At 35.9% G+C, this 57,671-nt stretch carries 49 protein-coding genes and 6 pseudogenes (1 of these 55 cut by a window edge); 21 read left to right on the top strand and 34 right to left on the bottom strand.

The window, feature by feature from the left end:
* Positions 1-606: the 5' portion of an IS6-like element IS1216 family transposase gene (locus BKP56_RS03395; protein ID WP_002325565.1), read on the bottom strand. It extends 75 nt beyond the left edge of the window; 606 of the gene's 681 nt are visible here — the first part of the coding sequence; it begins with the start codon at positions 604-606; its stop codon lies beyond the left edge, outside the window.
* Between the two features lie 69 nt (positions 607-675).
* Here BKP56_RS03395 and BKP56_RS03390 point away from each other — a divergent pair.
* From BKP56_RS03390 to lpdA, 3 genes and pseudogenes are all read left to right on the top strand, one after another.
* A pseudogene (locus BKP56_RS03390) lies at positions 676-888 on the top strand (ArsR/SmtB family transcription factor); the annotation flags it as partial.
* Positions 881-3,277: a heavy metal translocating P-type ATPase gene (locus BKP56_RS03385; RefSeq protein ID WP_083540455.1), complete on the top strand. Its 2,397-nt coding sequence runs from the start codon at positions 881-883 to the stop codon at positions 3,275-3,277. The pseudogene BKP56_RS03390 and the gene BKP56_RS03385, both read left to right, overlap by 8 nt.
* 170 nt (positions 3,278-3,447) lie before the next feature.
* On the top strand, positions 3,448-4,869 hold the full coding sequence (gene lpdA / locus BKP56_RS03380) for a dihydrolipoyl dehydrogenase (RefSeq protein ID WP_072693708.1): 1,422 nt from the start codon (positions 3,448-3,450) through the stop codon (positions 4,867-4,869).
* A gap of 291 nt (positions 4,870-5,160) precedes the next feature.
* On the opposite strand, the gene lspA (BKP56_RS03375) is transcribed toward lpdA, so the two are convergent.
* The 4 genes and pseudogenes from lspA (BKP56_RS03375) to BKP56_RS03360 form a co-directional block, all read right to left on the bottom strand.
* Positions 5,161-5,631 (bottom strand): signal peptidase II, encoded by a 471-nt coding sequence (lspA, locus tag BKP56_RS03375; protein WP_007725803.1) that lies wholly within the window; start codon positions 5,629-5,631, stop codon positions 5,161-5,163.
* Positions 5,632-5,781: 150 nt separating this feature from the next.
* A pseudogene (locus tag BKP56_RS03370) lies at positions 5,782-6,390 on the bottom strand (IS6-like element IS1216 family transposase); the annotation flags it as partial.
* Positions 6,391-6,395: 5 nt separating this feature from the next.
* A complete protein-coding gene (locus BKP56_RS03365) occupies positions 6,396-7,013 on the bottom strand; it encodes a CadD family cadmium resistance transporter (RefSeq protein ID WP_002319351.1) in 618 nt (205 codons plus the stop codon).
* Positions 7,014-7,029: 16 nt separating this feature from the next.
* The gene (locus tag BKP56_RS03360) at positions 7,030-7,392 is read right to left on the bottom strand and encodes an ArsR/SmtB family transcription factor (protein WP_072693706.1); all 363 of its coding nucleotides are present in this window, start codon (positions 7,390-7,392) and stop codon (positions 7,030-7,032) included.
* Positions 7,393-7,726: 334 nt separating this feature from the next.
* Here BKP56_RS03360 and BKP56_RS03355 point away from each other — a divergent pair, with 334 nt between their 5' ends.
* Positions 7,727-9,445: an IS1634 family transposase gene (locus tag BKP56_RS03355; protein WP_072693564.1), complete on the top strand. Its 1,719-nt coding sequence runs from the start codon at positions 7,727-7,729 to the stop codon at positions 9,443-9,445.
* A gap of 425 nt (positions 9,446-9,870) precedes the next feature.
* On the opposite strand, the gene BKP56_RS03350 is transcribed toward BKP56_RS03355, so the two are convergent.
* From BKP56_RS03350 to BKP56_RS03345, 3 genes are all read right to left on the bottom strand, one after another.
* On the bottom strand, positions 9,871-12,510 hold the full coding sequence (locus BKP56_RS03350; protein WP_072693705.1) for a cation-translocating P-type ATPase: 2,640 nt from the start codon (positions 12,508-12,510) through the stop codon (positions 9,871-9,873).
* Between the two features lie 339 nt (positions 12,511-12,849).
* Positions 12,850-12,984, bottom strand: a complete 135-nt coding sequence (locus BKP56_RS14120; RefSeq protein ID WP_257786582.1) for a hypothetical protein — start codon at positions 12,982-12,984, stop codon at positions 12,850-12,852.
* Positions 12,968-14,083, bottom strand: a complete 1,116-nt coding sequence (locus tag BKP56_RS03345) for an NAD-dependent succinate-semialdehyde dehydrogenase (RefSeq protein WP_072693704.1) — start codon at positions 14,081-14,083, stop codon at positions 12,968-12,970. The genes BKP56_RS14120 and BKP56_RS03345 overlap by 17 nt, the downstream gene beginning before the upstream one ends.
* Positions 14,084-14,397: 314 nt before the next feature.
* Between BKP56_RS03345 and lspA (BKP56_RS03340) the strand changes: the two genes are divergently transcribed.
* Positions 14,398-14,868: a signal peptidase II gene (lspA, locus tag BKP56_RS03340; protein WP_072693703.1), complete on the top strand. Its 471-nt coding sequence runs from the start codon at positions 14,398-14,400 to the stop codon at positions 14,866-14,868.
* Between the two features lie 101 nt (positions 14,869-14,969).
* Here the strand turns inward: lspA (BKP56_RS03340) and BKP56_RS03335 are convergent, their stop codons facing one another.
* The 6 genes from BKP56_RS03335 to relB form a co-directional block, all read right to left on the bottom strand.
* Entirely contained in the window at positions 14,970-15,686 is a 717-nt protein-coding gene (locus BKP56_RS03335; protein WP_072693702.1) for a cytochrome c biogenesis CcdA family protein, read from the bottom strand.
* A gap of 691 nt (positions 15,687-16,377) precedes the next feature.
* Positions 16,378-17,265, bottom strand: coding sequence for a DegV family protein (locus BKP56_RS03330; RefSeq protein ID WP_072693701.1), 888 nt, complete (start codon positions 17,263-17,265; stop codon positions 16,378-16,380).
* Between the two features lie 212 nt (positions 17,266-17,477).
* On the bottom strand, positions 17,478-17,978 hold the full coding sequence (locus BKP56_RS03325) for a hypothetical protein (protein ID WP_072693700.1): 501 nt from the start codon (positions 17,976-17,978) through the stop codon (positions 17,478-17,480).
* 41 nt (positions 17,979-18,019) lie between these two features.
* Positions 18,020-18,700, bottom strand: a complete 681-nt coding sequence (locus BKP56_RS03320; protein WP_002325565.1) for an IS6-like element IS1216 family transposase — start codon at positions 18,698-18,700, stop codon at positions 18,020-18,022.
* Between the two features lie 655 nt (positions 18,701-19,355).
* Entirely contained in the window at positions 19,356-19,628 is a 273-nt protein-coding gene (locus BKP56_RS03315; RefSeq protein WP_072693699.1) for a type II toxin-antitoxin system RelE family toxin, read from the bottom strand.
* A gap of 1 nt (position 19,629) precedes the next feature.
* Positions 19,630-19,851: a type II toxin-antitoxin system RelB family antitoxin gene (relB, locus tag BKP56_RS03310; RefSeq protein ID WP_072693698.1), complete on the bottom strand. Its 222-nt coding sequence runs from the start codon at positions 19,849-19,851 to the stop codon at positions 19,630-19,632.
* A 140-nt stretch (positions 19,852-19,991) separates the two neighbouring features.
* Here relB and BKP56_RS03305 point away from each other — a divergent pair, with 140 nt between their 5' ends.
* On the top strand, positions 19,992-21,179 hold the full coding sequence (locus tag BKP56_RS03305; RefSeq protein WP_198033980.1) for an SAM-dependent methyltransferase: 1,188 nt from the start codon (positions 19,992-19,994) through the stop codon (positions 21,177-21,179).
* Positions 21,180-21,629: 450 nt separating this feature from the next.
* Positions 21,630-22,802 carry an IS256 family transposase gene (locus BKP56_RS03300; RefSeq protein WP_072693697.1) on the top strand — a complete coding sequence of 391 codons (1,173 nt, stop codon included), beginning with the start codon at positions 21,630-21,632 and terminating at the stop codon, positions 22,800-22,802.
* Positions 22,803-22,829: 27 nt separating this feature from the next.
* Here BKP56_RS03300 and BKP56_RS03295 read toward each other — a convergent pair whose 3' ends face one another.
* From BKP56_RS03295 to BKP56_RS13740, 5 genes are all read right to left on the bottom strand, one after another.
* Positions 22,830-24,209: a hypothetical protein gene (locus tag BKP56_RS03295; RefSeq protein WP_072693696.1), complete on the bottom strand. Its 1,380-nt coding sequence runs from the start codon at positions 24,207-24,209 to the stop codon at positions 22,830-22,832.
* Between the two features lie 4 nt (positions 24,210-24,213).
* Entirely contained in the window at positions 24,214-24,945 is a 732-nt protein-coding gene (gene istB / locus BKP56_RS03290) for an IS21-like element helper ATPase IstB (protein WP_072693695.1), read from the bottom strand.
* Positions 24,945-26,366: an IS21 family transposase gene (gene istA / locus BKP56_RS03285; RefSeq protein WP_198033979.1), complete on the bottom strand. Its 1,422-nt coding sequence runs from the start codon at positions 26,364-26,366 to the stop codon at positions 24,945-24,947. The genes istB and istA overlap by 1 nt, the downstream gene beginning before the upstream one ends.
* Positions 26,367-26,498: 132 nt before the next feature.
* Positions 26,499-27,770, bottom strand: a complete 1,272-nt coding sequence (locus tag BKP56_RS03280; protein WP_072693693.1) for a YobI family P-loop NTPase — start codon at positions 27,768-27,770, stop codon at positions 26,499-26,501.
* A 50-nt stretch (positions 27,771-27,820) separates the two neighbouring features.
* Positions 27,821-27,982, bottom strand: a complete 162-nt coding sequence (locus tag BKP56_RS13740; RefSeq protein WP_156849208.1) for a hypothetical protein — start codon at positions 27,980-27,982, stop codon at positions 27,821-27,823.
* 195 nt (positions 27,983-28,177) lie between these two features.
* On the opposite strand from BKP56_RS13740, the gene BKP56_RS03275 reads away from it, so the two are divergent.
* Positions 28,178-29,368 (top strand): IS256 family transposase, encoded by a 1,191-nt coding sequence (locus BKP56_RS03275; protein WP_072693692.1) that lies wholly within the window; start codon positions 28,178-28,180, stop codon positions 29,366-29,368.
* Between the two features lie 211 nt (positions 29,369-29,579).
* The gene (locus tag BKP56_RS03270) at positions 29,580-30,710 is read left to right on the top strand and encodes an FRG domain-containing protein (protein WP_072693691.1); all 1,131 of its coding nucleotides are present in this window, start codon (positions 29,580-29,582) and stop codon (positions 30,708-30,710) included.
* Positions 30,711-30,859: 149 nt separating this feature from the next.
* On the opposite strand, the gene BKP56_RS03265 is transcribed toward BKP56_RS03270, so the two are convergent.
* From BKP56_RS03265 to BKP56_RS03235, 7 genes are all read right to left on the bottom strand, one after another.
* On the bottom strand, positions 30,860-31,843 hold the full coding sequence (locus BKP56_RS03265; protein ID WP_072693690.1) for an aldo/keto reductase: 984 nt from the start codon (positions 31,841-31,843) through the stop codon (positions 30,860-30,862).
* A gap of 15 nt (positions 31,844-31,858) precedes the next feature.
* On the bottom strand, positions 31,859-32,527 hold the full coding sequence (locus tag BKP56_RS03260; protein WP_083540453.1) for a flavodoxin family protein: 669 nt from the start codon (positions 32,525-32,527) through the stop codon (positions 31,859-31,861).
* A gap of 95 nt (positions 32,528-32,622) precedes the next feature.
* A complete protein-coding gene (locus BKP56_RS03255; RefSeq protein WP_072693689.1) occupies positions 32,623-33,474 on the bottom strand; it encodes an aldo/keto reductase in 852 nt (283 codons plus the stop codon).
* A gap of 116 nt (positions 33,475-33,590) precedes the next feature.
* On the bottom strand, positions 33,591-33,950 hold the full coding sequence (locus BKP56_RS03250; protein WP_072693688.1) for a nuclear transport factor 2 family protein: 360 nt from the start codon (positions 33,948-33,950) through the stop codon (positions 33,591-33,593).
* A gap of 71 nt (positions 33,951-34,021) precedes the next feature.
* Complete coding sequence (locus BKP56_RS03245; protein ID WP_091898708.1) at positions 34,022-34,423, bottom strand: MerR family transcriptional regulator; 402 nt, start codon at positions 34,421-34,423, stop codon at positions 34,022-34,024.
* Between the two features lie 75 nt (positions 34,424-34,498).
* The gene (locus BKP56_RS03240; RefSeq protein WP_072693686.1) at positions 34,499-35,083 is read right to left on the bottom strand and encodes a histidine phosphatase family protein; all 585 of its coding nucleotides are present in this window, start codon (positions 35,081-35,083) and stop codon (positions 34,499-34,501) included.
* Between the two features lie 578 nt (positions 35,084-35,661).
* Positions 35,662-36,858, bottom strand: a complete 1,197-nt coding sequence (locus tag BKP56_RS03235; protein ID WP_072693656.1) for an IS110 family transposase — start codon at positions 36,856-36,858, stop codon at positions 35,662-35,664.
* Between the two features lie 692 nt (positions 36,859-37,550).
* Between BKP56_RS03235 and BKP56_RS14115 the strand changes: the two genes are divergently transcribed.
* Positions 37,551-37,685 carry a hypothetical protein gene (locus tag BKP56_RS14115; protein ID WP_257786581.1) on the top strand — a complete coding sequence of 45 codons (135 nt, stop codon included), beginning with the start codon at positions 37,551-37,553 and terminating at the stop codon, positions 37,683-37,685.
* 308 nt (positions 37,686-37,993) lie between these two features.
* Here the strand turns inward: BKP56_RS14115 and glpK are convergent, their stop codons facing one another.
* Together glpK and BKP56_RS03220 are read right to left on the bottom strand one after the other, a co-directional pair.
* The gene (glpK, locus tag BKP56_RS03225; protein WP_072693685.1) at positions 37,994-39,505 is read right to left on the bottom strand and encodes a glycerol kinase GlpK; all 1,512 of its coding nucleotides are present in this window, start codon (positions 39,503-39,505) and stop codon (positions 37,994-37,996) included.
* Positions 39,506-39,568: 63 nt separating this feature from the next.
* Positions 39,569-40,111 (bottom strand): TetR/AcrR family transcriptional regulator C-terminal domain-containing protein, encoded by a 543-nt coding sequence (locus tag BKP56_RS03220; protein ID WP_072693684.1) that lies wholly within the window; start codon positions 40,109-40,111, stop codon positions 39,569-39,571.
* A gap of 485 nt (positions 40,112-40,596) precedes the next feature.
* Between BKP56_RS03220 and gldA the strand changes: the two are divergent.
* The 7 genes and pseudogenes from gldA to dhaM all read left to right on the top strand — a co-directional run.
* Positions 40,597-40,894 (top strand): annotated as a pseudogene (gene gldA / locus BKP56_RS14200) (glycerol dehydrogenase); the annotation flags it as partial.
* An 86-nt stretch (positions 40,895-40,980) separates the two neighbouring features.
* Complete coding sequence (gene dhaK / locus BKP56_RS13850) at positions 40,981-41,973, top strand: dihydroxyacetone kinase subunit DhaK (protein WP_072693682.1); 993 nt, start codon at positions 40,981-40,983, stop codon at positions 41,971-41,973.
* 46 nt (positions 41,974-42,019) lie between these two features.
* Positions 42,020-42,664 carry a dihydroxyacetone kinase subunit DhaL gene (dhaL, locus tag BKP56_RS13845; protein WP_072693681.1) on the top strand — a complete coding sequence of 215 codons (645 nt, stop codon included), beginning with the start codon at positions 42,020-42,022 and terminating at the stop codon, positions 42,662-42,664.
* A gap of 554 nt (positions 42,665-43,218) precedes the next feature.
* On the top strand, positions 43,219-44,358 hold the full coding sequence (locus tag BKP56_RS03200) for a glycerol dehydrogenase (protein WP_072693680.1): 1,140 nt from the start codon (positions 43,219-43,221) through the stop codon (positions 44,356-44,358).
* Positions 44,359-44,396: 38 nt separating this feature from the next.
* The gene (gene dhaK / locus BKP56_RS13600) at positions 44,397-45,386 is read left to right on the top strand and encodes a dihydroxyacetone kinase subunit DhaK (RefSeq protein WP_083540452.1); all 990 of its coding nucleotides are present in this window, start codon (positions 44,397-44,399) and stop codon (positions 45,384-45,386) included.
* Between the two features lie 45 nt (positions 45,387-45,431).
* On the top strand, positions 45,432-46,016 hold the full coding sequence (dhaL, locus tag BKP56_RS13595) for a dihydroxyacetone kinase subunit DhaL (RefSeq protein WP_083540451.1): 585 nt from the start codon (positions 45,432-45,434) through the stop codon (positions 46,014-46,016).
* Positions 46,013-46,387, top strand: a complete 375-nt coding sequence (gene dhaM / locus BKP56_RS03190; RefSeq protein WP_072693679.1) for a dihydroxyacetone kinase phosphoryl donor subunit DhaM — start codon at positions 46,013-46,015, stop codon at positions 46,385-46,387. Before dhaL (BKP56_RS13595) ends, dhaM begins: the two co-directional genes overlap by 4 nt.
* 405 nt (positions 46,388-46,792) lie before the next feature.
* On the opposite strand, the gene BKP56_RS03185 is transcribed toward dhaM, so the two are convergent.
* A complete protein-coding gene (locus BKP56_RS03185; protein WP_072693097.1) occupies positions 46,793-48,193 on the bottom strand; it encodes an ISLre2 family transposase in 1,401 nt (466 codons plus the stop codon).
* Between the two features lie 108 nt (positions 48,194-48,301).
* Positions 48,302-49,522 (bottom strand): annotated as a pseudogene (locus BKP56_RS03180) (IS1380 family transposase); the annotation flags it as partial.
* A gap of 166 nt (positions 49,523-49,688) precedes the next feature.
* Here BKP56_RS03180 and BKP56_RS03175 point away from each other — a divergent pair.
* Both BKP56_RS03175 and BKP56_RS03170 read left to right on the top strand, forming a co-directional pair.
* Positions 49,689-50,858, top strand: coding sequence for an iron-containing alcohol dehydrogenase (locus BKP56_RS03175; RefSeq protein WP_072693678.1), 1,170 nt, complete (start codon positions 49,689-49,691; stop codon positions 50,856-50,858).
* A gap of 62 nt (positions 50,859-50,920) precedes the next feature.
* Positions 50,921-51,052 (top strand): annotated as a pseudogene (locus tag BKP56_RS03170) (BMC domain-containing protein); the annotation flags it as partial.
* Here the strand turns inward: BKP56_RS03170 and BKP56_RS13730 are convergent.
* From BKP56_RS13730 to BKP56_RS03145, 4 genes and pseudogenes are all read right to left on the bottom strand, one after another.
* Entirely contained in the window at positions 51,048-51,188 is a 141-nt protein-coding gene (locus BKP56_RS13730; protein WP_156849207.1) for a hypothetical protein, read from the bottom strand. The pseudogene BKP56_RS03170 and the gene BKP56_RS13730 sit on opposite strands and share 5 nt — an antisense overlap.
* Before the next feature lie 983 nt (positions 51,189-52,171).
* Positions 52,172-52,952: pseudogene (locus tag BKP56_RS13590) on the bottom strand (transposase); the annotation flags it as partial.
* 175 nt (positions 52,953-53,127) lie between these two features.
* Positions 53,128-54,036 (bottom strand): cation diffusion facilitator family transporter, encoded by a 909-nt coding sequence (locus BKP56_RS03150; RefSeq protein ID WP_072693677.1) that lies wholly within the window; start codon positions 54,034-54,036, stop codon positions 53,128-53,130.
* 47 nt (positions 54,037-54,083) lie between these two features.
* Entirely contained in the window at positions 54,084-54,389 is a 306-nt protein-coding gene (locus tag BKP56_RS03145) for an ArsR/SmtB family transcription factor (RefSeq protein WP_072693676.1), read from the bottom strand.
* A 365-nt stretch (positions 54,390-54,754) separates the two neighbouring features.
* Here BKP56_RS03145 and BKP56_RS03140 point away from each other — a divergent pair, with 365 nt between their 5' ends.
* Positions 54,755-56,680, top strand: a complete 1,926-nt coding sequence (locus tag BKP56_RS03140; protein WP_072695941.1) for a heavy metal translocating P-type ATPase — start codon at positions 54,755-54,757, stop codon at positions 56,678-56,680.
* A gap of 255 nt (positions 56,681-56,935) precedes the next feature.
* Positions 56,936-57,499: a recombinase family protein gene (locus BKP56_RS03135; RefSeq protein ID WP_048728526.1), complete on the top strand. Its 564-nt coding sequence runs from the start codon at positions 56,936-56,938 to the stop codon at positions 57,497-57,499.
* Positions 57,500-57,671 lie beyond the last annotated feature (172 nt).

Below are 57,671 nucleotides of genomic sequence, written 5' to 3'. Positions count from 1 at the left end.
TTTCTTATATAATCCTCGAATGGCTTCCATGCCTTTAATCGTGGTAGAGGCAGTGCGTAAACTTCGATAGAATTTATTGCGTCTCTTTACTGGACGATGGTCTTGTTCAATCAAATTATTCAGGTATTTAATGGTACGATGTTCTGTCCCTTGATAAAAGCCGTATTCTTTTAGTTTCTTAAAGGCACTTGTAATAGAGGGGGCTTTATCTGTGACTACAACCTTCGGTTCATCAAACTGCTTCACTAACCGCTTAAGAAAAGCATAGGCTGCTTGTGTGTCCCGTTTTTTACGTAACCAAATATCCAAGGTTAAACCATCTGCATCGATGGCTCGATACAAATAATGCCATTTTCCTTTAATTTTGATGTACGTTTCATCCATTTTCCATGAATAAAAGGATTTTTTATTTTTCTTTTTCCAAATTTGATAGAGTAGTTTGCCATATTCTTGCACCCAACGATAAATCGTCGTATGAGAAACGTTAATGTCACGATCATATAAGATTTCTTGAACTTCACGATAGCTAAGGTTATAACGAAGATAGTAGCCCACGGCTACAATAATCACATCCTGCTGAAATTGCTTTCCTTTAAAATGATTCATCGTCATTCCTCCTGCTATCTTTTTCTATTATTCTACCTTATTTGATAGTAGATTTAAAACTTTGCAACAGAACCGGACGAGTTATGTGTTTGTGATGTTGCAAATATCGTAGGCTCTACTACTGCAACAGCATCCCATCACTTAAGGTTGCTAAGAACTTTAGGTTTAGCCAAGTATCGTAAAGAGGGGAAATTAGTTTTCTACTCATTGGATGATGACCATGTAAAAAATCTCATAAAAATTGCTTTTGCACACCAAAAGGAGGTCGTTAAAGTTGAGTGAAACAATAACATCAGCAGAGAAAAATGTGTACCGAGTTGAGGGGTTCTCTTGCGCAAACTGTGCCGGGAAGTTCGAGAGAAACGTCAAAGACATACCAGGAGTACAGGACGCCAAAGTGAACTTCGGCGCCTCCAAGATCTCCGTTTACGGCGAGCCAACGATCGAAGAGCTAGAAAAAGCGGGTGCTTTTGAGAACTTGAAAGTAATTCCGGAAAAAACGAGACGTCAAGTACCACAAGAGATGAATCAAGAAAAAAATGTATACCGAGTTCAAGGTTTTTCATGTGCAAATTGTGCAGGGAAATTTGAAAGAAATGTTAAAGAGCTTCCAGGTGTTCAAGATGCCAAGGTAAACTTTGGGGCATCAAAAATATCGGTTTATGGTGAAACTTCCATTGAAGAATTAGAAAAGGCTGGCGCTTTTGAAAACTTAAAGGTGGCTCCTGATGAACGGAGACAACAGGCTTCTCAAGAGGGTAAAGAGGTTAAAAAAGAAGAAAAAGTGCCATTCTATAAAAAACAGAGCACTTTACTCTATTCAGCCTTATTTCTTGTCTTTGGTTACCTTTCCTCATCTGTTAATGGGGATGAGAACATTGTTACTACATTATTATTTGTAGCATCTATGTTAATCGGAGGATTATCACTCTTTAAAGTCGGTTTACAAAACTTGATTCATTTTGACTTTGACATGAAAACCCTTATGACAGTAGCTGTTATAGGTGGTGCCATTATAGGAGAATGGGCTGAAGTTTCCCTTGTTGTCATACTCTTTGCGATTAGTGAAGCTCTGGAACGGTTTTCTATGGACAAAGCTAGACAATCGATTCGTTCATTAATGGACATCGCGCCAAAGGAAGCCCTTGTAAGGCGGAATGGGCAAGAAATCATGATCCATGTTGATGATATCATGGTTGGAGATATTATGATTGTTAAACCTGGTCAAAAGATTGCCATGGATGGTGTCGTTGTCAGTGGTTACTCTGCCGTCAATCAGGCAGCTATAACAGGTGAGTCAGTCCCTGTTGCCAAAATCGTTGATGATGAAGTATTTGCTGGTACTTTAAATGAAGAAGGGTTACTTGAAGTAAAAATAACCAAACTAGTAGAAGATACAACGATTTCTAAAATTATTCATCTTGTAGAGGAAGCCCAAGGGGAACGCGCTCCATCTCAAGCGTTTGTTGAAAAATTCGCTAAATATTATACACCAATCATAATGGTCATTGCTGCATTAGTTGCTATAGTCCCGCCTTTATTCTTTGATGGCAGTTGGGAAACATGGGTTTATCAAGGGTTAGCTGTTCTTGTTGTTGGTTGCCCTTGTGCGTTGGTCATATCGACTCCTATTTCTATTGTTTCAGCGATTGGGAATGCTGCGAAAAAAGGTGTCCTTGTAAAAGGAGGGGTTTATTTAGAAGAATTGGGAGCCTTAAAGGCCATCGCATTTGATAAAACCGGTACACTGACAAAAGGTGTTCCAGTTGTAACAGACTTTACAGTATTAAATAAAAAAATGGAAGAGAAAGAATTGCTTTCCATCATTACAGCTCTTGAGTACCGTTCGCAGCACCCTCTTGCTTCAGCGATTATGAAAAAAGCAGAACAAGAAAATATCTCTTATTCAGATGTAAATGTGGAGGATTTTTCTTCTATTACGGGTCGAGGTATAAAAGGGTTTATAAACGGAACAACCTATTATATAGGCAGTCCAAAACTTTTCAAGGAATTATTTGTTCCCGACTTTAGCCAAGAGTTCGAGGATAAGGTTAGACACCTCCAAAATCAAGGGAAAACTGCGATGATAATTGGTACAGAACAAAATATTCTTGCAGTTATTGCCGTAGCAGATGAAGTTCGTGAATCAAGCAAAGATGTGATTCAAAAGCTACATCAGTTAGGGATCAAACAAACAATAATGCTAACTGGCGATAATCAAGGTACTGCAAAGGCAATAGGAGAGCATGTTGGAGTATCTGATATTCAGGCAGAATTAATGCCTCAAGATAAATTGGATTATATCAAACAGTTACGATCAGAGCATGGGAATGTAGCCATGGTTGGTGACGGTGTTAACGATGCTCCGGCATTGGCAGCTTCTACAGTTGGAATAGCAATGGGTGGTGCTGGTACAGATACAGCTATTGAGACGGCAGACGTTGCGTTAATGGGAGATGATTTGAGAAAACTTCCATTTGCTGTAAAACTAAGCCGTAAAGCTCTAAATATAATTAAGGCTAACATTACCTTTGCTATTGCTATTAAAGTCATTGCATTACTACTAGTTATACCTGGTTGGCTAACGCTTTGGATTGCCATTCTTTCAGATATGGGGGCAACTCTTTTGGTAGCATTAAATAGTTTACGACTTATGCGGGTTAAAGAATAAAAGTGAAGGCTTTCCGTTTGTTTGGAAAGCCTCTTTCTCATAATTTTCAAATAGTTGATTTGATTTAGATAGAAACCTTTCAAATAGGGTATATGTAAAAATATCAGGTTATGTAGATGAATAGTTAAAATCTTTACATAATACTTTAAAATCGGTAGGAGGAAACAAAGATGACTGAGAAAGCACAAAAAGACGTAGATGTGTTAATTATAGGCGCGGGATCAGGCGGTTACGTTGCTGCCATACGCGCTGCTCAATTAGGAAGAAAAGTGGTCTTGGTGGATAAAGCAGAATTGGGAGGGGTTTGCCTTAATCGAGGATGTATTCCGTCAAAAGCTCTGATAAGTGCATCTGAACGAGTAAAACATATTAGACATGCAAATGCAATGGGCATTAAGGTTTCTGGCGATGTTCAAGTAGAAATGCCAGAAGTAGTGAAATGGAAGGACGGGATCGTGAGCAAGCTCACAAACGGGGTACAGACCTTGTTGAAAGGTAATGGAGTCGAAGTAATAAGCGGAGAAGCTTATCTCACTGAACCTCATACTGTAAGGATAAGAACCGAAAACGGTGAGCAGTTCTATTCGTACAACGACTTAATCCTTGCCATAGGATCCTTGCCAACTGAGTTAAAAAATATGCCATTTGATAGAAAAAGGATTATCTCTTCAACGGAGGCATTGACGCTTCAGGAAATACCGAAGCATTTGATTGTAGTGGGTGGCGGTTATATCGGTTTAGAATTGGGGACTGCTTATGCCAAATTTGGGGCTAAGGTGACCATCCTTGAGGGAACCGATACAATTCTCCCGGGTACGGATTCTATGCTTACAAATGTAGTAAAACGCCATTTGAAGGAGCTTGGAGTCACCGTTATAACGAATGCTTTCGTCCAAGGCGGAGAGAATACAGGTAATGAAGTAAATGTTCAGGTTCAGGTAAATGGGAAGGACGAAATTGTTAACGGGGACTATTGTCTAGTTTCCATTGGAAGAAAACCCAATACAGGGAACAGTGGCTTGGAAAACATCGGGGTCGAATTAGACCAGCGCGGTTTTATTAAAATCAATGAAAAATGTCAAACGAATGTTGAACATGTCTATGCTATTGGAGACTGTGCAGGCGGTCATCTTCTTGCCCATAAAGCTAGTTACGAAGGGAAAATCGCTGCAGAAGTGATTAGTGGGATGAAGAGTGCGATTGATTTCCAAGCAATGCCTTTTGTCATCTTTAGTGACCCAGAAGTCGCTTATACAGGGCTAACGGAGAGCGAGGCAAAGGCAAAGGGATATGAAACGATTGCCAGCCGTTTTCCGTTCCAAGCAAACGGAAGAGCTCTATCTGTTTCGGACGCTGATGGTTTTGTCCAGATTGTCGCGGAGAAGAACACCAACCTGGTGCTAGGTGTGCAAATGGTAGGACCAGAGGTATCCTCTCTCATTGCTGAAGCAGTCTTTGCAATTGAGGCCGGAGCAACTGCAGAAGATCTCAGCCTCACCATCCATGCACATCCAACCTTGCCGGAACCCCTCATGGAAGCTGCGGAAGGGGTTTTGGGGCATGCTATCCACATGCTCAATAAGAAACAGTAAGTAGAAACAAAAAAGCTGGGACAATCAATGTTCCCTGATTGAAGAAAAAAGAAAGCTAGTAAAACCTTAATCTGGACTCTATAAAGTGAGCTCTTAAAAAGAGATCCTTTATAGAGTCTTTTTTTGTACCCACAATGGAAGCTAAAGAAGCTGATTCCGGTGGAATACCGGAATCAGCTTCTGAGATAAACTGCCTGAGCTCTCTTTAGTTATCCTTGGCTTGGAGCCTAGCTTAGCCATTTTTGCCTGCCTATCCAGCAACCCGGCAGTTCATTTCCTTTTCGCCCCTTCCTAATCCCTTTTGGACGTAGTTCCCTCTTCTTTTTCGAAAAAGAGGAGGTAGACGATCATGGTACCCACTCCGATGGTGAGGAAAACATCTGCCACGTTGAATATCGGGAAATCAATGAAATCGAATCGGAGCATATCCACCACATAGCCGAGACGCATGCGGTCAATGAAGTTGCCCAAAGCCCCCGCCAGGATGAAGGAGAAGCTGATACCGGCCAAAATGCTCCTTTGCGGCAGGTTATGGAAGGTGTAGACCAGATACCCCACCACCAGGACGGTGATGATGAAGAAGAGGCCCATCCTCCCTTGCAATATCCCCCAGGCGGCCCCACGGTTCTGGATGTAGTACAGGGAAAAAATATTTGGGATAACTTCCAGCTCATCGTACAAGGCGAAATTCTGGACGATTCCCCACTTCACTAGTTGATCTATGGCAATCAAAACAGCTGCCAGTAAGTAATATAAAATCATACAGCAACCTCTCTTTATCAGTAATACAAGCACTATTCATTGTAGACGACAGGAACGAGGAAGTATAGTTCTTCGTCGGAACATTATTCGCCTACTGGTTCTGTTGCAAAGTTTTAAATAAAGAATAAAATCCCTTACGGTATCTATGATTTAAGCTGGGATTCCCAATAATACCTTGATTTCAGTACAGACCGAAAACCCGAAGAGAGTGCCTTCTTTTCGGGTTTTCTTATATAATCCTCGAATGGCTTCCATGCCTTTAATCGTGGTAGAGGCAGTGGGTAAACTTCGATAGAATTTATTGCGTCTCTTTACTGGACGATGGTCTTGTTCAATCAAATTATTCAGGTATTTAATGGTACGATGTTCTGTCCCTTGATAAAAGCCGTATTCTTTTAGTTTCTTAAAGGCACTTGTAATAGAGGGGGCTTTATCTGTGACTACAACCTTCGGTTCATCAAACTGCTTCACTAATCGCTTAAGAAAAGCATAGGCTGCTTGTGTGTCCCGTTTTTTACGTAACCAAATATCCAAGGTTAAACCATCTGCATCGATGGCTCGATACAAATAATGCCATTTTCCTTTAATTTTGATGTACGTTTCATCCATTTTCCATGAATAAAAGGATTTTTTATTTTTCTTTTTCCAAATTTGATAGAGTAGTTTACCATATTCTTGCACCCAACGATAAATCGTCGTATGAGAAACGTTAATGTCACTATCATATAAGATTTCTTGAACTTCACGATAGCTAAGGTTATTTATTAATTAAATAAACTCAATACAGTTTGAATCGTACCATTTTCGATCAATATATAAATTCCTAAGCCAATAAACACTATAGGAACAAGGATTCGTTCATATTTTTCTAAGGTTTCGGAAACAAAAGAAATCTTGGCTAATTTGTAACTGATATAGCAAAGAACCGCAACAGAAATAGCAAATACGATTAGAGCGGTGACAATCTCTGAAAAAGATAACGAGGCAAAGTAAGGAATATAAATCCCTAAGTTATCGCCACCAGAAGCAATTGTTATTAAGGCAACGGTCCAAAAGAAGCGGTTTGTTCCTCTTGATTCAAGCTTTTCAACGACTTCCTCTTCTTCTTCCTCCTCTTCGCCAACCAATGCCACTCTGATTCCTAAGAAAATCGGAATTAGACCGAGAAGCCCAATGATCCAATCTTGCGGAATGAAATTCAGCACATATGCTGCAAATAAACTTACGGCTACTAAGATACCTGTTCCTAGATATTGACCCCAAAAAATCTGACGGAGCCCTTTTTTTGTATGACTTTGAGAAAAAATAATCAGCAAGATAAACAAATAATCAATGCTGGTAGAAATATAAACAGCGATAGCTGAAAAAATACTTTGTAACAAAATAACTTCCTCCAAACTAAGATTTCATAGATAGATTTTCTGATAACTTTAAAAAAACATGAATAGCGGAAAGGATGTCTTCATTCGCTAAAGAGTAATAAACTACTTTTCCATCTTGACGTGATTTTGCCATTCCATGTTTTTTTAAAAAACGTAAATGGTGTGACGTTGTAGCAATACTAGCATCTAGTAATTCTGCTAAATCACAGACACACATCTCTTTAAACTTTTCCAAAGCATAAAAAATTTTAATTCGGGAGGAATTACTGAAACATTTCCCTAATACAATTAAGCTCGACAGATCTTTTTTTATTAATTTATTTTTTACAGCGTCTACTTTTTCTTTATGTACGATAGTCACTTGGCAAACTTTTTCCATTCATCTCACCTCACCTTCAAACGGTCGTTTGAAGGTAGTATATCAATTTGATCACTCGTTTGTCAATCTACCTTAATTTCAATACACTATTATAAGCAATTTCATGTATATGTAAATATAAAAGGAATGGAGAGTTGAAAAATATGTTCCAAAAATTAACTTATTCTACTAAAAAATTAATTGGATCTATGGGAGTTTGACACTTCATTTCTCTAAAAACACTCTTAAGCCTTGATATGGCTTATTTTTTTGTCAAATTTCTACTTTAAATATTGAGTACTATTTAGTACTATGTTATAATAAGAGTAACTAATACTGAATCGAGGCGTTGATTATGCGTATAAAAAAGAGTGTTTCTAAAAATTCCATTTCCTATTCTGTCATTGAAAATGTTCGAGATATTAACGGCAAATCAACCACGCGCGTTATAGAAGCCTTGGGAAATGAACAAGAAATTCGTAAAAAACACCCAGGTGTTGATCCTGAGGAATGGGCACGTCAATACGCCAAGAAACTAACAGAAGAACAAAAGAGTCAACGAGAACCTAGCATCATAAAATTTAATGCAGAGAAACTTATCGACGCTGATGAACAGCGTTCATTCAACGTTGGTTATCTCTTTTTACAGTCGCTTTATTATCAACTTGGCCTCTCTAAAATTACGCAAGATATTCAATCTAAATATAAATTCGAGTATGACTTAAACGAAATATTATCTAAATTAATCTATATGCGCATTTTACACCCGAACTCCAAGCGGAGTTCGTTCGAACAAGCAAAACAATTACTCGAAGGTATTCAATGTGAGCCACATCAAATGTACCGGGCTTTAGATATACTTAAGAAAGAATCAGATAATATTCAATCTGCTGTCTACAAAAACAGTTTGAAATTAGTTCAACGACACAAGAAAATCTTGTATTACGACTGCACAAATTTCTATTTTGAAATGGAACAGGAAGAAGGCTTGAAAAGGTATGGAGTGTCAAAAGAACATCGCCCAAATCCTATTGTTCAAATGGGCTTATTTATGGATGCTTCCGGCCTTCCCCTTGCTTTTTCAATATTTGGTGGGAATGAAAATGAACAAACATCTCTTAAACCGTTAGAAAAGAAAATCCTGAAGGATTTTGAGTTGTCTGAGATCGTTGTCTGTACAGACGCAGGCTTATCTTCTAAAAATAATCGCATTTACAATACATTAGGTAGTCGCGGATTTATCACCACACAATCCATCAAAAAATTAAAAAAGCACCTCAAAGAATGGGCACTAGACCCTTCTGGATGGCGAACAAAAGCAAGTGATAAACCCATTAATTTAACAAGTATTAAAAATATTGAAAACAACAAAGAAACCTATTACAAAGAAAGATGGATTAAGGAAAATGATTTAGAACAACGCCTACTTGTAACATTCTCACCGAAGTATAAGCATTATCAAGAAACTATTCGGAAGCGCCAAATAGAACGCGCATTGAAGAAAGTTGAAAATCCTTCATCATTAAAAAAGAAACGTGCCAATGATCCATTACGATTCGTTACAGTTAAACACGCAACAACAGACGGAGAAATAGCCGAAAATATGCATGTAACGCTTGATGAGTCCGTTATAGAGAAGGAAGCACAATATGATGGATTCTACGGTATTTGTACGAATCTGACATCGGATCCTTTAGAGTTGATTCGTGTGAATCAACAGCGCTGGGAAATAGAAGAGAGCTTCAGAATTATGAAAACAGAGTTGAAATCGCGACCAATCTACGTAAGAAACGATGATAGGGTTGAAGCCCATTTCTTAACCTGTTTTCTCTCTTTATTGATTTATCGTATTTTAGAACAAAAGCTGGATAACAATTTTTCTTGTCAAAAAATCATTAAAACTTTAAGGGAAATGAATGTGATGAAAACATCGGGAGATGGCTACATACCGCTCTATGAACGAACACATTTAACAGATCAATTACATGAGATATTTGGATTTCGAACGGATTATGAAATCAATACCATTAAAAAAATGAAAAATAATTTAAAGCTATCCAGAAAAGCAAAATAGTACTCACTTTTTCAAAAGCAAAAAAACTCTCTAAATCCCTGAAAAATAAGGGGTTAGAGAGTTTTTGTTTTAATTAAGTGTCAAACTCGAGAGTATAACACTATCTCTATAGCCTATGCATCAAAAACGTAAACGTTTACTAAAAAAATATAAATTATTTAATAGTGTTTGGCATCATTCATCTTTATCTTACACCAAACCCTAACAACCGCGTACTTTTCTTACCTACTAATTTAAACATCATTGCCCTTTTAGCGAGCCTAACATCTAAGAATACATATAATGTAGTAAAAGAGCTAAGGCAGCGGGCCTTAGCTCTTTTACATCTATCCTTTTCTTTTCACGACTGACTTTTAGTCAGCACTTTAAAGACTTGATGGTTAACTATCTTAAAGTCAATCAACGACGCGCGGATTAAAAAACGTTTAGTTTTTACTTAAGAAACGGTGATACACGACTTTCACAATTTCCATCATCACAACCGCAAGGACCGCAAGACCAGCCGCAATACTCCAATCAGTCAGACCAAAGCTACTTGGAATTGCAAAGATTGAACGTAAGCCTGGAATAACGGTAATGAGATAAAGACCGAAACATAATGTGACTGCACCTAACACGTACTTGTTGGTGAATAAACCGACACCAAAGATTGTCTGTTTATTTGAACGCGCGGCAAATGTTTGTAAGGTCCGGGAAAGAATCAAGGTCGTAAAGGCCATCGCCACACCGACCTCAGTCGATGTTTGCAAGCCGATCAAGTGTGAAATAATAACTGCCACCCCGATAAATGATCCACGGGTAATGACAGACCGTAAGGTCTCACCGGCGAAGATCCCTTCATCAATGGAACGCGGTTCACGGTCCATCACGTCAGGTTCTGATTTCTCCATCCCTAAAGCAATCGCAGGTAATGAGTCATTAACTAAGTTAATAAACAACAGCTGCAGTGCCGTAAATGGATTAGGGAATCCCGCAATCACCGCAAAGAGAATCGCAATAATCGCCCCTAAGTTACCACTAAACAGATAAGCAATCGCCTTTTTAATGTTGTCAAAGACTGTCCGTCCAACTTTAACAGCATTGACGATCGATACAAAGTTATCATCGGTTAAAATCATCGCTGCCGCATCTTTACTTACATCGGTCCCACTACCCATTGCGACACCAATATCAGCTTGTTTTAAAGCTGGGGCATCGTTCACACCGTCACCGGTCATCGCACTAATGTTACCTTTTTTCTGCCATGCTTTGACGATGCGGATTTTATTCTCTGGTGATACACGGGCATAGACCCGAATATGTTCAAGCTTTTCTTCTAATTCAGCATCACTTAAGTGATCAAGTTCCGTACCGGTAAGCGCTAAGTCATCGTCATCAAAAATACCGATGTCTTTGGCGATTGCTTCGGCCGTTGTTTTATGGTCACCGGTGATCATCACGGTTTTAATACCCGCATGTTTTGTCTGTTCAATCGCCCCGTAGACAGCTTCACGTGGTGGATCAATCATCGCGAGAAGCCCGACTAAGACAAAGTCTTCTTCGTCTTCAAAGTTAATATCTGATGTACCTTCAGGCATTTCTTTAAAACCAAACGCAAGCACGCGCAGTGCTTGACGAGAATACGCTTCGTTTTGTTCATTTAAACGTGCCTTTCGTTCATCCGTTAATGGTTTGACTTCACCATTTTCTAATATTTTCGTTGCCCGTTTAAACATCACATCCGGGCCACCTTTAATGGACAAGAGTTTAGCACCTTCATAAGCGTTTAAGGTCGACATCAGCTTACGATCTGAATCAAATGGCACTTCGCTGATCCGTTCATAGCGCTCACGTAATGCTAAATAATCTTCGCCTGCTTTATTCGCATAATTAATTAAAGCAACTTCTGTTGGGTCACCAACTTCTTGACCTTTTGAATCAATATAAGAGTCATTACATAAGACGGCGGTATCAATCAGCAGACGTTCATCATCACTTAACGCATCAAGTGATGTCTCATCACCTTCAGAAAAAGTAAAGTGATGCATGACTGTCATTTTATTTTGCGTCAGTGTCCCTGTCTTATCGGTACAGATGACTTTCGTTGAACCTAGTGTTTCAACGGCAGGCAACTTACGAATAATCGCATGTTGTTTAGCCATTTTGTTTGTTCCAACCGATAACACAATGGTCACAATGGACTGCAAGGCTTCAGGAATAGCCGCAACCGCAACCGCGACCGCAAACATAAGGGCATTGAGGAGTTCGGGTGTTAAATCAACCGGTCCTTCGCCTAACCAAATTCTAAGGGCTTGGACTAAGAAAATCACACCTGACAGAATCAGAATCCAAAAACCGAGTTTACGACTAAACGCATCAAGTTTACGCTGGAGTGGCGTTTGTTTTTGTTCCGCTGTATTTAAGAGATTAGCAATCTTACCAATTTCCGTTGTTTTACCGGTTTCTGTGACGACGAAGGTTGCCCGGCCGTTGGTTACGAGTGAACTTGAGAAAACTAAGTTGATCCGGTCACCAAGAGCGACTTCCTCTTCAATCACCGCCACGTCTTTCGTGACGACTTGTGATTCACCTGTCAACATCCCTTCATTGACTTGAAGTGAACCAGATTCAAGTAAGCGACCATCGGCCGGAATATAATCTCCTGCTTCTAAATAAACGATATCACCTTTTACAAGTTCCCGAGCGGGAATCGTTTGTTTTTCACCATTACGTAAGACTTTCGCATTCGGTGCTGACATTTCTCTTAAAGCATCAAGTGAGCTTTCAGCTTTTTTCGTTTGGACCACACTAATGATCGCATTCATAATCAGTACGACCATAATAACGATTGTCTCAACGTATTCCCCGAGTAACATTTGTACACCGGCGGCAACGAGTAAGACAATCACCATCGCATCTTTAAAGGCATCTAAGAATAATTTCCAGGTAGATGCTTTTTGTTCTTGTTCAAGCTCATTATAGCCATCACGTTCGATACGTGCAGCTACTTCTCCGCTAGAAAGACCATCGATACTCGCTTGTAAGTCTTTTAACGTTTCTTCTTCTGTCTTTTGATAATAAGACATCCCTCTCACTCCTTCTTTAGGTATTCGTTCGTAAGCTCTTTATAATATTTACGTAAATAGTGCTTTGTAAACATAAGAAAGACCCTTACCAACAAACACCCATAGTGTTATATTGGTAAAGGTCTTGCCTACAACGGATGTTGCCAGTAATGCCGGAGATAAAGATCTCGTAATGACGACATTATTGTTAGAGCTACTCCCCTTTAGTTAGCTTAATTTTACCTGTAGTTTCACCGTTCGTCAAGTTAAACCGTGCGGTTTAACTAAAGTTTTACACAAACAAATGTGCCATTAATGACACACGTAAGGCAACAATTCGCGTTCAATTGCTTCTTTAAATTACCGCATTTTAATAAATAGATCAAACAGTTCCATTTCGCCTCGTTTAAACTTTTCGATGCCTTCAGTAAAGTAAGGCTCCAAGTCACCCTCGATATCAACATCAAGCGACAGTAATTCATATTGGATTTCCACATACAATGTTGCTACACAATGAAACTGTGTCAACCACTCTTCTTCTGTCATTGGACGGCATTCCATTTCTGTAAGTGCTGCGTGCATGACGTCCTACTTTTTCTAAACCTTCTTTATTGATTAAGGGACCGACATCAATACCATTTTCCAGACCGTTACCAACGTTAAGCTTTTTAACTTCTTCGGTCATTCGTCTAACAAGCTCGTCGTAAATACTTGATTGAGCATAAACGCGGTTAGCCGCGATACAGGTTTGTCCGCTATTTCTAAACTTAGCAGCCATTAACATCTCAACGGTTTGATCAAGATTTGCATCATCACATACAATTACTGGTGCATGCCCGCCAAGTTCAAGAGAAAGTTTCATAACTTGCTCAGCACCTTGTTTCATTAACAATTTACCGACAGGCGTTGAACCAGTAAACGTTAATTTACGAACGCGCATATCAGACATGACCGTTTCCGAGAATTTTTCCGGATTACCATTCACGACATTGAAAACACCCCTCGGAATACCAGCTTCTTCGGCTAATTCTACTAGTCTCATACACGTTAAAGGTGTTTCCTCGGGTGGCTTTACGATAAACGTACAGCCTGCCGCTAGCGCTGGACCCAGTTTTCTTGTAATCATCGCCGCCGGAAAGTTCCATGGGGTAATTGCTGCAACAATGCCCACAGGTTGTTTAATTACCTTAATACGATGGTTTTCCCTCTTACCAGGAATCATACGTCCATAAATTCGCTTACCTTCCTCGGCATACCACTCTATAAACGATGCTGCATATTGTACCTCACCTTTAGATTCTTTTAATGGCTTGCCATTTTCTTTTGTCATGATTTCGGCGATTTCATTTTCATGCGTCATGATGAGATCATAATATTTTCTTAGCACATCGCTACGATCTGCTGCTGACTTCTTGGACCATTTAGGGAGCGCTTGAGACGCTGCTTCAATTGCTTGTTTGGCATGTTCTTCATCAGCGTCAGGGACCGATCCAATGTATTCTCCTGTTGCAGGGTTGAATACTTTAATCTTTTTATAACTGTCACCAACCCATTGCCCATTAATATAGTTTAAATAGTCGAGTTGTTCTACCATTAAAACCCCTCCTTTTTGAAATATGCTTAAGTATTAAGCCTTTTATATATTTTCCATAATCTACTTTTTTTCATACGGTTTGTAGAGTTTTTCTTTGCGGAATCTACGGTAACATTGAACAAATCTGTGATTTTTTGGAACTTAAGTGGAAAATCTAAGACATGATATCTCATTTCCCGTCTAGTCCACTTGACAGATCATCCTATTTAAATGGGATTCTATAAATAACATTTACTCCTTTTCAATAAAATATACATTTGTTTGTTATATCATGTTATACTTTGAAAAAATGAATTTTTGAGGAGGATAACCCGATGTTCTATATCATTGCAGTCATTGTTTTAATCATTGACCAACTATGGAAATCTGCGATTGTCAAATGGATGGAAGTAGGTCAAACCATTCCTTTATGGGAAGGAGTATTCCATATTACTTCTCTTCGAAATAAAGGAGCAGCATTTGGAATTTTGCAAGGTCAACGCTGGTTTTTTATTATTGTAACGTTAATTGTTGTACTGGGTATCATTTATTATTTACAAACAGAAGGAAGGAATAACCGACGAATCTCTTTTGCCTTATCACTGTTGCTAGGTGGAGCATTAGGGAACTTTTTTGACCGCTTGATTAGAGGAGAAGTAGTAGATAGCCTTGATTTTCGGCTCATTGATTATCCTATCTTTAATCTCGCTGATGTTTTCATAGTTTCTGGTGTTGCTTTAATGATATTGGATATGTGGTTGGAAACTCGTACGGGGCAACAAAAACAGGAAAATGAAAAAGTATAGTTTAAAACGAGGATTTTTAGTGGAATTAGGAACACAAAAACCAAATATAAATGTACAAAAAATCGGTTCATTCGTAATATAGAGAACCGATTCTTTAATAGCTATTCAAAAAAGAAATACAAACCGACAAGAAATAATCCAACGCCAATTGCTTTACTCAAGAGTTTCTGCCACCTTACCATCCATCTGGTATTCTTCAATATCCTAGCCAACCATCCAATGATCAAAAAGGGCGTGCCATGTCCGATCCCATATACTAGTAACAAAAGGGTACTTTTAACTAATGACCCAGTAATTGATGCGAAGGCGATCATAGCAATAATCATAGGTGTTGTACATGGTGATGGTGTAAGGCCAAACAAGGTACCTAACGAGTAAGCCTTCATTATAGGATTACGAGGTTTTTGTTGTTTTTTTTCAGGTTTGGAATAAAAGGTAACAACTCTAAAAGGAAGTAACCCTAGAAAGTGATGAAGCCTTAAACCGAGAACATAAAATCCAATTAATAAAAATAAGAAACCTAGAAAATTATGAAATAAATCTTCATATTGTTCCGTCCATTCTAATACTTGCTCACCAAAAAAAATACTAACCACACCAAGAATCGTGAACGTAAGTGTAAAAGAAATCATAAAAGTCAAAGTGATGGGTAAAATGCTTTTGTTTTTAGATTCTCCTTTAAAAGCAAAGATACTGGAAGCCATCCCTAGCATACAGGGATTAAAGCTTGTCAATAATCCGACCGAAAAACTAACTATTAATGCAATAGAGAAATGTATATTTGCCAATTGGTCGATAATATGTGTCGCCCACTCCATTTTTATCACCCCTTGTACAAGACTATTTAAGGATGATAAATATTAGTCATATTTTTTAATAGAATTGGTGTTAACACTAAATAAAACTTAAACTTCCCTTTTATCAATATCAAACAATAAACGTCACAACGTAAAACAACAGAGGTTCCAGCAGCATTTAAATAAAAAACCGACTTTCAAAAAGTTGAGAATCGATTGTGATTAAATATCTGGAAAATCTCTTTTTAATTGTTTCCATAAAGGAATTGAACATTCAGGTAAGGTCTTGGATTCGAGTGACAGTCAATTCCAATCAAAACCACCAGTTCACACTGGTGGTTTTGATTTGTTCTAAATTAATGTACGAAAACCATTTATTTATGGTCATTTTTGTTTTATACTTATCCATGTTGGAGTCCTTTGTATTGGTCTTGGATAAGTCATCCAAGTACTAGTATAAAGGATTTTTTTTTGGCATGGAATAGTTAAAATTTTAATGCAACACTAGTGAGGTAGATATAGTCTCTTTTTTTTCCTTTATTGCCTGTTTATTTAGAAAAAGAACCATGCTCAGTCCAATGAGACCTCCTATGTATAGAAGATGATCCAGGTTAAATAGTGTAATATACTCTCCGTATGCTGTCATTTCTATAGAATCTCCTTTTTATTGAGAAAAACACCCTCTTAAAATAAAGAAGGTGTTTCGATTGGATTAGTCTACTCGTTTATCTCCCATGAAAAATAAAGCAACTGTTCCTGGCCCTGTATGAGAACCAATAACTGTTCCAACACTATTGATTTCCACTTTTCCTATAAGTGCAGGGAAGGATTGTTCGATTGCATCGGCTACTTTTAAGGCATCATTGTACACTGCGGAGTGGGTGATAAAGCATTTCCCATCGTAATCCGTCCCATTAACAGCTTGTTCTTCCATCTTTTTAACCATTTCTTTGATAACCTGTTTTTTACCTCGAATTTTTTTACGAGGTGTCAGTTCCCCTTTGTTATTCATGTTTAAAAGAGGAGCAATATTTAGCATGCCACCGAAAAAGGCAGAGGTTGCAGATATACGTCCCCCACGTTTGTAGTGAGTTAAATCTGTAGAGAAGAACCAGTGGTTGACATTTAATTTATTTTCTTCCACCCAGTCTCTCACTTCTTCCAGTGTGGCCCCTTCTTCTTTTTTGTCCACTGCATAGTCAAGTAATAATCCATATCCACCGGATGCAGCCAAAGAATCAACGACTTCAATCTTTCGGTCTGGAAAGTCTTCTAATAATTGTTCTCTAGCTATTGTGGCTGAGTTATACGTACCTGATAAGCCAGATGAAAACTCAATATGAAGAATATCCTTACCTTCTTCTAAGAAAGGGGTAAAGAAATCTACAAACTGGCCCACATTTACTTGAGATGTCGTAGGCATAGATCCTTCAGATATTCTTTGGTAGAAATCTTCAAATGATATGGATTGACCTAAGTCATCGGGATATTCTTTTCCATCTATCATAAAATGAAAGGGAACGTATGGAATATTTCTTTTTTCAAAGTATTCTAATGGCATATCTGCTGTAGAACTGCTTGTAATAATATAATTGCTCATAACCAGCTCTCCTTTTAACTTCTTTCTGTCATACTAATCTAACCTACCCAAAAAGTAAAGTGAAAATGAAAACAGAGTAGACGCATCTACTCTGTTTTCCTATATGTATTGCTCTAAATAATAAGTTCTCAACTGTTAACGTAACTTGAAACAGCTACTTCAAATTCAGGTGCTGGTCTATATCCCTTTTCCAACAATTCTTTTATGCAACACTATTGATTATTATTATTTTCTTCTGAGCCTAAATCAAAAAGTTTTTCCTCCATTGTAGAAACAGCTCTATCTAATTCTTCGTCTGAAAAAGTACTAATAACGTCTCTCAAATTATCTGCTGTAGAATTAATTGCAGAAACAGAAGCTTTATAGGTGCCTACATCTCTAAAGTTATTTTCGTATACAATCAAAAATCCGTCTCTAACATATATATTATTGTCTTTTACTGTCCATAGGTAGTGCGTGAGGTATTGAATTTCTCTTAGCAGAGAAAAAGAAAATCCTAAGCCTATAGTATCTATTTCCTCAAAACTAATAATGTTCTCCAATTCTCCGTCTATATAGACGTAAGTAGTGTTATCTGCTAAAAATTCATTAGCCGAATGAAATCCTATACGCTCATTAGTCTCTGGATTTTGAAGTATCTTCTCAAATTCTCTACTGCCATTTGTAATTCTTGCACGGTAGTCATCTAAGTTAATTCTTTGGTTCTGTTGCAAAGTTTTAAATAAAGAATAAAATCCCTTACGGTATCTATGATTTAAGCTGGGATTCCCAATAATACCTTGATTTCAGTACAGACCGAAAACCCGAAGAGAGTGCCTTCTTTTCGGGTTTTCTTATATAATCCTCGAATGGCTTCCATGCCTTTAATCGTGGTAGAGGCAGTGCGTAAACTTCGATAGAATTTATTGCGTCTCTTTACTGGACGATGGTCTTGTTCAATCAAATTATTCAGGTATTTAATGGTACGATGTTCTGTCCCTTGATAAAAGCCGTATTCTTTTAGTTTCTTAAAGGCACTTGTAATAGAGGGGGCTTTATCTGTGACTACAACCTTCGGTTCATCAAACTGCTTCACTAACCGCTTAAGAAAAGCATAGGCTGCTTGTGTGTCCCGTTTTTTACGTAACCAAATATCCAAGGTTAAACCATCTGCATCGATGGCTCGATACAAATAATGCCATTTTCCTTTAATTTTGATGTACGTTTCATCCATTTTCCATGAATAAAAGGATTTTTTATTTTTCTTTTTCCAAATTTGATAGAGTAGTTTGCCATATTCTTGCACCCAACGATAAATCGTCGTATGAGAAACGTTAATGTCACGATCATATAAGATTTCTTGAACTTCACGATAGCTAAGGTTATAACGAAGATAGTAGCCCACGGCTACAATAATCACATCCTGCTGAAATTGCTTTCCTTTAAAATGATTCATCGTCATTCCTCCTGCTATCTTTTTCTATTATTCTACCTTATTTGATAGTAGATTTAAAACTTTGCAACAGAACCAAAACTTTTGTTAATTGGCGAACTATAATTTTGTTTCTTACGAAAAAAATAGTCGGTTATTCCGACGTTTTTCGTACCTGTTCACGTCGAACCTTTTCAGCCTAAAGGCGAAAAAAAAGGCAGAGTGGACAGACGGTTTTTAGCCTCGCAGAGACCACGCTTTACGTAGTAAAGTGTGGTGGGTTGTACTTTAAATGGAAGTTAGCCCGATTAAAGACCAAATGAAAACTACAAAGAAATAAGGTTCTGTGTACACTTTTCTAAGCAATTTCATGTATTGAAAGAAGTCTAGGTAACACTTGATCACCTCCTATTCGTTATTACTTATAACAAACAGCAGGAGGTGATTATTATACCATCAGCAAACGTCTATGTGCCCATTAATAGTTCCATTTTAATACTCGTTGAAGAAATGAAAGAGTGTCTAGAAACGCAATTTCTAATTCAAGCCACTCAACAAGATATTATTGAAAATGCAATTATTTTCTTAAGTACTCAATCTAAATAAAATAAAAAAATCGACTATTTTTTAAGTAGTCGATTTTTTTTATTGTTAATCTGATAAACTTAATTTTAGTGGATTATTTATAAATATCTTTCCTGTGGCCAATCTCTAACATTAAAATAGTGACTGTCTCGTCATTGATATCGGCAATTAAGCGATAATCTCCAATTCTATATCGCCATTCTCCTGAACGATTGGCAGTCAGTCCTTTTCCTTGTTTCCTAGGATCTGTACAATTCACTAGATTCTTTTGAATCCATCCCATAATTAAAAGAGACTGGTGTTTATCCATCTTTTTTAAAGCCTTTTGTGCTCCTTTTTCAAACGTTACTTGATAAACTGAATTCATTTTAATCCGCTAACTCCTTTAGCATATCTTCAAAAGAAATACTTTGCGGATTTTCTTTGTGCTCAGACATAGCTTGGTTATATAAACTCAAATCAATTTCATCTTCGATTTTTTCTAAAACAGAATTTCTAAATAAAGCTGAAACCGAAATATTATTAGCTTTAGCATATTCTTTGATTAGTTGATCTTCTTGGTCATCAATTCTTAGGGATACTACAGTCATCAGAATCAACTCCTTTTCTTTTGTACATACATTGTAATACAAAAGAAAAGGAGTTTCAATCTATTTTCTCTATAAAATGGATAAAGTCCATATAATTGGGTAAATTATTAATAGTCTTGTAAAAATAAGGAGTGAAATAATTGTTAGTAGAAAAAATGGCAGTAAAAAAATTTCTCGATACTTATCCTAGAGAATTATTCGAAGAGAGTTTTAAAATAGTATTTAATGACAAATTAAAAGAAGAAATAAAAGTTGGAGAGGGAGAAGTAGGGTTTACAATTATATTAAATGAATCATTTAACAAAAAAGATTTTTTAAAAGATCCATCTATAGTACTTGGTGAAGCATATATGGACAAGAAAATAGAAGTGGAGGGAGATCTTTACAAATGCCTTAGTATGATAATGCACATAAGAAAAGAATTGTTGGAAAAAATTAAAACATTAGAAAAAAATGAACCTAGGAGAAATGATGTATCCAAGGAAAAGCAAGATCAAGAAGTAAAATCACACTATGATTTGGGAAATGATTTTTATAAATTATGGTTAGATGAGACTATGAATTATTCTTGTGCTTATTTTAAAAATCCAGATGACACTCTTTATCAAGCCCAATCTAATAAAGTAAATCACATAATTAATAAATTACAATTAAAAGATGGTATGTCTTTACTAGATATTGGATGTGGATGGGGTGACTTGTTAATAGTAGCGGCTAAAAAATACAATATAAAAGGAACAGGCATCACATTAAGTCAAGAACAGTACAAGGGATTTAAAAGTAGAATTGAAGAAGAAGGTCTTGAGGATCGGTTAGATGTCAAATTGATGGATTACAGAGATCTTAAAGATTCAAAACTATTATTTGATAGAGTAGTAAGTGTAGGCATGATAGAACATGTAGGAATGAAAAATTATGGTTTGTTTTTAGACAATGTAAAGGCTGTATTAAAAACAAAAGGAGTGTTTTTATTACACTTCATAAGTGGTGGCAAAGAAAGTGGAACAGACAAGTGGATAGATAAATATATATTTCCAGGTGGAGTTATACCGAGCCTAAGGGAAATAATATTTAAAGGTGTTGACAGAGATTTTAATGTAATTGATGTTGAAAGTCTAAGAAGACATTATATTAAAACATTACTTTGTTGGCATGATAACTTTACTAAAGAAGAAGATACTGTTAAAGAGATGTTCGATGAACGTTTTGTAAGAATGTGGGGATTATATTTACTTGCATGTGCAGCTAACTTTAATGTAGGGGGAATTGATTTACATCAAATAGTTTTCACCAATGGAGTTAATAACACTCTAGCAATGACTAGATAAAACTTATATTTCTTATAAAGTTTTAAACTAGCCTATAAAAAAGAAAAACTATAAGAATATGCCTTCAAAGTTGTGTGAGTAACTTTGAGGGCATATTTTTATAATATTTTGAGAATATGAAGAATTTATTATTTGAGAACTGCAAACTGCTCAAATTTTTAACTTATTGACCTTTTACCAACTTGTATAAAGTTTTCACATGAACTCCTGATAAATAGTGTTGACATGGATTCAAAAGCTGATTATAATCAAACTAATTTAACAATTGGAATTAGTGAAATAATCTATGAAGAATCTAAAAACACATCAGTTGGATTAAGTAATAATAAAATATATTTTGTTACCATTGGATAAAGTCCATATAATTGTGTAAAAGTTAAAAGGCCATGTAACAGCCCTTTTACGGTACAATGTTTTTAACCATTAAAAACATACCCAGGAGGACTTTACATGACCCAAGTACATTTTACACTGAACAACGAAGAGGTTCAAAGTATTATTGAACATTCCGTTAAAGATGATGTGTCTAAAAATATTTTAACGACAGTTTTCAATCAGTTGATGGAAAACCAACGAACAGAATACATTAAAGCTGATGACTATGAACGATCTGAAAGTCGTCAGAGTCAACGAAATGGCTACTACGAGCGTGACTTTACGACTCGCGTTGGTACACTTGAATTAAGAGTACCTAGAACACGTGATGGTGAGTTTTCACCGACGGTGTTTGAGCGGTATCAGCGAAATGAAAAGGCGCTGCTTGCTTCAATGCTTGAGATGTATGTTTCAGGCGTTTCAACACGTAAAGTCTCTAAGATTGTTGAGGAGTTATGTGGTAAATCAGTTTCTAAGTCCTTTGTTTCTAGTCTGACTGAACAGTTAGACCCTCTGGTCAATGAATGGCAAAATCGATCGCTTTCAGATATAAACTATCCTTACTTGATGACTGATGTCCTGTACATAAAGATTAGAGAAGATAATCGAGTACTTTCTAAGAGTTGTCACATTGCGATTGGAATAACCAAAGATGGCGATCGTGAAATTATTGGCTTCATGATTCAAAATGAAGAGAGTGATAACACATGGTCTAACTTCTTTGAATACTTAAAAGAAAGAGGATTACAAGGTGTAGAACTCGTTATTTCTGACGCTCATAAAGGCTTAGTATCTGCGATTCGTAAATCCTTTACCAACGCAAGTTGGCAGAGATGCCAAGTTCACTTCTTAAGAAATATCTTTACAACAATTCCTAAGAAGAATTCTAAACCTTTTAGAGAAGCTGTAAAAGCTATCTTCAAGTTTACGGATATTAATTTAGCACGAGAAGCTAAAAATCGTCTGGTTGAAGAATACTACGACCAAAAGAAATACACAAAAGCTTGCGAGACCTTAGATAATGGCTTCGAAGATGCCTTTCAATATACTGTCCTAGGTAACTCCCACAATCGACTAAAAAGTACCAATCTTCTTGAACGATTAAACCAAGAGGTTCGCAGAAGAGAAAAGATCATTCGAATCTTTCCAAATCATGCTTCAGCCAATCGATTGATTGGGGCAGTTCTTATGGACCTGCATGAAGAATGGATTAGTTCTACAAGAAAGTATATAAATTTTAGCAAGTAAGAAACAATAGAAACGTTGTATAGTATTTTACACAGGATTATGGACTTGACTGTTTTCTGAATTCATTAATCGAGTTAAACTTTCGTGCTTAAACTTCCCAATACCTGATCTGTCTGGTACTATTCCTTCAAATAGAGCAATTTCCTCAATATTTTCATAATTAAATTCATACAAATCATTCTTAATTATTGACTTAAACAACTTATTGTACATTTGTTCATGATTAATTTTAGTTAATTTAATTTCCATTTTTTCAAGTTTAGTAATTCCGTTTTCGCTAAACTGATTCCATGTTGCCTCGGAGACGTTTTCTAATAACGAGCTATTTTGATTAATAAACTCTACTAAGATTGAGTTTTCTTTTTCGTAGGCTTCGTTATCGCTATTCAAATAGATTAATCCGTCAAACACCAAATCTTTCAACAAGTTATCTCTTTCTTCACTTATACCCTTATTTTCATATTTCTTGATTGCGTAGGAAAGGAAATTTTTCCAAGTCGAGAACAAAGTCACAGTAAAAAATAGTATATTCTCAGTACCTTTTTCGTCATTATATTTTAAGAGATTCTCATACAAATCTAGTACAAATTTATAGTTATGGTTTTGTCTAGCCACAGATAATATTGTAGAAAACTGGTTTTCCATCTTCTTGTCTATAATGTACTCAGATAAACTAAAGTTAAGAATACCAACTTTTTTATAATCTTCATTCTTCAATATCTCAATAAGTGACTCTATATTTCTTAACTTTTTACTTGGGTCACCTTTACTAGATGAAAGTAAGTTTCTTACAAACAATTTGTCTTCCCTTTTTAAATCGTTTGGATAAAAGTAATTCATATAATCCTCATAATTTTCATCTATATAACCGTTGCTTAGTAGAAATAATATTAAATCATAGTAACCGCTATTCTTTATATCCTCGTGTCCTTGGAGTTCCTTTTCAAAATGATTACTATCAAAGACCTCTGAGAGAGGTTGCGTCTCTACTTGCTTTTTTTTTATTTTTAAATCCTGAATTTTAGAACTAACTATTACTTTTTTTCCATTTTTTATATCTTCCACTATTTTTTTATCTTGTTGATATTCAGGTGTATCTCCCATTTTCTTCAAAAGCGATTCGAGTGAAATAGGTTCTGAAGATTTGGTGTACAGATTACTATAGTTTTGATATTTTTTTAATTTTACTTTTGATAAATTCTTTCCTTCAAGTACTTTTCGTACGTACTCCATTCTTGTGGGGTACGTATCTTCAGATTCACCATCAACTAAAATGCTTTCTGTTGTCAAATGAGTTTCTTTTAGTCTATCGAAAGAAACTAGTGAACTAGATTCCAACTCTTGTATTTTGCAAGAATAAAATCCATAAGAGTGCAGGAAATTTATCCATAACTTTGCAGTTCCCATTTAGTTAATTTCTTAATTGAGACAAAGCATTGGTATACCGGTAACTTGTGCCCGCAAAAGTGAAGATATGAGCGTGATGAATCAACCGATCCACTAGTGCACTGGTCAATCTTGAATCTTGAAACACTTTACTCCAAGAGCTAAATTCCAGGTTCGTTGTGATAATCAAACTTTTCTCTTCGTAAAAATCTGATATTAAGTGAAATAGTAATTCTGCACCTTCTTTATCAAAAGGTAAGTAGCCTAGTTCGTCTAAAATAAGTAGGTCACATTTGAGAATTGTTTTCCTGGTTCGTGCTAGCGTCCCTCGATGGGACGCTTTTTGTAATTTATCGACTAAGTCCATTACACGATAAAACTGGACATCTTTTCCATTTCGACAAGCTTCTATGCCTAGTGCTGTAGCCAATGTTGTTTTTCCGGTCCCAGGAGTCCCTACTAAAATCAAGTTCTCTCTGCGGTGTAAAAAATCTAGGGTAATGAGTTCCTCACGACTCGTTGAGGACGGAATCCCTATCTGATCATGCCACTCATATTGACTGATGGGTTTAGTCGATTTGAATCCTGCTTTACGAATAAGCCGATCGGCTTTTGCATGTTCCCGTTCTCGCTGTTCATACTTCAAGCAGTTTAATAGCTCTTCGTATAAACCTTCTGATTTATTTTCCTCAGTAACGTAATCATAAACGTACGCAAGTCGCATACGTTTACACAGTTGTTTCAATTCGTTTTCCATTATTTGGCCCTCACTTTCGGAGATAAAGCATCATAGATCATGAGAGAAGAGGACTCGTCTTTTTCAACGAATTCTGTTGTTTGTAGGACGATCTCCACAAATTTTTCTTCAATCTCCGATAGAGAATAAAGCTCAAGTAAGGAAATCATTTGATCTGTACGCGTCTTTCTTTCAGTTAAGCTAGTTTCTAACAGATAGCTTTTGATTTTTTGTGGGATAAACTTTTGATACTTAGAATGGATAATTAATCTCGGCTTTTGACGATAGGTCTTGAAGACTTCGATCCAATCAATTTCCTGAGATTCGTCCATATAAGGACGAGGTCCTTCATAGATTATCTCTCCCATTCTATCAACACATTTGAATCGGTCCCAGAACAGTTGTAAGATAACCTTTCGGTTACGACCGATTCTTGGTATATGAATGGATTGATCGTCTAATCTGATTTCTCCGTATTTATTTGTTTTAACTTCTTTATACTTAAATACGGGATAAGCCGTTTCAGGTAAAGCAAGCAACTGAGTTCGCTCCTCTTCCCATAACTCACTAATCAAAAAGTTTTCTTGATAATGAATACGAGCACTATCTTCTTCGAGTTTTTGATTCAACCAATCATTAAAAGGCGTATAAGAGTGAAATTCAGGAATATCATCAAAAAAGTTATACCTTATATAACCGACCTTATTTTCTACAGATCCTTTTTCATGTCCGGAAAAAGGGTTACAGGCAATCGGTTCAAATCTGTAATGAGCAGCGAATTGATTAAAGTCATCCGTGAAGATGGCTTCTTTTCCTCTTCCTCGAGACTGAACAACCGCTGCGGCCAGATTATCTATCCGAAGTGCCTTAGGAACACCCTCCGCTAGTTTGAATAAAAACTTCAGACCACTTAAAAAGCACTCCTTGTTTTCTCTAGGAAGAGCTACCGCAAAGGCTCGATTGGAATAAGGGAAGGTAAGGACCAATAGTTTGATGTTCTTTATTTTGCCTTTATAAGATACACGGTAATTTCCGAAATCTAATTGACCTTCTCCCGGTGGGTGTTCCAAACGCTCATACTGCTTATATTCTTTTACTTCATTGTGCGTATCTTTAATATACTGGCAAACGAGACGATAACTACCTTCAAACTTGTACTGTTCCTTTAGAATCCGGTGGATTCCTTTATTCAATCGTCGATCTTTTTTCTTTTCCTTACTATCTTCGAATAATAGATGATCAACGATTTCTCCATAGGTTTGTCCTTCAAACCCTTTCGTATACATCATTCCGCGCTTTTTACTGTTTTTTTCTTTTGGAAGAACATCGTGATCTGCGTATTTTCTAACTGTACGCCAATCATAACCGGTTTCCGTGACAATTTTATTTAAAGAATAGCCTTCTTCATTTCTCATTTTTTTGATAGAATAAATTTGGTCCATTGTGAGCATCCTTTCCCACGCCTTTCTGAAGTTCTTAGTCAAACTCCATTTTAGGCGAATGGTATGGGTGGAAGCAATGGGCTATTTTATTTGGCCCGAGTTATGGATTTTTTCTTGCACTATTCTACATATTTATTCTGCCATACACAACTCTTCTAGTTCACTTTCCAGATTAAAAATTTCACTATCTATAATACTTTTTTCTTGATCATAAGTATCTCGCTTATTATTTAGAATCGAATAAATAAATCCTTTCCCATATTGCAATTGAGAAAAATCCCTAGGGAAAATATTTTTATATGTTACCATACCTAACAATTTATTTTGATCTAATGAAGACGTATTAATTTCACTATCGTATATCGTATACTCGTTAAAAATATTTTTAATTAACCTCATATCATCAATATAAAATGATAAGTTTCTCAAAAAAGTTCTATCAATTTCTTTAATTGATCCAAAAATTTCCATCATCTTATTGAAAGAATTAGACGAGCTAACAGTTGGTACTACTGGAATAATTAAATCAAAAAATTTTGTCCTATCTTTTGATACAAAAATATCATCTTTTATGAGGTATAAAAACACTAATTTCTTATGAGTGTCTTTTCCTGCTAAATCATCTTGCTTTCTTTTATTTATTAGCTGGTTAAGTTCTCTAAGTTTTCTAAATACATCAGTACTTCCAAAGCGATCTAAATCTTCGAATACGATAACATCTGCACCACTATTTTCAAATAGATAAATTACTTCGTTTAAATGCTCATCAAAAAAAGAATTTTCACTATTTTTAAAAAGCTCAATTTCATTCCCACGAATTGAAACCTTTCTGATTAACGATCTGTTGATTTGAGCACTTCCAAAAACATAAGTTAAATACCCAATCAGCCCCAAAAGTGCAGCAGCAGCAAACACCCTTAAAGAAGGATTGATTGTACGGTACAGCAAATTCATGTGATTGATTTGTACGAAAGCAGCCCAATCGTCAAATCTTAATAAGAAAATTGAGAATGCGAGCACTAACGGTACTATAATCGCCCACACAATAATTTTTCTAACTGAATTGTTCTTTTTAACTTTAGTAAAAGCTTGAGGAACATTTTTAACATTAACCTGGTGCAGTAGCTGATTAATAATTTTACCTTCTATTTCTTTGAATTCTTTAAAAGGCTGAGTAGGAGCTTCACTTATTTTTTGGTTAACCGATTTCATTTCTGGAGTTACTTCTTGTTGATTTAATACTAGTGAATTGCTATCATCATCAATAGTATCGTATTTACCAAGAGCTACATGAATAAATTTCATTTGTTCATTCTCTGTTTTGTAACTTTCAATTATACTACTTTTTCCTGCACCATAGGGTCCAGTTAATCCTACATTGTAAATACTATCATCTTCCATCATTTGATTAAGAGCGTCTTCGTATTTACCTAACTCAACATCATTAACTGGACCTAATGATTCAAAAATATACTTTTTTTCTTTATTTTTTTACTGTTACCTGTGTCTGCTTCAGACTTGTTTTGACTCAGTGTCTCTATTTCCTTTTCTGAAATTATCAGTCCTTTAAACATACCTCTCCAAGACATTATTCTTTCTATGTATTTATCATCCACTTATAACACCCTCTTTTTTACTTAGGATTTACTTCTAAATATTATTATACATCAAAACATTAATTTATTTGCTTAAACTAAGTACCAATAGGGTATACTCTGAGAGTGTAAAATATCTTGTGTAAATAGAAAAAAGGAAGTCCCTTCTGTAGAATAGAGTTACCACACTACATTCACAGAAAAGAGGACTTCCCTATGAACAATCTTACTACAGATATCTTACAGACTCTAGCCACAAAAGGTGATTTAAACGAATGTTTTCGTTCTCATCTAGAATTAGCCGTTAACACCCTCTTAAAAACAGAATTGACTGCCTTTTTGGATTATGAAAAATATGATCGGATCGGTTTCCATTCAGGAAACTCTCGGAATGGCACCTATGATCGTAAGGTCAAAACCGAATACGGCGAACTTCAGCTTCAGATTCCACGTGATCGGAATGGTGAATTTAAACAACAGACTTTCCCAGCCTATAAGCGAACCAATGAGACCTTGGAAGAAACGATTATCCATCTTTTTCGAAAGGGGATCACGATGTCCGAAATTGCCGATCTAATTGAGAAAATGTATGGCCATCATTATACGCCACAGACGATGTCCAATATGACGAAAGTCTTTTCTGAAGAAGTCGCTGCTTTTAAAAAGCGTTCACTAAATAAGCACTATGCCGCTATTTATCTGGACGCAACCTATATTCCTTTAAAACGTAAAACCGTCGATAAAGAAGCCATTCATATTGCCGTAGGCATCCGTCCAGACGGCGCTAAAGAAGTACTGGGTTATGCCATCGCACCGAATGAATCGACCATAACTTGGAAAGAGCTACTAGAAGACTTAGTAAGTCGAGGCGTTCAGTCCGCTCTCCTCTTTGTGACTGATGGGCTTAAAGGGATTAAAGATACCATTCATCAAGTATTTCCCAGTGCAGCGTATCAACACTGTTGTGTGCATGTTTCTCGCAATCTTGCCAGTAAAGTACGCGTAGCAGATCGAAGAGACATATGCGAAGACTTTAAAGCTGTTTACCAAGCGGACTCACGAGAAAAAGCAATCGAAGCTCGACTAGATTTCACAGAGAAGTGGCACACCCGCTACCCTAGAGTAACCAAATCTATTTTAGAGAACGATAGCTTACTGACCTTTTATGACTTTCCTGCTTCAATCCGAAGAAGCTTGTACTCCACTAATTTGATTGAGTCTTTTAACAAACAAATTAAAAAATACAGTCGGCGTAAAGAGCAATTTCAAAATGAAGAATCTATGGATCGCTTTTTAGTCTCAAATTTTGATCTGTACAATCAGAAATTTTTAACTCGAAGCCACCGCGGTTTCCAACAAGCTGAAGCAGAACTTTGGGAAATGTTTGGAGAACTAGAAGAAAGATAAGTTTTTTACAGAAGGAACTTTTTATTTACACAAACTTCTTGACGCTCTCTATACTCTATCGTTACTACAGAAAAATATTGGTATAATAGCTTCAATTATGTATCAATAGACTTAACCTGAATTATAATAACTGGAGAACTTGACTGAAGCGCTTTTATGTTGATAGGTCACACTAAACGAATAAAAAACTGAAATTCTGATGGAGGAAATAATGATAGAAATATATTCGGTTCAACAGTACATTACAGAAATAGATAATCTAGGTGATAAAAAATTTCTTTTTCGTGGAGAAAGTGATTATCATGAGGAAATAACAGCTAGTGTATTGAGATCACATAAAGGTCAATATTACGACTCTGAAAAATTGCGCAAAGATTATTATAGAGAAATAGCACATGAACTGAGTCAAAGTGAAAAAGACAATTTTTTGGCATATTCACAACACCATGGGTTGCCTACACCTTTAATTGATATAACTACAAACCCTTTAGTAGCACTTTACTTTTCCACTGCTTACAATCTACCTATAAAAACAGGATACGTCCATGTATTTGATAGAAATAACTGTATTCCTTTTGATATACTGCCGAAAAACTACATAGATCGTCCCTTTGGACTTAGCACAATTGATAAATACGAAGGTTTCTTAAAATTTTTGGAAGAAAATAGACCTGAAACATACGATTTAGTAGTGTATCTATTAACAGATTTGTTGAAAAAAATTTACACCATAGAAACTGGTCAAACTTTTAGTGAGAAAATAATACTGAATATACGAAATCACTTAAAATCGACATATAAATTAGAAGAAATCTATAAGTCAAATCTAGAAAGTATTATTTGTGATTTAGAAAAAGAGGAAGTCATTTTTTCTGAATTAAATAAAAGTGTGCGGTACTACGATAATAAATCAGATAGTTTCTACTTTTATACAAACACAACCCATAATAGCTTTGGTAGAGAATTTACTTATGGATTTTGGTGGATATTTTTAATAAACCGTTATGATAATTGTTTTTTCACTTTAGATACTCATGTTACTTTTCATAAACGTAAAGACTACTCTATGATTCCTAAACCAGTTATCCCACCTGTTTTGTATCAATCTGAAATATCCTTTGATAGAATGAAAGTTCAAAATGGGTTATTTTTCTATCAATTATTTTCAAAATTTGGAAGAAAACGACCAATAATTACTCAACACATTATGAAAGATCATACATTTAAAATTAATGATAAATTATCTATTTTAAAACAATTGGATAGAATAGGAATAAATAGAAAAACGTTATTTCTAGATCATGATAATACAGCGAAGTATTTAGCCGAGAAACAATTTTGAAAATACTAACCGTTAAAAAATCGTTCCTAATTATTTTAACCTTGAAAAAAACGCAACAATACTGATTAATGTTGCATGCAAAAAAAGAATCCTATTTAAAAATAGGATTCTTTTTTTATTTGTGACTATCGAAATTACTACTATACTTGTTATTTTCCTACTCTTTTCGCATATTCTTTAGGGTAACGTTCCCCTGAAATTTCGATTTTCGAAAGAGCATTGTTCAGTTCACTCAATTCATTCTGAGTTAGTTGAACCTCTGAAGCGGCAAGATTTTCTTCTAAGCGTTCTAATTTTCTAGTTCCAGGAATAGGGACAATCCATGGTTTTTGGGCAAGTACCCAAGCAAGCGCAACTTGAGGTAATGTTGCTTCTTTTTCTGCAGCAAATTTTCCTATAAGGTCAATGAGTACCTGATTAGCTTCCATATGTTCTACTTCAAATCGAGGAACAAGGCTACGAAAATCGTCATTATTAAATGTTGCTTTTTTATCGATTTTTCCCGTAAGGAATCCTTTTCCTAAAGGACTAAACGGTACAAACCCAATACCTAACGATTCAAGAGTAGGAAATAGTTCTTTTTCAGGGCTTCTCCACATCATGGAATACTCACTTTGAACAGCTGTGACGGGTTGAACAGCATGTGCACGACGAATCGTTTCAGCACCTGCTTCAGAAAGCCCCCAGTGTTTTACCTTCCCTTCTTTAATCAGGTCTTGCAACACACCAGCCACTTCTTCAATTGGAGTATTGGGATCTACACGGTGTTGATAGTAAAGATCAATCGTATCTACTTTTAGACGTTTAAGTGATCCTTCAACTGATTTCTTGATTTGTTCTGGGCTACTATCTAGCACCTGTTTATTGTTTGCCATCTGAATACCAAATTTAGTTGCGATTATGACTTGTTTTTTGAACAGAGCAAGTGCTTCCCCTAGTAACTCTTCATTCACATATGGACCATATACCTCGGCTGTGTCAAAAAAAGTAACGCCCCGATCAAGTGCTGCATGGATTAGAGAGATCATTTCTTTCTTGTCTGAAGCTTTTCCGTAACCATGACTCATTCCCATACAACCAAGCCCAAGAGACGAGACTTCTAACCCACTATTTCCTAATGTACGCTTCTCCACTGATCATCTTCCTTTCTAAAAATCTGAAAGCCATCTATTAAGATTATCCTTGTCTTCATCTGCATTTCTATCTTCAACGGTATAAACTTCCTCTATATTGGATTTTGGAAGTAGTTCTGATAACCTTTGAAACGTATCTCCTGAACCATATCCAGCATTGGTAGAAAAGGAAGTGACTATTTTTCCTTCAAGTTCTTTTTCATATCCTTGTATGAATGTCACCATAGGATTAGCCAGCGTCATTGCCCATATTGGGTGTCCCAAAATAACCGTCTGATATTGTGTTAAATCAGGTATACCCGTAGATAATTCTGGATACAACTCATTATCTCTTTCGTAGGTTGCCCGATTTTCCGTTTCCTCATAGTTGCTGGGATAGGGCTCTTTGACCTGCAGCTCTAAAATATCAGAATCGATTGTTTCACTAATTTCTTTTGCTAATTCTTCTGTATGGCCACTTCTTGAAAAATAAATAACAATAGATTTTGCTGAATCTGACAACTTTCTAGTGGGTGCTTCGCTTGCATTTGTATCTTTTCCGTCTGATATAGCTCCACGTCCAAAATTGCCTGATTCACTTGTGGTTGACGCATTTTCCGGTGAGCTTTCTTCAGTTTGATTGTTCATTTGACAGCCTGATAAAAAAACAAAAGCAGATATTGCTCCAAAACTTTTTCTAATCATTAACGTTCTCCTTCCATAATTTAACCTAAAGATTTTAGTAAGAAGTCCGTAATCTCTACTATAAATAAAAGTTGTTGTTAGTCACTATACGTTTTTTAAATATCCATTTTTCTACTAGCCATCCATTTGATCATTTCTGGATCAGAATGAGAAAAGAATTGGCTTTCACCTTCATTTAAAGTTGCCATTTCTTTTTTATCCTCTTCAGTTAACTCAAAATCAAAAACAGCTAGATTCTCAACCATACGTTCTGGTTTCACTGACTTAGCTAGTACAATAATATCTTGCTCGACTAACCAACGAATAATGACTTGTGCTACTGATTTTCCATATTTATTTCCGATATTTTTTAAAACTGCATTATTGAAAATATCATTTTTCCCTTCAGCAAATGGTGCCCATGCTTCTGGGATAATGCCTTCATTTTTTAAAGCTTCAATATTTTTTGCTTGTTGTTGGAAAGGATTGATTTCAATTTGATTGACTTGTGGAGTCACTTCATTAAATGCAGCTAAGTCAACAGCTCGGTCAACTCCAAAGTTTGAGACACCAATTGCTCGAACTTTCCCTTGTTTTTGAAGTTCTTCCATTGCACGCCACGCTCCATACACATCATTATAAGGTTGGTGAATCAACAATAGATCTACATAGTCTAAACCTAATCGTTCTAGTGAGCGTTCTACAGAAGTCATAACCCCATCATAGTTAACGTTATCTACCCATACTTTTGTCGTTACAAAAAGCTCTTCACGAGGCACGTCCGAATGAGCGATTCCTTTACCAACGGCTTCTTCATTCATATAGCTTTGTGCAGTATCAATATGACGATAACCTGCTTTGATCGCGTCTTTTACGGCTTTCTCAGCTTCTTGTGGATCTGTGATTTGAAACGTCCCAAATCCTAAAATCGGTACTTCTACACCATTGGCTAGTTTTACAGTTTTCATATAAAATTCCTCCATTTAAATTAGTTATTTTTGACTACATTTTCACTATACACCTTAGAGTTAACTTCAAAGCAACTCTTTTAACCTGTTTTTTTCTTTTTGATATAGCTGATCTACTAATAGTTGATTCTGGTATAAGAAAAAGAAGCAAGTTTCAATTCTTCATTTATCTTCGTATAGATTTCTGTTACTACAAAGGGATTGATCACTTCATTTCCACTTACAATAGCTGTTAATTTTACTTTATTTAACAAAATAACTGTCGTATCAAATTCGTGAATCGTTTTTTCTTCAAATGCTACATGTTTGTAAATGATTTCCCTAGATTTTATAATGTTGATCTCTTCATCTCTTGATAAAGTAACGCCCATGTGCACAAAAACCGCATTGGAGTGCACCAAATCCATTAAAGTATCCGAATCAATTTCTTTTAAGCTTTTCCAAATTTTTTCAGATATTTCCATAACGTTGTTCATCGATCAGATCTCCTCTTATAGCTTTTCAAAGGTAAAGCGATTTTTCGTTATATACGTTATATAGTCGTTTATTAGTTTTTTACCCGAAAAGATTGATTCCATAACTCTTCTACTCTTTCGTTACTTTTAAACTCTTCATTTATACGTGCTATATGTTCGTCATACGTATCGATCTTATATTGAAGTAGGTTACGAACGCTCATCATTTCTTCTAGTTTTGAATCTACTTCAACTAATTGTTCTTTTAATATATCTTTTTGAGCTAACCTTTCGTCTCCTTCTACTTGAGAAAGCAACGTAAATTGTATAAGAGATTCAATGGACACCCCAGCACTACGTAAACTTTTTGCCAAGAACACCCAATTTATATCTTGGGTGGTGAATTGCCGATAGCCATTTTCTCCTCTGGTTATTGTTGGTATAACGCCTACCTGTTCGTAGTAGCGTATTGTATCTGTTGTGATTCCAAACATGTCTGCCACTTCTTTAATAGACTTCAAATTTCCCACCTACTCTACTTAAATTTTATTTTTATTACTACCGTTAACTTATAGACCTAGATCAGTATAATCATGATTTACAATCTTTTTTAATCTAAAAATATCATTTTCGAATTCAAATATTAAAATACAGCAATTGGCAAGTGGCGCTTCCTGATCAACGCTGCTTTCGTGCGCCCAATGTCTCATAAACTGTCTACAAGAAGCTCCATGTGATACGGCCAATATATTTTTTCCTATATCTTTTTGCACAAGATCCATAAGCGTATCAGCTATTCTTTTTTTAAAAGCTTCTTCTCCTTCCCCACCATAAGGTACAAAAAAATCACCGTAAGGTAACGGAGGATTTAAATACTCATGTTCTGCTTCTAATATCCCAAAATTCCACTCTTTTAGTCCTTTAACTCTTTTGTAAGGTTGATCTGTTAAGATTTCTAATGTATCACAAGCTCTTTCCGACGTAGAAGAATAAGCGGAATCGAATGTAATCTGATTGGTTGAAAAATAGTCTTTTGCAATTTCGGCTTGTTTTATTCCAATTTCAGTAAGTGGTGAATCAGACCATCCTTGTATCTTTTTCATTTTGTTAAAAAAAGTTTGTCCATGTCTTACTAGATAAACTGTTTTCTTCAAGTCTATTCCTCCATTCATCTTTAACTCTATCATAAACTATGAAGTTCACTTTAAGGCAAGAGAAAAGAATTTATATTTGTAAATTTTTTTCTTACTGTTACTTTTTTTACCGTTTTAATAATTTACGAGAGAAATGCAAAAAACGCAACAATCTATAATATTGTTGCGTCCAAAACCTTTTACATTTAAGGTTTTCTTTGTATACTTAATTTAAAGCAAAATAACGCAACGTAATTTAAAACTTGTTGCGTTTTAAGGAGTAGTACCTCGATTCCAGTAAAAGACCAAGAAAAAGTAAAGTTTTAATAACTTATTTACCCCTTTTTTTAGATAATGGTTCTATAATAAATGACGTTGGTGAGAAATTACCAACGTCATTTATTATAGAACCAAAATTTATTACTGTTTGACTTTATTCTCTACCAACGTTGTTTCCTAGGTGCAGTCAAGTCATAACTCTTATTAATTTATATCTGTATCAAGTTGACACCTATTAAGTTACCTTTTTACATACTAAATAAACCTAGCGGTTATGCTTTTTTTTTACAAGCTAGGCATGTATACTATTAATATAAAGATTAGCTATGTGGGGACTTAGCATAATCATATAACTCATTTTTATTAACTAAATAATGAGTAACTTTTAACAGCTTGTTCATGCAAGCTATTACAGCAACTTTATCTCTTTTGGAGTAAGGTTGTTTTTTTAATTTATAATAGTAATCAACAATATGGTTGGGTGCAGTTTTTTGAGTTTTTAACATATTTCGAATAGTAAAAAATAATATCTTTCTAGCGCGGGCATTCCCACGTTTATTTATTCGGTCTTTCTTTCTCATCGTTCCAGATTGATGAGTGCGTATATCAATTCCAACATAAGCGTTCAACTGATTTGAAGTAGAAAATCGTCTGATATCCCCTAATTCAGAAATAATTAACGCGGCCGTTAGAGGGCCTATCCCAGGAATACTAACTAATACTGAAAATTCATTAAGCTTTTTTGACTGTTCAATCATTTTTTTAGATAATCGTTCTTTTGTATCAAATAACTGTTGTATCTGCTTAATTCTGTATTGAACTTTAGTTACTAAAAAATGATCTTTATCTACTGCTGGATAAGATACATCTGCTAAATGAATTAGTTGATCTGCTTTCAGTAGAGCTTCTTCTTTTGAGATATTTTTTTTAGTGCTTGCGAGAATTATATTTTTTATCCTTGTTTTACTTAACTCTTTAATATATGCAGGATGAGGAAAACGCTCAATAATATTTAATGCATATTTAGATAGGTTACTAGAATACAGCGTCTCTATCTCTGGAAAACACTGTTGGAGAACGGCGTGAAGTTGTACTCTTTGTTTTATTAGATTAGCGTGAACCTCATCATACAAAATAGATACTTCATGTATCTCTGAATAGATTGAGGTCTGATGATTCTTTTTTTCACGATCAAAACGATAATGTGACTGTGCTAATTTATGTGCATCTACTTTATCTGTTTTATTGCCACGCAAACCATCGGTTTGTTTTTTAGCTAATAATGGGTTTAGGATACAATACGAAATCCGCTCAGTCTTAAAAAAAGACTCAATCTGTTTAGAATAAACACCTGTAGCTTCAAAAACTACTTCAGTAGTTTCTTTACAAAGCTGGCTTTTAAGTTGGTTAAACCCTTCTTGATTGTGCTTAATTTCCCATTCTGCAACACACAATTCTTCTTCATAAATAACAACATAACTTTTTCCTTTACTTACATCTAAAGCCATGACTCTCATTTATTTTCGCTCCTTTCTATATTAAATTGAAGTACTCCACTATGCCTTAACGATTCCACTTTCCTATAGACGATCTCAAAGGACCAACATACTTCAAACTGATTCAATCAAGGATAGTGAAGGGGCCAGTTTGACATGCAGACTCATGGTCTTCTAACGTTGACGGCCTCATCTTCACCTCTACTATATAAAAAAATAGTAGTGCATATCCACCGTCGTGGATATTACACTACTAATCTTAGTATGTTTGACGTAGAACCATTTTATTTTAACTAAATTTAGCTCATCCACACCATTTGACGAAGAGCCTAATTTAAGGAAGAGAGACCAAAAAAATATTCGAAACAACAGTTAGCTTTGCAATGCAGCTACTTGGAGAAAATTCTTATACAGAAGTAGAGAAAATGACTGATATTAGTAAAAGTACTTTGACATGCTATAAGAGAAAATACACGTTACAACACTAGTGATTTTTTTATATAAATAATACAATAAACCTGGATTATTCATATAATCTATCCTTAGTACTTAAAAATGTTGTAGTACCGAAACTTACAAGCATTCCGATTTTTCACCTATGGTGAAAAATCAAAATCGTGCTTAAGGTCGGCATGTAACTGTTCTCAATACATTTCATAAAAAGTATGAATAATCCAGGATAAATAATAATTTATAAGAAAATAGGGATAAAAATGGCTCAGGCAGACTTAGATTTAATTGCAGAATCTTATCAAAAAGCTTTAGCTTTACCTAAAAGAAGAAAAAACGAAATATTAGTTTCGTTGATGAATCAGCTTGAACATAACTATTCCACACTCATTATATAATAAAAGCGTAGAAGATAACAGATTTAATCTGCATAAAAGTATAAGTTTATTTACATACTCAAAGGTATAGTTGGTTTTTCTTAAGAGATGAAATCATTCAGTTTTATGAACGGGTTCGGAAAAACGCCGTTAAGAAGACGAATTTTCGTTATCTTCAATAACTATTATACTACGTTTTTCATAAAGTGAATTTATACACGTAGCGTACTTATTGTTTTATAAGAAAAAAACTATCTTAGTTAAATAATCTCAAATACAGAACTTTAGAATAAGGTAGCTGCTTAACAAAATAAAGACCTTGTATTTTATTAAACTTGCCCATGTAGTAATTTAGCGTAATAAAGAATAGCTTTTACAGCGCTATGCCAACCATGTAATCTTTCTTGTCGTTCTTTATCAGTCATATGTGGTTCAAATTGTTCTTTTTCAGATACTAAGGCAGTTAATTCATTTTGGTCTCGCCAATAATCAACCGCTAATCCAGCCAGATAGGCAGCACCCAAACTTGTTGTTTCTAAACGTTCAATTCGTCTAACAGTTTTTCCTAGGATATCTGCTTGAAATTGAATCAATAAGTTATTTTGTGCAGCTCCTCCATCAACGTGAAGAATATCAACTAGAATATCAGTATCTAGTTCCATTAATTCAATAATGTCACTAACTTGATAGGCGAGTGATTCTAGAGTAGCACGGACTAATTCTCGGCGGCTGGTGGATTCATCGATCCCTAGGACAGCTCCACGTGCTGATGAATCCCAATAAGGTGCGCCAATACCTCGAAAGGTCGGGAGTACATAAACGCTGGAATTAATCTCCGCTTCAAGCGCCAATAATTCTGAATCATCCATCGAATCGAATAAATTTAATCCATCTTTTAACCATTCTATTGCACTACCTGAAATAAGTGCTGAACCCTCAAGAGCGTAAGTTACCTTCGAACCAATAGAATAACCGATTGTCGTAAGTAATCTGTGTTTGGATAATTTTGGTTCGAAACCTGTATTCATAACAATAAAAGTTCCTTGCCCATAGGTACTTTTTACTTGGCCTGGTTGAAAGGCTAACTGGCCAAATAAAGCAGCCTGTTGATTCCCAGCCACGCCAGAAATAGGGATATTTACTTCGCTAAATAAATCTATATCCGTTAGGCCATATACATGAGAACTAGGATAAACCTTTGGCAACATACTTTTAGGAATATGAAACAGATTTAGTAAATATTCGTCCCATTCTAAAGTATGGATGTTGAAGAGCATCGTTCTAGAAGCATTTGTATGATCAGTTGAATGAATTTTACTATTCGTTAGATTCCAAATAATCCAACTATCAACTGTACCGAAAGCTAACTCTCCATTTTCTGCTCGTTTTTGTGAGCCAGGATGATGATCAAGAATCCACCTTATTTTACTAGCAGAAAAATAAGGGCTTAGAACCAATCCTGTTTTCTCGTGGATGTATTCTTCAATTTTTTCTTCTTTTAGTTGATTCACAATTGCTAATGACTGATTAGAACTCCAAACAACGGCATTGTGTATGGGGTGACCCGTTTTACGGTCCCATACAATAGTTGTTTCACGTTGGTTGGTTATCCCAATTCCTTTAATCTGACTAAAGGATACTCCTGAATGTTCCATAACATTATCGATAACCTTACAAACAGATTGCCAAATGACAAGTGGGTCTTGTTCTACCCAGCCAGCCTTTGGTATATGTTGCTCAAACTTTTGAGATGCGGTATTAATGTAATTTCCTTGACGATCAATGATAATAGCACGCGTTGTCGTTGTTCCTTGGTCGATAGATAAAATATATTCTGCCATCAGCAACCATCTCCTTAAGTATATTACATAGAAAAATCGTCTTAAATCTAACCTTTTTTTAAATTAAAACTTATTATGAATTGTTTTAATAAGTAATTCATGAAAGTGATTACTTTGAGGAACACAGTCCTTAAGCACCCAACGGTAGAGCATCTCAGACAAACCATACGTATAAAATTCAGTAGTTATCTCCATAGAATTTTGATTATAGACTGAATGAACATGGTTTTTATAATAGTCTTTCATAATTGTTTGGACTTCTTTTTTTATGTAATAAATAAAATAATCTTTAAAAGAATCTAACTGTGTATTAGAAAAAATTCGCTTATAGTAGACTTTATTTTCTTCAAGATACGTTAATAAATAGAATAATATATCCTCTCGGTTTTCCCAAATAGAAATCAAATTAATTGATCCAGAAACCTCATAGGAGAAAATCCAAGTAATTAAATCATACTTGTCATCAAAATGGTCATAAAAAGTTTGGCGACGGTACTCGGTTTGAACCATTATATTCGTTATCGATATCTTGTCGATAGCCTTTTCGCAAGTTAGTTTTTTGAAAGAATAAGAAATGATTTCCTTAGTTGTGTTATTTTGGGTCATATTTCTTAACTCCTTTGACAACAGATTAGCTTTAATATTCTCTTACAGTTGATTATACATCATACTAAAAATAATTGAAGCGATAAAGTCTTTCTTTTGTCTGTTTAGTTGATAACGTTTACTTAATAAACTGATTTTATAAAAAAATAAAGCGCTTTAATTATTTGGTGAATATTTTAGCAATTAATTTTTAAAGACGTTTTATTTCAAAAATAGGGGGAATAGAATGGAGAAAACCATTTATTAGTCCATCAAAATATGTCCAAGGTGAAAATGAGTTGTTAAATTTAGGGTTCTACATTAAATCTTTAAGTGAGTCAGTATTAGTTATTGGGAATCCTTATGATATCAATCGTTTTCAAGATAAGTTGGATCAAACTTCTAAACATTTTGTAGTCATATAACACTTAGCTGACTTTGGTAAGGAAGCAACACGAGAAGAAGCCGACCGCCTTAAAAAGCTAGCAAAAGAAAAAGGAGCAGACGTCATCGTCGGTTTAGGTTTCGAATTAGGGGGACTTGCTGCAGCTCATGCTATTTATAATGGTTAACGGTTCTAAATGGTCCTCATAATTATTTCCACATGGTGAACAAGTGGCCTTTACAACTTTTGTTCAACGTATTCTTGAAGATGAACCAACAAAAGAAGTGGAAGAGTTATTAGATTTCAGTTTATCGGTTGGTTTGCCTGTTTTTTTAGAAGACTTAGATGTAGAAGAAGTAAGCTATGAAGAAATTGTTAAAGTGGCACAAAAGGCTTGTATCCCTGAAGAATCTATCTATGTCTTCTTTTTAATTTACTTGGAACCTTTAATAATCGTTTCATAAAAAAGATAAGTGATAATAATTGAAAAGAAAAGAGGAAAAAAATGAAAAAAATTGTTAATAAAGTTGAAGATATTGTAATAGAGATGTGTGAAGGTATGGTTAAGGCTCACCCAGAACAATTAAGTTTTAATAAAAAATATAAAATTATAACAAGAAAAAAGTTAAATACTAATAAGGTAACTTTGATTAGTGGTGGTGGTAGTGGCCATGAACCAGCTCATGGTGGCTTTGTAGGTAAAGGGATGTTAGATGCAGCTGTTTGTGGAGATGTATTTGCCTCCCCGTCAACAATACAGATTTATAATGCGATTACAAAAACTGAGTCAGATAAAGGAACGTTATTAATTATAAAGAATTACTCAGGAGACTGTATGAACTTTGATGGAGCTGCAGAAATGGCTGAAGATGACGGTATAATGGTTGAGAAAGTTTATGTGAATGATGATGTAGCAGTTAAAGATAGTCTTTACACCATTGGAAGAAGAGGTGTTGCGGGAACAGTACTTGTTCATAAAATTGCAGGAGCTGCAGCCGCAAAAGGTCTTAACCTTTTAGAAGTTAAAAATTCAGCTGAGAAAGCAATAGAAAACGTAAGATCCATAGGATTTGCTTTTACTTCATGCACTGTACCAGCAAAGGGAACACCAACATTTACCATTGGTGATGATGAAATGGAATTTGGTGTAGGAATTCATGGAGAACCTGGTATAGCACGTGAAAAAATACTATCTGCAGATGAGCTTTCGGAAAAAATGCTTGAACGAATTATTGCTGATTTACCATATGAAACTGGGGATGATGTAGCGTTGCTTGTAAATGGTTTTGGATCGACCCCCTTACAGGAATTGTATCTTTTAAATAATTCAGTTAGTACGATTTTGGAGAATAAAAATATAAAGATTTACAAAACTTTTGTTGGTAATTATATGACAGCCATTGATATGAGTGGCGCTTCAATATCTCTTATGAAATTAGATAAAGAGCTCAAAGAAATGCTAGATTATCCATCAGATACTCCAGCATTTAAGATATGAGTATTTGTTGAATAAAAATAGTTCAACTACCTGGGAGGAAGCTATAGTGGAAAAATTGGAAGTATCAAACGTTGTACAAATTGTAGGACATATGTGTGATGTAATCATTGAAAATGAGGTCTATTTCTGTGAATTGGATTCAGCTGCAGGAGATGGTGATTTTGGAATGTCTATTGCTAAGGGATTTAGAGAGTTAAAAAATGAGTGGGAGGAACTTCCTAAGGAAGATATTGGAGCATTTCTTAAAGCATGCGGAATGATTATCACCGAGTACTGTGGAGGTGCCTCAGGCCCTATATGGAGTTCAGCTTTTAGAAGTGCAGCAAAATATTCAAAGGGTAAAACAGAATTAAATTTAAAAGAGGTTTCTGATCTTTTCCAATCTTCTGTAGATGGAATACAGAAACGTGGAGGAGCTAAAATTGGAGATAAGACATTACTTGATGCACTAATTCCAGCAGCTGAATCTTTTAAAATAAGTGTTGAAGAAGATGATACTTTTATGATAGCTGCTAATAAAAGTGCGTGTAAAGCTGTATGTGGAGCTGAAAAAACAAGAGAAATGATAGCTTCTAAGGGAAGGGCTTCATATCTTGGGGAGCGAAGTCTTAATTTTCCAGATGCTGGAGCTGTTGCTATCGGTGTTATATTTATGGAAGTAATAAAAAAAATTAAAGAAGAAGCAGAATAATAATTTGTAGATAATTTATGTTGTATAAATATTCTAGAACTAATAATAAATTAAAAAAGGTGGAATAAGTACGTATATATGTATTCATTCCACTTTTTTAATTTACGCAAATTTCAAGTTTAAGTTAGCTACTTGTTGAAAATATAAACTACGAACATCTATTAACTAACCAGCATTTTTGCTTGAAACTATTTTTTTATACTACGTTCTATTCTCTTCAAGATAGTTTAGCGGCAGTAATCAGTCTGATCCATGATATCTATTATGGATATTTTGTCAATTATTTTTTCGCTAGCTAGATTTTTGAAAGTACAAGAAATAATTTTTTTGTATTTTGGTAGTTCATACTTGAGACCCCTTTGACAATTTATTAACTAAACTATTCTATTTCTTTCTACTATAAGTCATACTTCAAAATAATTAAAGCGGACAAATAGTATCTTTTGTCTATTGAAATGATATCGCTTTCTTATTAAACTTAGTTTAGATTTAAAAAGAAGTCATTCATTACTTCAAGAGTGACTTCAATTTAAAAAATATGAGGAGGAATAGAAATGAGAAAAGCTTTTATTAGTCCAACAAAATATGTCCAAGGAGAAAATGAGTTATTAAATTTAGGTTTTTATGTTAAATCCTTTGGTGAATCCGCTTTAGTTATTGGAAATCCAGGCGATATTGAACGAGTTCAAGATAAATTGGATAAAACAGCAGAACATTTTGGCATAACTTTACACCTTGCAGATTTTGGTGGAGAAGCAACACGCGAAGAAGTAAATCGTCTTAAAAAATTAGCGAAAGAAAAAGGGACAGATATCATTGTTGGATTAGGTGGTGGAAAAGCAATCGATACATCTAAAACAGTTGCTAATGGTCATAATTTAATTGTCTGCCCAACGATTGCAGCTACAGATGCCCCAACTAGCCACTCTGCAGTATTATATACGAAAGATCATCATTTTGATGAATACGCTTATTTTATCCAAAGCCCTAGCGTAGTATTAATGGATACTACGGTAATTGCTCAAGCACCAGCTCGATTCTTAATTTCCGGCATGGGAGATTCACTAGCTACTTATTATGAAGCGCGTGCAACACGTCGTTCAAATTCAAATGTAAACGCTGGCTTGCCGAATGGATACCATACAGGGGATACAGCACCTGCTAAAGGTACGATTGCATCTATCACATTAGCAAGAGCTTGTTACGAAACAGTGATGGAGAATGGCTACAATGCAAAGATTGCATGTGACAATAATGTTGTTACACCAGCATTAGAGAATATTATTGAAGCAAATACACTATTATCTGGTCTTGGATTTGAATCAGGCGGACTAGCTGCAGCACATGCCATTTATAATGGCTTGACAGTTCTAGATGGTCCTCATAATTACTTCCATGGGGAGCAAGTAGCATTTACAACATTTGTCCAACTTATCCTTGAGGACGCACCAAATGATGAAGTTGAAGCTTTATTAGACTTCAGTTTATCTGTTGGGCTACCGGTATCATTAGCAGATTTGGATGTAGCAGAAGTGAAATATGAAGAAATCCTTAAAGTCGCCGAAAAAGCATGTATCCCTGAAGAATCTATTCATGCTATGCCTTTTGAAGTGACACCTGAAAGTGTAGCTCAAGCTATTATTGCAGCTGATGTAATTGGCCGAGACTACAAGAAACGCAAGTCAGTAAAATAAACTATTTGTTAAACTTATAGATCAAAGGATGGGAACTGATGAAAAAAATTGTGAATGACCCGATTAATATAGTTGACGAAATGTTAAAAGGCATGATCATTGGCCATGCTGAATTGGTCCAAAGGATACCAGAGACTGGTATCATCCAACGTAAAACGGAAAAATCAGGAAAAGTAGCTGTTATTTCTGGAGGCGGAAGCGGACATGAACCCGCTCATGCTGGATTTGTCGGCGAAGGAATGTTATCTGCTGCCGTTTGCGGAGCAGTGTTTACTTCCCCAACGCCAGATCAAATTTTAGAGGCCATTAAGGTAGCCAATGAGGGTGCCGGTGTCTTCATGGTGATCAAAAATTATTCTGGAGATATTATGAATTTTGAAATGGCTCAAGAATTGGCTGAAATGGAAGGAATAGAAGTCGCAAGTGTTGTTGTAGATGATGATATCGCTGTGGAAGACAGCTTATACACTCAAGGGAAACGGGGAGTAGCCGGAACGATTCTCGTTCACAAAATAGTAGGCTACGCAGCGCAACAAGGAAAGTCAATCACAGAAATTAAAGAATTAGCTGACAACTTAATTCCAAATATTAAATCTATTGGACTTGCATTGACTGGTGTGACTACACCAGGAAGCACTCAGCCAAGCTTTGTCCTAGCAGAAGATGAGATTGAATACGGAGTAGGAATTCATGGTGAACCTGGATATCGTAGGGAAAAACTGCAAACATCTCATAACCTGGCAAATGAGTTATTAACGAAATTAGTAAACGAATTTGATGTGAAAGTAACAGACCGATTTGCGGTAATTGTTAATGGATTAGGTGGAACACCATTAATGGAACAATATGTCTTTACAAATGATGTACAACAGCTTATGGATGAACGTAAATTGTCAGTGGACTATTACAAAATAGGCAACTATATGACATCACTTGAAATGCAAGGGTTGTCATTAACTTTACTTTATTTAGAAAATGATTTTTATATTGAAGCATTAAACGCACCAGTCACAACTATAAGCTGGTAAGTATGTTGACAGTTTATAGGTTATACGAAAGGAGCCAAATCCATAATGGATATACAAACAGGCATTCGTTGGATGGAATTATTTAATGAGAAGGTCCAACAAGAAAAAGATTATCTCACGCAACTGGACACACCGATTGGGGATAGTGATCATGGCAATAATATGTCGCGAGGCATGGCTCATGTTGTCGAAGCGATTGACACACAATCTCCCAATTCACTCGAAGAGCTTTTAAAACTAGTTACGACTACTTTATTAAGCAAGGTCGGGGGCGCATCAGGTCCACTGTATGGTTCAGCTTTTATGGGTATGCTGAAAACATATCAAGGAGATGGTTCATCATGGAGCAAAGTGCTACAGTGTGGATTAGAGAGCATCCAAAAACGTGGAAAAGCCGAAATTGGCGATAAGACGATGATCGATGTTTGGGCACCAGTTGTTCAGGCAGCAGAAAACGAGCAATTAACCAATGAAGTTATTGATGAGGCCGTCGAAGCAACGAAACCATTAAAAGCTAGAAAAGGGCGTGCTTCATATGTAGGTGAACGCTCCATTGGACATATCGATCCAGGTGCTTATTCCTCTGCTTTACTATTTCACGCTATGCTAGAAGCGGAGGCTGGACAATGACAAAAACTGGTATTATTATTATCTCTCACGTGTATGAGATTGCAAAAGGGATCAACCGATTAATTCAAGAAGTTGCTGGTGACGTTGATATCGAAGTAATTGGAGGACTATCCGAAACTGAAATTGGGACAAGTTTTGATAGTATTCTTGAAGCTATCAATAAACATCCATCGGATAATTTACTTGCCTTTTATGATTTGGGTAGTGCCAAAATGAATTTGGATATGGCTAAAGAGCTTAGTGATAAATCGATCACTATTTACGATGTACCGATAGTTGAAGGAGCTTATACCGCAGCAGCACTCTTACAAGCGGGTGTGACTCAAGAGGCAATTGAAGAGCAATTAAAAGAAATACAGATTGATAAATAAAAAAATATAAGAAGAATAGGGGACCTGAATAATTCATAGCTCTATAATTTAAGCTGGTTTCTTGAATAAATTAATCGTTCTTGGAAAAATTGGGAATTTTTCTACAAAATAGTGCGTTCTCGAAGTAGATTTTAACTAAATGAACCTTCTTACGATTCTCTTGTTTGTTTGAGGGCATACTTCTCCCTTGTAGACGATTGATTCAAAAAAATAACGTGATAACTGATTTAAATCCATTGACTGGATCGCCGTAGGCGCTCGAAGACCCTATAGAATTCAGTTTGATACACATGATAACTCGACAATTTTAGATAGGCTCGTCTGCCTGTTTGCACGTATGCGTCAAGTTTTTCTCGGTAACCTTTAACTAGTAGAATTAACAGAAATTATGTTGTGTTAATATTTTCAGGAAAATGCCCGGCCTAATTTCCCAATGAAGCTACTCACAGGGCCATAGTTGGATATTTTCCCAGTTTGAACAGTGTGTGTGGTTGAACGAGGCTTTTTCAAAGCCTGACGGACTGCTCCCTTAAGATCTTCACCTAACGGTTCAACGATAGAATCAACTTCTGTGGTCAAAGCTTTTTCCAGAAGACTGTTTTGTTCTGCTGTTAGTAATGCTACGACATTAGCTACACCTGCTTTTGTCCAACTACGTCCCTGCCTTTTCGTCCGGTAACTATACACACGATGTCCAGTTTCACAAACGCCTGTCCCATCGGACAGGGGGAGGTCACGTTGTTTAAAGCTTTTGATGTATTCCCAATTTCTATACAAATATTTTTTCAATTTTTTAATTTGATCTTTGCGTATTGCTTTGCTTTCTTCTGGCATGTCTATCAATCTGCTTTCAGCTGTTGCACAAACGGATTCCACTAATGACCAGTCAAATTTTTTTACAGCTTTTATCATTAATCCTTCCATTTTTTTATCGAAAGATAAACGTTCTTTTACCTTTCGATGTACGTGGTAGGTATCTCTAAAATGTTCATGCCGATGACAATAGCCAACGATAGTGTCAAATTTATCTTTTTCATACCCGCTTCCTCCATCGCTGTTTGTGATGACAAGTGTCTCTTTCAAGTCATAGACTTGATTTAAATAATGAGCAGCTTGCTTAAAAGCGTCTTTACTGGAATCTAAACTTGAAAATGCCATCTTGTTTATAAGCGTATGTCTCTGCTTCTTTTTATCAATGCCTTCATGTACGATGACGCGATGAATGGTTGGAGAGTCGCCTTGCCTTCCTTTAACAAGCAAACCATCACCTTCAATATATAATGCTTTTACCTTCTTTCGCTTAGTCTTAGGAAGGTCTGATTTATAGTAATATTTAGACAGGTAGTGTTGAACCTTTTCTCCAACCTCTTGCGTTACACGGTGAATGGTAGAATGGCTAGCTGTCACAGAACTACTTATCAGAAGAGACTTTTTGGCCTGTCTATAAGGCATATTAGCCCCCAATTGAGCCATCACCTTTTGAGTGTTAGGAGAGTAGCGCTTATACTTTTGTAAGCCTAAGGCTTTATCCAAAGCGATGAAAGATGGTCTCCCTTCCTTTTTTAGTCGTCTCCGATAGTAAGTGATCTTACCAAATACAAATTGAACAGTTCGAGGTTCAATATTGTCTACATGCCAGCCTTTATGTTTATACTGCTGATAAAGTTCTTTATCTATTCTCTCTATGGCATGCTGCATTAACCATTCATTCCAACCTTGAAACCAAAGGTTTAAATTGTTTTCTATATCGATAACAGATTCTTCATTCTTCCAGAGTTCAACTATTTGTGATATTATATGATTCATAACGAGGCCTCTTTTCTACTGGTGTGGTAACTACTAGATTAAAGGTCTCGTTTCTTTTTGTCTAGAAAACGAAATGATATCACTAACCGAGAACTATTTTACACTAACTGTTTGCACAAGTTTGCCAGCGACTTTAAGGAATGTTAGTCGGATGGAATGAATAGTCATCCCTTGGTTCTTTTTATCAAAGCCGATAGTCTTTAGACAGTTGATGAGGTTGTATGCAAGCAGACTAATCATCATTCTGACATGATTTTCTAAGAAGCGTGGACTATCTGTTTTATCGAAATAAAAGCCACCTTTCGCTTCTTTGATGAAATTCTCCATTGTCCCTCGCTTGCCGTAAAGAGAAAATATAACTTGAGGCGATACGTTATCTGACAGATTGGTCACAATGAATGCGTGTTGAAAGAGGAGTTCTCCTGCTTCACGGATTGATCGAATACAGACACGACGGGGTTTCGACCATGATTGTGCTTGATAAGGCATTGAAAAATACTGAACTTCCCGATCTTCCCATTTTTGGTTATCCCCGTAAAGAACGGATTGCTCAGCTAATTGACTTAACCTCCGATTGTTCTTTAATCGGATCACATACTGACTTTCATTTTCTTCACAAGACTCATACACCTCTGGTGTTGCGAAGCCGCTGTCCCCACGAACCAATATGTCAGTATTCGGTATGGATTCATTGTAGTGGTGTAACAATGGGTCGATAAAGGCTTTCACCCCTTTAGATGTGTACTGATTACCTGAACGCAGTTCAGCTTTTAAGAAATCTCCAGTCAGTCCGTCAAAGGCAACTAATGGGTGGTAGCCGTAGGTTTGATAATGTGCATTATAATCTGTTTGTTCTTGATGGCCAAAGGTATCTGAATGAGTGGAATCGAGATCAATGATTAACTCTGTGTCATTGCGAATCAAACGCGCTTTATCAATGAGCGACTGATTTAATGATTGTAATTGACCCACATTTTCCGTGGTGAAACGATCCAGAAACCGTGAAATTGACGATTGTGAGGCTAATTGTTTTCTGCCTAACACCATTTGAAAGACTGGATCCTGTCGTAACAGATTAGCTGACGAGTCTGCCGAATAACCAGCAATCAGTTGCATAATGAGCTGTTCTAATATCGCTAAATTATCATGCGTGTAGTAAGCACGGTTATCTTTAATGTCCAGAAGTGATTTTGCCAAATCAGAAAACTTGAAGGTATCCATTACTTCTTTAACTAAGACTAAACCCGAATCACTCGATAAACGACCACCTGTATGCGAAATGATGATGTTTGAATTGAATTTTACCTGGTTTTTGTGTAAGCTAATCATGAAGAGAACTCCTTTCTTATGGTTGGTTTAGACACCTTTACCATATCAGAATGGGGTTCTTTTTTCATCACTTAACAGGTGAAAATGAAAAAGTAAATTTAAGCTGCCGTTAGGCAGTTGGCACATGTTTCAACGAAAAGTATGAATTGTTCAGGGGGGAATAGATATGTTAAAAGAGAATTATGATTTTATGATGCCTAATGTAAATTTTTTTGGCCCTGGGGTAGTTGAAAAGGTCGGAGAAAGAGCAAAAATGTTGAATATGAAAAAAGTATTGATTGTAACAGATGCTTTCTTAAGAAATTTAGATAATGGGCCAGTTAAACAGGCAGAAATTTCTTTACTGAAAGCTGATATTGCATACGTTATTTTTGATGGTATAGAACCAAACCCGAAAATAAGGAATGTTAAAGAAGGTAAAAAGATATATATGGATAATGATTGTGATTCAATCATTACGATAGGTGGTGGATCATCTCATGATTGTGGAAAAGGAATTGGTATTGTTTTATCAAATGGTGATGACCTATCAGCCCTTGCCGGAATTGAAACATTAGAAAACCCTTTGCCCCCGCTAATGGCTGTAAATACAACAGCTGGAACGGCCTCAGAAATTACACGACATGCGGTTATAACCAATGAAAAAACTCATTTGAAATTTGTTGTTGTTTCTTGGAGAAATGTCCCATTAGTTTCCTTTAATGATCCAATGCTCATGCTGGATATTCCGGCAGCCCTAACTGCTGCCACAGGTATGGATGCCTTAACACACTGTGTAGAATCGTATGTATCAGTAAATAGAAATCCAATTACAGACGCCCAAGCGATTCAAGGAATAAAATTAATTAGTAAATATCTAAGACGTGCCGTAGCTAATGGACATGACGTAGAAGCAAGAACCAATATGGCCTATGCTTCAATTTTAGCTGGAATGGCTTTCAATAATGCAGACTTAGGTTATGTTCATGCAATGGCTCATCAATTAGGTGGGCAGTACGATGCTCCTCACGGAGTGTGTTGTGCTGTGTTGATGCCGACTGTTGAAAAATGGAATATTATTAGTAATCCAGAGCGTTTTTCTGATATTGCAGAATTACTAGGTGAGGATATTGCAGGATTATCCGTTAGGGAAGCTGCCGATAAAGCTATTGAAGCGATGATTCTTATTTCTGAAGATGTTGGTATACCAACAAATATTAAGGATTTGGGTGCTTTGCCAGAAGATTTTGATCAGATGGCAATAAATGCATTGAAAGATGGTAATGCTTTTTCTAACCCTAGAGTTGGTAACAAGGATGATATCATAAAACTATTTCAAAATGCATATGAAGCATAGAAAATATTTTTGTATTTATTATTTTCCATTATGAGAAATTAGTTTGAATGGGGTAATAATTTATGCAACAAAAAGTATTAGGCTTAATTGAAACACGTGGTTTAATTGCATCAATCAAAGCAACGGATGCAGTGTTAAAAGCAGCTAATGTAACATTAGTAGGACAAGAAAAAATGGGTCAAGGGTTAATCACTGCTTAGAGGAGGGATTATAGAACGCCGATTGTAAAAAAACAGGCAAACCAACCGATAAACTGAAATCTAATAACTCTTCCACTTCTTTTGTTGGTTCATCTTCAAGAATACGTTGAACAAAAGTTGTAAAGGCCACTTGTTCACCATGTGGAAATAATTATGAGGACCATTTAGAACCGTTAACCATTATAAATAGCATGAGCTGCAGCAAGTCCCCCTAATTCGAAACCTAAACCGACGATGACGTCTGCTCCTTTTTCTTTTGCTAGCTTTTTAAGGCGGTCGGCTTCTTCTCGTGTTGCTTCCTTACCAAAGTCAGCTAAGTGTTATATGACTACAAAATGTTTAGAAGTTTGATCCAACTTATCTTGAAAACGATTGATATCATAAGGATTCCCAATAACTAATACTGACTCACTTAAAGATTTAATGTAGAACCCTAAATTTAACAACTCATTTTCACCTTGGACATATTTTGATGGACTAATAAATGGTTTTCTCCATTCTATTCCCCCTATTTTTGAAATAAAACGTCTTTAAAAATTAATTGCTAAAATATTCACCAAATAATTAAAGCGCTTTATTTGTCTATAAACCCACTTTACTAAGTAAACGGTATCAATTCAACAGACAATAGATTAGCTTTGTCCGTTGAACAGTTTATAAGCACATCTCACTCAATAGTTAAAACAATATTGCATTAAATGATATATTATATACTACAAAAAAATCTATGGAGGACATTTTATAAAAAGTTCTCTCTTAGATAAGAACTTATATTATCATTTTATCAGAACATAAAAAAATTCATTCAATATCTAATTGACTAGTTGAATGAATCTCATAAAATATTTTTTTATAAGTTCTACTGAAAAATATTAACTTAAAAATTAAAATAGTTTACCCTGAATGATTCATACTTTTAAGAAAATTAATAATTGGGGCATTTTTCACTTCTTTCAGATCATTAGTTTAATATGTTTACTTTATTTTACTTAAAATTTCCACGTCACTCATTTTTTTGTCAGAAAATTAAGGTTTTCAGGCATACTAATCCCTTGAAATTAGCCTTTTTTTAAACTATTCCATTAGGTGTGAGTGCTACTGCAATTTGAAATGCTAAATATTCCGCAAGATTTTATGGAATAGTTCATAGTAAACGTAATAGGAACTGATTTTTAAAAAGGTTTTTCGTCCAGAATGAACAAGTTTACCCGCTACTTTAAATAAGAGCAAACGAATAGTTGAAACTTGAAAACCTTTGGTTTCTTTCGTAAAACAAAGAGTACGCATAAAATTGACGATGTTGTAAGCTAGTACACTCACCATCATACGTGCATGATTTTCTAAAAAACGAGGGCTATAGGTTTTATCGAAATAAAATCCATTTTGGCCTCTTTAATGTAATTTTCCATGGTGTCTCTTTTAGAATAGGTTTGAAAGACCGCTTCTGCAGAAAGTTTCTCTGATGAATTGGTTATGATAAATTCATGTCGAGCAATCAATTCGGTTGCTTCACGCGTAGATTTAATACAAAGTCTTCGTGAATGTGTCCAGCTCTTCGCTTGATAGAGTGCAGAAGCGTAGCGCACTTCTTTTTTATCCCAATCCTGTTGGTCATCTATCGATACAAATTGCTCAGCGATTTTTCCTAGGTTACGATTCGATTTCAATCGAATAACATAAAAATTTTGACGTTTTTCACACAGTTCATATAATTCAGGAGTTGCAAAACCACTATCTGCACGCACTAGAATAGAACATACAGGTACGGTTTCTTGGTAATGGTCAAAAAGTGGCCGGTCAGGCCTTCAAAGGCAACAAGTAGATGATAGCCATTCGTTTGGTAATGGGCATTATAATGCGACTTCTCCTGATTGCCAAAAGTATCCGAATGTGTTAAGTTATGAAACCGATAAATTAAGTAAAAAAAGCCAATTAAGTGTAAATTGTAATTTTATTTTGCATTAAATTTAAGGGGTGCTTTGCACTAATAAATCGAGTAGGAGACTAGCCATTAATTGACTAGTCTCCTACTCGATTTAAAATAGTCCTTTTTTCAATATATAAATACTTTAACTGCCATAAGCATACCCTTTTTCCAGTTCGTCTTTACTTGTAGTTATTTCTATTGTGATATGATCCTTTACACCCGATGTATGGGCAAGCTCTGCAATTTCTTCTTTGATTTCCCTAGTCTTGTTTATATCGGAAGAGTCTATAAGAACCGTAACGATAAGGGCATTTTCTTCTCCGTCCAGTGACCAAATGTGAAAATGAGAGAGGTCCTTTACAGCAGGAATATTGTTAATGGAGTTCGCCAGGTTCTCTACGTTTACATTTTCCGGCGAACCGTTCAATAAAATTTTCATTGTACTGAAAAATTCAGGTACAGTTTTATAGAGGATATAGAGTGCTATCAAAATCGATAAGATTGGATCCAATCGATAAGCCTCGGTAAAGTTCATTAGAATACTCACAATCAAGACTCCAATCCACCCTAATACATCTTCTAGCATATGGAGGTTCAACATACCCTCATTTTTGGATGTGCCTTTGCTTAAAATCCAAGCAGCATATCCATTCAATGCAATAGCTACGAGAGAAAGCCAAAACATGCCACTGTAATTAACCGGTTGCGGATCAATCAAACGTGGCACACTACGATAGATCATAAAGAACGAGCCACTAATTAGCACAACGCCAGTTATCAGCGCGCCCAGTAAAGAAAATCGTTTATAGCCAAAGGTGAACCGTTCATCTTGTTGCTTTTCTGAGTACCCCTGGAAAAACCAAGCGAATCCAATTGAAATAGAGTCCCCTAAATCATGAACTGCGTCAGACATAATGGACACACTATTGAAAAGAAACCCAAAGAAAAATTCACTTATGGAGAAAATAAAGTTGGTGAAAAAAGCAATTTTAATATTTTTTTTCGATTGATCCTGATGCGAGTGATTATGATTTTTATCTGATTTTGACATTTTAAAAACCTCCATTTAGTTTTATACCTTATTAGCTTTTATTGTTCTTATTCATTGATATGAGTTAAGATTTGTTCGAGAATACTGAAAACATGAAGATCATCAAGACTGTAAACCATGCTTTTCCCTTCTCTTCTTGCCTTCACTAAACTTGAATCTTTCAATATTTTTAGTTGGTGTGAAATCGCGGACTGTTCCATATCCAATGCAAGCACAATGTTTCCAACACTGAGCTCTTCTTTCTGTAAAAGAAAGAGAATTGACAAGCGTGTAGGGTCACTAATCACTTTGAATACTTTGCTTATTGATTGGATCTTCTCTTTATTGATTGGCGAAGTTGTTGATGTATCCATATGCTCTTATTCCTCTCATATGATTTTCTATTCATATATATAATACCACATGGGTAAAGCGATGCAAGTTTTTAGTTTATAGACTAAATTAAGACTTTTGTATTCATAATAGTAGTCCATTTGAATAAGAAGCATCTTGTCTTGACAAAACTCATACAGTGAGTTAATATGATTATGTAAACATATGAATTTAACTTCATATGTTTACAGAATCATTCCGATTTACAAATAAAAGGAGATGGAGACTGGATAAGCCCAAACCATATGAATCCTTGCCTTACTTAAGCAAACAAACGAGCTCAGAATTTGCAAGGCACAAAAAAAGTCAACAAAAATCAAAGAAATTTAATAGAAAGGTGATAGAAATGGAAACTACCAAAGAGCAACATTCACAGGAAAAAGAGAAACATAACCACGACCATGATCACAATCACGGGAAGATGCCTATTATTCTATACTTTATTGGTTTGGCATTGGCAATTGTTGCATTGTTCTTAAGTGGAGAATATCAATTAATTAAAAACATCATGTTCTCACTCGCCACAATTAGTGCGGGCTATCATGTCATTGTTCTGGAAGGTCTTGGAGAGACAATTGAGAATACAAAAGCAAATAATAAGTTTACGCCTAATTCTCATATTTTAATGGGATTAGCGGCTATAGGAGCTTCAGCGATAGGGAATTTTTGGGAAGGAACGTTGTTGATTCTCATTTTTTCAGGCGCACATTTCCTGGAAGATTACGCTGAAGGAAGAAGTAGACGAGAAATAACGAAATTACTCGAAATGAACCCAACAACTGCTCGGTTAATTTTGCCTGATGGGAATACAAAGATTGTTGACGTCAGTGAATTAACAGTTGGGGACCAACTTCAAGTACTAAACGGTGACCAAGTACCCATTGATGGAGTCATTTTATCTGGCTCTACTTCCATTGATGAATCGTCTATTAATGGTGAAAGTATACCCAATGAAAAAACAAAAGGAGATACCGTTTTTGGGAGTACGATTAATGGGACAGGCACGTTTACAATGGAAGTCACCAAAGAAAACGAAGATACAGTATTTTCAAAAATTTTACAATTAGTGAACCAGAACCAAGATAATCAAACAAAAGCTGCGAGTATTATCCAAAAATTCGAACCGAAATACGTCACAGTTGTTTTAATTGCCATTCCCCTGTTCGTGTTATTGGCTCCTGTTCTACTTGATTGGACATGGTCACAAAGTATTTATAGGGGATTGGTTCTTTTAGTTGCAGCTTCACCCTGTGCTTTAGCAGCAGCTACCGTATCGGTAACCTTATCAACAACCTCTAACCTGGCCAAAAAAGGTGTCCTTTCAAAAGGTAGTTCTTATCTGTCTCAATTAGCTGATACTCAAGCAATTGCGTTTGATAAGACGGGAACTTTGACCAAAGGAAAACCCGAAGTAACCAATTATTATTTTGCCGATTCTGTGAATGAAGAAAATATTATTGATATCGTAGTGGCTCTTGAAAAAGAATCCAATCACCCTTTAGCAGATGCCATTCTAAGAAAGTTTGAACAAAAAAATAAGCTTACCATTGAAGTAGAAAATCAGATTGGTAAAGGGTTGACGGGAGATTATAACGGAAGAAATTATCGGATTGGAAAACCAACTTCGTTTGACAATGTTGAAAATGAATATATTCGTTTAAATAAGGAATGGGCATCAGAAGGTAAGACAATCGTATACGTAGCAGAAGATGAGAATGTCATTGGACTTATAGCTCTCATGGACATTCCAAGTGAACATGCAAAAGAAACTATTAATTACTTTAAAGAACACGGCATACACACCACTTTAATCACTGGCGACTCAGAAATGACAGGAAAAGCAGTTGCTGAACAATTAGGAATAGATGAAGTAATCGCGAATGTCATGCCAGAAGATAAATCTCGAATTATAGACGAGCAAAAAGAGAGATACGGCGTAACAGCAATGGTGGGTGATGGTGTAAATGATGCCCCAGCCCTCGTCAATGCAGATGTAGGTATTGCCATGGGGGACGGAACAGATGTAGCAGTAGAAGTGTCTGATTTGGTTTTAATGCAGAATAATTTATCCAAATTGGTACAATCTCATAATATTGCAACCAAAATGAATCGTGTCATTTGGCAAAATATTTTTTTCTCAATGGCCGTTGTTGTCTTTTTAATTATTGCTAGTTTCTTAGGTTTGACGGATATTGCAATTAGTGTCATTATTCATGAAGGAAGTACGTTGGTCGTTATTCTGAATGGACTTCGTTTATTAAAATCTAATTAATTCTATCAAAACCCATAAAGCTAGGGTATAGTAATAACTGTCTGAAGTTAATATGCCTTTAACGTTCTAAAAACGTTAGAGGCATATTTTTTATAAATTACTTTGTCTCAAAAACAATCGATTATGAGACTGTTTTGAGAAGCGACTCTTTCTTCTCTAAAAGCGCTCTTTTTTAGTCTCAAAAGTTGTATCAATATCTATGTATCTTTAACAACCCTTTGTGATACAATGAGGGTAACAAAGGGGGTTAGAACTGTGAGCGGATATATCTACGGATACGCGCGCGTCAGCACGCAACACCAGGATCTGAATCGGCAGCTAGACTTGCTAGCGAAACAAAATTGCAACGAAATCTTGACGGAGAAAATGACAGGGACGAAGAGCAATCGTCCTGAGTTGAACCGTCTAAAGGATAAATTGCGACCTGGGGACACGGTGGTGGTGGAGAGCTTCTCCCGCTTGGGACGAAGCACCAAGGATCTGATTGACCTGGTCACCTACTTCGAGGAGCAGGACGTGAAGCTGGTCAGCCTGAAGGAGAACTTCGATACAACCACCCCGCAGGGGAGGCTCATGATGACCGTTTTCCAGGCCTTCAGCCAATTCGAGCGTGATTTGATTGTGGAGCGGACGAAAGAGGGGCTCCAGAGTGCCCGTGCCCGAGGTCGGATAGGCGGAAGACCACGTGTGAACAAACGTGATATTGAACGAGCCGTGAAACTGTATGAGAGCAAAGCGTATAGTGGCAAAGAGATTACAGAAATGACTGGTATCAGTAAAGCTACTCTCTATCGATATATAAAGAGTAAGAAAAAATAACGCATTTTGAGCCAATTTCATATTTAAAAGTGAGTCACTTATTCACGTTACTGAGCTAAAAAGTATTTTTACCCATATCTTTCGTTAAGATTTATGTTGCAACCTATAGTTAGGGGTACCGCCAACATTTCGGAAATTTTGTACGTTAAGGGAATTTCAACCTAAAAAAGTC

This window comes from Marinilactibacillus sp. 15R (assembly GCF_001895285.1).
GTDB classification, from domain to species: Bacteria; Bacillota; Bacilli; order Lactobacillales; family Carnobacteriaceae_A; genus Marinilactibacillus; species Marinilactibacillus piezotolerans.
Note: the sequence above shows the minus strand (reverse complement) of the source record. Positions and strands in the feature narration are given on the sequence as shown.

Excerpts from the sequence above, each read along its gene's own strand:
- BKP56_RS03260 (WP_083540453.1), bottom strand. The coding sequence starts at position 32,527 with ATGATTAGAAAAAGTTTTGGAGCAATATCTGCTTTTGTTTTTTTATCA.
- BKP56_RS03245 (WP_091898708.1), bottom strand. The coding sequence starts at position 34,423 with ATGTTTGGAATCACAACAGATACAATACGCTACTACGAACAGGTAGGC.
- BKP56_RS03175 (WP_072693678.1), top strand. The coding sequence starts at position 49,689 with ATGTTAAAAGAGAATTATGATTTTATGATGCCTAATGTAAATTTTTTT.
- BKP56_RS14115 (WP_257786581.1), top strand. The coding sequence starts at position 37,551 with ATGGCTCAGGCAGACTTAGATTTAATTGCAGAATCTTATCAAAAAGCT.
- dhaK (WP_072693682.1), top strand. The coding sequence starts at position 40,981 with ATGAAAAAAATTGTTAATAAAGTTGAAGATATTGTAATAGAGATGTGT.
- BKP56_RS03345 (WP_072693704.1), bottom strand. The coding sequence starts at position 14,083 with ATGGTAGAACAACTCGACTATTTAAACTATATTAATGGGCAATGGGTT.
- BKP56_RS03140 (WP_072695941.1), top strand. The coding sequence starts at position 54,755 with ATGGAAACTACCAAAGAGCAACATTCACAGGAAAAAGAGAAACATAAC.
- BKP56_RS03360 (WP_072693706.1), bottom strand. The coding sequence starts at position 7,392 with ATGGAAAAAGTTTGCCAAGTGACTATCGTACATAAAGAAAAAGTAGAC.
- dhaK (WP_083540452.1), top strand. The coding sequence starts at position 44,397 with ATGAAAAAAATTGTGAATGACCCGATTAATATAGTTGACGAAATGTTA.
- BKP56_RS03315 (WP_072693699.1), bottom strand. The coding sequence starts at position 19,628 with ATGAATTCAGTTTATCAAGTAACGTTTGAAAAAGGAGCACAAAAGGCT.
- BKP56_RS03145 (WP_072693676.1), bottom strand. The coding sequence starts at position 54,389 with ATGGATACATCAACAACTTCGCCAATCAATAAAGAGAAGATCCAATCA.
- lspA (WP_007725803.1), bottom strand. The coding sequence starts at position 5,631 with ATGATTTTATATTACTTACTGGCAGCTGTTTTGATTGCCATAGATCAA.
- relB (WP_072693698.1), bottom strand. The coding sequence starts at position 19,851 with ATGACTGTAGTATCCCTAAGAATTGATGACCAAGAAGATCAACTAATC.
- BKP56_RS03320 (WP_002325565.1), bottom strand. The coding sequence starts at position 18,700 with ATGAATCATTTTAAAGGAAAGCAATTTCAGCAGGATGTGATTATTGTA.
- dhaM (WP_072693679.1), top strand. The coding sequence starts at position 46,013 with ATGACAAAAACTGGTATTATTATTATCTCTCACGTGTATGAGATTGCA.
- BKP56_RS03335 (WP_072693702.1), bottom strand. The coding sequence starts at position 15,686 with ATGGAGTGGGCGACACATATTATCGACCAATTGGCAAATATACATTTC.
- BKP56_RS03250 (WP_072693688.1), bottom strand. The coding sequence starts at position 33,950 with ATGAACAACGTTATGGAAATATCTGAAAAAATTTGGAAAAGCTTAAAA.
- lpdA (WP_072693708.1), top strand. The coding sequence starts at position 3,448 with ATGACTGAGAAAGCACAAAAAGACGTAGATGTGTTAATTATAGGCGCG.
- BKP56_RS03235 (WP_072693656.1), bottom strand. The coding sequence starts at position 36,858 with ATGAGAGTCATGGCTTTAGATGTAAGTAAAGGAAAAAGTTATGTTGTT.
- lspA (WP_072693703.1), top strand. The coding sequence starts at position 14,398 with ATGTTCTATATCATTGCAGTCATTGTTTTAATCATTGACCAACTATGG.
- BKP56_RS03200 (WP_072693680.1), top strand. The coding sequence starts at position 43,219 with ATGAGAAAAGCTTTTATTAGTCCAACAAAATATGTCCAAGGAGAAAAT.
- BKP56_RS03255 (WP_072693689.1), bottom strand. The coding sequence starts at position 33,474 with ATGAAAACTGTAAAACTAGCCAATGGTGTAGAAGTACCGATTTTAGGA.
- BKP56_RS03150 (WP_072693677.1), bottom strand. The coding sequence starts at position 54,036 with ATGTCAAAATCAGATAAAAATCATAATCACTCGCATCAGGATCAATCG.
- dhaL (WP_083540451.1), top strand. The coding sequence starts at position 45,432 with ATGGATATACAAACAGGCATTCGTTGGATGGAATTATTTAATGAGAAG.
- BKP56_RS03355 (WP_072693564.1), top strand. The coding sequence starts at position 7,727 with ATGCGTATAAAAAAGAGTGTTTCTAAAAATTCCATTTCCTATTCTGTC.
- BKP56_RS03185 (WP_072693097.1), bottom strand. The coding sequence starts at position 48,193 with ATGAATCATATAATATCACAAATAGTTGAACTCTGGAAGAATGAAGAA.
- BKP56_RS03280 (WP_072693693.1), bottom strand. The coding sequence starts at position 27,770 with ATGATGGAAGATGATAGTATTTACAATGTAGGATTAACTGGACCCTAT.
- istB (WP_072693695.1), bottom strand. The coding sequence starts at position 24,945 with ATGGAAAACGAATTGAAACAACTGTGTAAACGTATGCGACTTGCGTAC.
- BKP56_RS03330 (WP_072693701.1), bottom strand. The coding sequence starts at position 17,265 with ATGAGCAATTATATTATTACAAGCAGTTCTACAGCAGATATGCCATTA.
- istA (WP_198033979.1), bottom strand. The coding sequence starts at position 26,366 with ATGGACCAAATTTATTCTATCAAAAAAATGAGAAATGAAGAAGGCTAT.
- BKP56_RS03350 (WP_072693705.1), bottom strand. The coding sequence starts at position 12,510 with ATGTCTTATTATCAAAAGACAGAAGAAGAAACGTTAAAAGACTTACAA.
- BKP56_RS03295 (WP_072693696.1), bottom strand. The coding sequence starts at position 24,209 with ATGGGAACTGCAAAGTTATGGATAAATTTCCTGCACTCTTATGGATTT.
- BKP56_RS03300 (WP_072693697.1), top strand. The coding sequence starts at position 21,630 with ATGACCCAAGTACATTTTACACTGAACAACGAAGAGGTTCAAAGTATT.
- BKP56_RS03275 (WP_072693692.1), top strand. The coding sequence starts at position 28,178 with ATGAACAATCTTACTACAGATATCTTACAGACTCTAGCCACAAAAGGT.
- glpK (WP_072693685.1), bottom strand. The coding sequence starts at position 39,505 with ATGGCAGAATATATTTTATCTATCGACCAAGGAACAACGACAACGCGT.
- BKP56_RS03220 (WP_072693684.1), bottom strand. The coding sequence starts at position 40,111 with ATGACCCAAAATAACACAACTAAGGAAATCATTTCTTATTCTTTCAAA.
- BKP56_RS03270 (WP_072693691.1), top strand. The coding sequence starts at position 29,580 with ATGATAGAAATATATTCGGTTCAACAGTACATTACAGAAATAGATAAT.